General features: G+C 70.4%; 47 protein-coding genes, 1 tRNA gene and 1 pseudogene. 23 read left to right on the forward strand and 26 right to left on the reverse strand.

Features of this window, described 5'->3' with window-relative positions:
- Positions 1–27: 27 nt before the first annotated feature.
- The 9 genes and pseudogenes from dnaA (at position 28) to AC0VYD_RS00045 (ending at position 13,230) form a co-directional block, all read left to right on the forward strand.
- Positions 28–2,037, forward strand: a complete 2,010-nt coding sequence (gene dnaA / locus AC0VYD_RS00005; protein WP_475480381.1) for a chromosomal replication initiator protein DnaA — start codon at positions 28–30, stop codon at positions 2,035–2,037.
- A 1,253-nt stretch (positions 2,038–3,290) separates the two neighbouring features.
- Positions 3,291–4,430 carry a DNA polymerase III subunit beta gene (dnaN, locus tag AC0VYD_RS00010; protein ID WP_475477981.1) on the forward strand — a complete coding sequence of 380 codons (1,140 nt, stop codon included), beginning with the start codon at positions 3,291–3,293 and terminating at the stop codon, positions 4,428–4,430.
- A gap of 79 nt (positions 4,431–4,509) precedes the next feature.
- Positions 4,510–5,406 (forward strand): annotated as a pseudogene (gene gnd / locus AC0VYD_RS00015) (phosphogluconate dehydrogenase (NAD(+)-dependent, decarboxylating)); the annotation flags it as partial.
- A 104-nt stretch (positions 5,407–5,510) separates the two neighbouring features.
- The gene (recF, locus tag AC0VYD_RS00020; protein ID WP_475477982.1) at positions 5,511–6,641 is read left to right on the forward strand and encodes a DNA replication/repair protein RecF; all 1,131 of its coding nucleotides are present in this window, start codon (positions 5,511–5,513) and stop codon (positions 6,639–6,641) included.
- A gap of 79 nt (positions 6,642–6,720) precedes the next feature.
- Positions 6,721–7,182 carry a DciA family protein gene (locus AC0VYD_RS00025; RefSeq protein ID WP_475477983.1) on the forward strand — a complete coding sequence of 154 codons (462 nt, stop codon included), beginning with the start codon at positions 6,721–6,723 and terminating at the stop codon, positions 7,180–7,182.
- Positions 7,183–7,654: 472 nt separating this feature from the next.
- Positions 7,655–9,592: a DNA topoisomerase (ATP-hydrolyzing) subunit B gene (gene gyrB, locus AC0VYD_RS00030; protein ID WP_475477984.1), complete on the forward strand. Its 1,938-nt coding sequence runs from the start codon at positions 7,655–7,657 to the stop codon at positions 9,590–9,592.
- A gap of 58 nt (positions 9,593–9,650) precedes the next feature.
- Complete coding sequence (gyrA, locus tag AC0VYD_RS00035; protein ID WP_475477985.1) at positions 9,651–12,266, forward strand: DNA gyrase subunit A; 2,616 nt, start codon at positions 9,651–9,653, stop codon at positions 12,264–12,266.
- A 101-nt stretch (positions 12,267–12,367) separates the two neighbouring features.
- Positions 12,368–12,958, forward strand: coding sequence for a DUF3566 domain-containing protein (locus AC0VYD_RS00040; protein ID WP_475477986.1), 591 nt, complete (start codon positions 12,368–12,370; stop codon positions 12,956–12,958).
- A gap of 198 nt (positions 12,959–13,156) precedes the next feature.
- Positions 13,157–13,230, forward strand: a tRNA-Ile gene (locus tag AC0VYD_RS00045).
- Between the two features lie 95 nt (positions 13,231–13,325).
- On the opposite strand, the gene AC0VYD_RS00050 is transcribed toward AC0VYD_RS00045, so the two are convergent.
- The 12 genes from AC0VYD_RS00050 to AC0VYD_RS00105 all read right to left on the reverse strand — a co-directional run bounded on the left by AC0VYD_RS00050 (position 13,326) and on the right by AC0VYD_RS00105 (position 21,609).
- Complete coding sequence (locus AC0VYD_RS00050) at positions 13,326–14,549, reverse strand: tyrosine-type recombinase/integrase (protein ID WP_475477987.1); 1,224 nt, start codon at positions 14,547–14,549, stop codon at positions 13,326–13,328.
- Entirely contained in the window at positions 14,549–14,770 is a 222-nt protein-coding gene (locus AC0VYD_RS00055; RefSeq protein ID WP_475477988.1) for a helix-turn-helix domain-containing protein, read from the reverse strand. The genes AC0VYD_RS00050 and AC0VYD_RS00055 overlap by 1 nt, the downstream gene beginning before the upstream one ends.
- A gap of 98 nt (positions 14,771–14,868) precedes the next feature.
- On the reverse strand, positions 14,869–15,561 hold the full coding sequence (locus AC0VYD_RS00060) for an ATP-binding protein (RefSeq protein WP_475477989.1): 693 nt from the start codon (positions 15,559–15,561) through the stop codon (positions 14,869–14,871).
- 10 nt (positions 15,562–15,571) lie between these two features.
- Positions 15,572–15,970, reverse strand: a complete 399-nt coding sequence (locus AC0VYD_RS00065; protein WP_475477990.1) for a hypothetical protein — start codon at positions 15,968–15,970, stop codon at positions 15,572–15,574.
- Between the two features lie 446 nt (positions 15,971–16,416).
- Complete coding sequence (locus AC0VYD_RS00070; protein ID WP_475477991.1) at positions 16,417–16,749, reverse strand: hypothetical protein; 333 nt, start codon at positions 16,747–16,749, stop codon at positions 16,417–16,419.
- 188 nt (positions 16,750–16,937) lie between these two features.
- Complete coding sequence (locus AC0VYD_RS00075) at positions 16,938–18,959, reverse strand: hypothetical protein (protein ID WP_475477992.1); 2,022 nt, start codon at positions 18,957–18,959, stop codon at positions 16,938–16,940.
- 63 nt (positions 18,960–19,022) lie between these two features.
- A complete protein-coding gene (locus tag AC0VYD_RS00080) occupies positions 19,023–19,412 on the reverse strand; it encodes a hypothetical protein (protein WP_475477993.1) in 390 nt (129 codons plus the stop codon).
- Positions 19,405–19,674 (reverse strand): hypothetical protein, encoded by a 270-nt coding sequence (locus AC0VYD_RS00085; RefSeq protein WP_475477994.1) that lies wholly within the window; start codon positions 19,672–19,674, stop codon positions 19,405–19,407. Before AC0VYD_RS00085 ends, AC0VYD_RS00080 begins: the two co-directional genes overlap by 8 nt.
- On the reverse strand, positions 19,671–19,961 hold the full coding sequence (locus tag AC0VYD_RS00090) for a hypothetical protein (protein WP_475477995.1): 291 nt from the start codon (positions 19,959–19,961) through the stop codon (positions 19,671–19,673). Before AC0VYD_RS00090 ends, AC0VYD_RS00085 begins: the two co-directional genes overlap by 4 nt.
- Complete coding sequence (locus AC0VYD_RS00095) at positions 19,958–21,148, reverse strand: hypothetical protein (protein ID WP_475477996.1); 1,191 nt, start codon at positions 21,146–21,148, stop codon at positions 19,958–19,960. Before AC0VYD_RS00095 ends, AC0VYD_RS00090 begins: the two co-directional genes overlap by 4 nt.
- On the reverse strand, positions 21,145–21,282 hold the full coding sequence (locus tag AC0VYD_RS00100; protein WP_475477997.1) for a hypothetical protein: 138 nt from the start codon (positions 21,280–21,282) through the stop codon (positions 21,145–21,147). The genes AC0VYD_RS00095 and AC0VYD_RS00100 overlap by 4 nt, the downstream gene beginning before the upstream one ends.
- Before the next feature lie 63 nt (positions 21,283–21,345).
- Entirely contained in the window at positions 21,346–21,609 is a 264-nt protein-coding gene (locus tag AC0VYD_RS00105; protein WP_475477998.1) for a hypothetical protein, read from the reverse strand.
- Between the two features lie 529 nt (positions 21,610–22,138).
- Here AC0VYD_RS00105 and AC0VYD_RS00110 point away from each other — a divergent pair.
- Together AC0VYD_RS00110 and AC0VYD_RS00115 are read left to right on the forward strand one after the other, a co-directional pair.
- Positions 22,139–22,942, forward strand: coding sequence for a GntR family transcriptional regulator (locus tag AC0VYD_RS00110; RefSeq protein ID WP_475477999.1), 804 nt, complete (start codon positions 22,139–22,141; stop codon positions 22,940–22,942).
- 1 nt (position 22,943) lies between these two features.
- The gene (locus tag AC0VYD_RS00115) at positions 22,944–23,432 is read left to right on the forward strand and encodes an N-acetyltransferase family protein (RefSeq protein WP_475478000.1); all 489 of its coding nucleotides are present in this window, start codon (positions 22,944–22,946) and stop codon (positions 23,430–23,432) included.
- A 141-nt stretch (positions 23,433–23,573) separates the two neighbouring features.
- On the opposite strand, the gene AC0VYD_RS00120 is transcribed toward AC0VYD_RS00115, so the two are convergent.
- Together AC0VYD_RS00120 and AC0VYD_RS00125 are read right to left on the reverse strand one after the other, a co-directional pair.
- The gene (locus AC0VYD_RS00120) at positions 23,574–23,918 is read right to left on the reverse strand and encodes a hypothetical protein (RefSeq protein WP_475478001.1); all 345 of its coding nucleotides are present in this window, start codon (positions 23,916–23,918) and stop codon (positions 23,574–23,576) included.
- Positions 23,919–24,007: 89 nt separating this feature from the next.
- Positions 24,008–24,196, reverse strand: a complete 189-nt coding sequence (locus tag AC0VYD_RS00125; RefSeq protein WP_475478002.1) for a DUF397 domain-containing protein — start codon at positions 24,194–24,196, stop codon at positions 24,008–24,010.
- Positions 24,197–24,641: 445 nt separating this feature from the next.
- On the opposite strand from AC0VYD_RS00125, the gene AC0VYD_RS00130 reads away from it, so the two are divergent.
- Entirely contained in the window at positions 24,642–26,972 is a 2,331-nt protein-coding gene (locus AC0VYD_RS00130) for an ATP-binding cassette domain-containing protein (protein WP_475478003.1), read from the forward strand.
- A gap of 455 nt (positions 26,973–27,427) precedes the next feature.
- On the forward strand, positions 27,428–28,798 hold the full coding sequence (locus AC0VYD_RS00135; protein WP_475478004.1) for an MFS transporter: 1,371 nt from the start codon (positions 27,428–27,430) through the stop codon (positions 28,796–28,798).
- A gap of 190 nt (positions 28,799–28,988) precedes the next feature.
- On the opposite strand, the gene AC0VYD_RS00140 is transcribed toward AC0VYD_RS00135, so the two are convergent.
- Positions 28,989–29,657: an esterase/lipase family protein gene (locus tag AC0VYD_RS00140; RefSeq protein ID WP_475478005.1), complete on the reverse strand. Its 669-nt coding sequence runs from the start codon at positions 29,655–29,657 to the stop codon at positions 28,989–28,991.
- Positions 29,658–29,774: 117 nt separating this feature from the next.
- Here AC0VYD_RS00140 and AC0VYD_RS00145 point away from each other — a divergent pair, with 117 nt between their 5' ends.
- Complete coding sequence (locus tag AC0VYD_RS00145; RefSeq protein ID WP_475478006.1) at positions 29,775–32,558, forward strand: helix-turn-helix transcriptional regulator; 2,784 nt, start codon at positions 29,775–29,777, stop codon at positions 32,556–32,558.
- A 125-nt stretch (positions 32,559–32,683) separates the two neighbouring features.
- On the opposite strand, the gene AC0VYD_RS00150 is transcribed toward AC0VYD_RS00145, so the two are convergent.
- Positions 32,684–34,342 (reverse strand): catalase, encoded by a 1,659-nt coding sequence (locus tag AC0VYD_RS00150; RefSeq protein WP_475478007.1) that lies wholly within the window; start codon positions 34,340–34,342, stop codon positions 32,684–32,686.
- Positions 34,343–34,629: 287 nt separating this feature from the next.
- On the reverse strand, positions 34,630–35,127 hold the full coding sequence (locus tag AC0VYD_RS00155; protein WP_017588108.1) for a phosphoribosyltransferase: 498 nt from the start codon (positions 35,125–35,127) through the stop codon (positions 34,630–34,632).
- A 377-nt stretch (positions 35,128–35,504) separates the two neighbouring features.
- On the opposite strand from AC0VYD_RS00155, the gene pdhA reads away from it, so the two are divergent.
- From pdhA to AC0VYD_RS00170, 3 genes are read left to right on the forward strand one after another with little or no spacing between them, the layout of a single operon-like run.
- Positions 35,505–36,590 carry a pyruvate dehydrogenase (acetyl-transferring) E1 component subunit alpha gene (gene pdhA / locus AC0VYD_RS00160; RefSeq protein WP_475478008.1) on the forward strand — a complete coding sequence of 362 codons (1,086 nt, stop codon included), beginning with the start codon at positions 35,505–35,507 and terminating at the stop codon, positions 36,588–36,590.
- Position 36,591: 1 nt separating this feature from the next.
- Positions 36,592–37,578: an alpha-ketoacid dehydrogenase subunit beta gene (locus AC0VYD_RS00165; protein WP_475478009.1), complete on the forward strand. Its 987-nt coding sequence runs from the start codon at positions 36,592–36,594 to the stop codon at positions 37,576–37,578.
- The gene (locus tag AC0VYD_RS00170) at positions 37,575–39,008 is read left to right on the forward strand and encodes a dihydrolipoamide acetyltransferase family protein (RefSeq protein WP_475478010.1); all 1,434 of its coding nucleotides are present in this window, start codon (positions 37,575–37,577) and stop codon (positions 39,006–39,008) included. The genes AC0VYD_RS00165 and AC0VYD_RS00170 overlap by 4 nt, the downstream gene beginning before the upstream one ends.
- Positions 39,009–39,107: 99 nt before the next feature.
- Here AC0VYD_RS00170 and AC0VYD_RS00175 read toward each other — a convergent pair whose 3' ends face one another.
- Complete coding sequence (locus tag AC0VYD_RS00175) at positions 39,108–39,575, reverse strand: SRPBCC family protein (protein WP_475478011.1); 468 nt, start codon at positions 39,573–39,575, stop codon at positions 39,108–39,110.
- 164 nt (positions 39,576–39,739) lie between these two features.
- Here AC0VYD_RS00175 and AC0VYD_RS00180 point away from each other — a divergent pair, with 164 nt between their 5' ends.
- On the forward strand, positions 39,740–41,923 hold the full coding sequence (locus AC0VYD_RS00180; protein WP_475478012.1) for a WD40 repeat domain-containing serine/threonine protein kinase: 2,184 nt from the start codon (positions 39,740–39,742) through the stop codon (positions 41,921–41,923).
- Positions 41,924–41,941: 18 nt separating this feature from the next.
- Positions 41,942–44,119, forward strand: a complete 2,178-nt coding sequence (locus tag AC0VYD_RS00185) for a WD40 repeat domain-containing serine/threonine protein kinase (RefSeq protein WP_475478013.1) — start codon at positions 41,942–41,944, stop codon at positions 44,117–44,119.
- 182 nt (positions 44,120–44,301) lie between these two features.
- Here AC0VYD_RS00185 and paaZ read toward each other — a convergent pair whose 3' ends face one another.
- Positions 44,302–46,335, reverse strand: a complete 2,034-nt coding sequence (gene paaZ / locus AC0VYD_RS00190) for a phenylacetic acid degradation bifunctional protein PaaZ (RefSeq protein WP_475478014.1) — start codon at positions 46,333–46,335, stop codon at positions 44,302–44,304.
- Between the two features lie 158 nt (positions 46,336–46,493).
- Between paaZ and AC0VYD_RS00195 the strand changes: the two genes are divergently transcribed.
- Positions 46,494–47,090 (forward strand): class I SAM-dependent methyltransferase, encoded by a 597-nt coding sequence (locus AC0VYD_RS00195; protein WP_475478015.1) that lies wholly within the window; start codon positions 46,494–46,496, stop codon positions 47,088–47,090.
- A 654-nt stretch (positions 47,091–47,744) separates the two neighbouring features.
- Here AC0VYD_RS00195 and AC0VYD_RS00200 read toward each other — a convergent pair.
- A complete protein-coding gene (locus AC0VYD_RS00200; RefSeq protein ID WP_475478016.1) occupies positions 47,745–48,266 on the reverse strand; it encodes a YbaK/EbsC family protein in 522 nt (173 codons plus the stop codon).
- Between the two features lie 199 nt (positions 48,267–48,465).
- On the opposite strand from AC0VYD_RS00200, the gene AC0VYD_RS00205 reads away from it, so the two are divergent.
- The gene (locus AC0VYD_RS00205; protein ID WP_475478017.1) at positions 48,466–50,259 is read left to right on the forward strand and encodes a PASTA domain-containing protein; all 1,794 of its coding nucleotides are present in this window, start codon (positions 48,466–48,468) and stop codon (positions 50,257–50,259) included.
- 104 nt (positions 50,260–50,363) lie between these two features.
- Here the strand turns inward: AC0VYD_RS00205 and AC0VYD_RS00210 are convergent, their stop codons facing one another.
- From AC0VYD_RS00210 to sigK, 6 genes are all read right to left on the reverse strand, one after another.
- Positions 50,364–51,206, reverse strand: a complete 843-nt coding sequence (locus AC0VYD_RS00210; RefSeq protein ID WP_475478018.1) for an SDR family oxidoreductase — start codon at positions 51,204–51,206, stop codon at positions 50,364–50,366.
- Positions 51,207–51,340: 134 nt separating this feature from the next.
- Positions 51,341–51,574 carry a hypothetical protein gene (locus AC0VYD_RS00215; protein ID WP_191268001.1) on the reverse strand — a complete coding sequence of 78 codons (234 nt, stop codon included), beginning with the start codon at positions 51,572–51,574 and terminating at the stop codon, positions 51,341–51,343.
- A gap of 181 nt (positions 51,575–51,755) precedes the next feature.
- Positions 51,756–52,241 carry a MarR family winged helix-turn-helix transcriptional regulator gene (locus AC0VYD_RS00220; RefSeq protein WP_475478019.1) on the reverse strand — a complete coding sequence of 162 codons (486 nt, stop codon included), beginning with the start codon at positions 52,239–52,241 and terminating at the stop codon, positions 51,756–51,758.
- Between the two features lie 182 nt (positions 52,242–52,423).
- Positions 52,424–54,067: an AMP-binding protein gene (locus AC0VYD_RS00225; protein WP_475478020.1), complete on the reverse strand. Its 1,644-nt coding sequence runs from the start codon at positions 54,065–54,067 to the stop codon at positions 52,424–52,426.
- Positions 54,068–54,220: 153 nt separating this feature from the next.
- Positions 54,221–54,937 (reverse strand): anti-sigma factor, encoded by a 717-nt coding sequence (locus AC0VYD_RS00230; RefSeq protein ID WP_475480382.1) that lies wholly within the window; start codon positions 54,935–54,937, stop codon positions 54,221–54,223.
- 5 nt (positions 54,938–54,942) lie between these two features.
- A complete protein-coding gene (sigK, locus tag AC0VYD_RS00235) occupies positions 54,943–55,560 on the reverse strand; it encodes an ECF RNA polymerase sigma factor SigK (protein WP_473037340.1) in 618 nt (205 codons plus the stop codon).
- A gap of 130 nt (positions 55,561–55,690) precedes the next feature.
- On the opposite strand from sigK, the gene AC0VYD_RS00240 reads away from it, so the two are divergent.
- On the forward strand, positions 55,691–57,259 hold the full coding sequence (locus tag AC0VYD_RS00240; protein ID WP_475478021.1) for a molybdopterin-dependent oxidoreductase: 1,569 nt from the start codon (positions 55,691–55,693) through the stop codon (positions 57,257–57,259).
- Between the two features lie 92 nt (positions 57,260–57,351).
- Positions 57,352–57,651, forward strand: coding sequence for a hypothetical protein (locus AC0VYD_RS00245; RefSeq protein ID WP_475478022.1), 300 nt, complete (start codon positions 57,352–57,354; stop codon positions 57,649–57,651).
- Positions 57,652–57,671 lie beyond the last annotated feature (20 nt).

The raw sequence follows: 57,671 nt of genomic DNA on the forward strand, positions 1-57,671 counted from the left end.
TTGGCTGAAGCACAGGTCAACCTCGCAATGGTCTGGTCAAGCGTGCTGGACGGGATCGACAACGACTCCCTGCCCGCGCACCAGCGCGCCTGGCTGCCGCAGACCCGTCCGCTGGGTCTGATCGAGGACACGGCGCTGATCGCAGCGCCCAACGAGTTCACCAAGAAGGTCCTGGAGACACGCCTCTACCCGGCGATCAGCAAGGCCCTCTCCGCACACCTGGGCCGGGAGATCCGGGTCGCGGTGACCGTGGACCCCACCGCGGTACCGACCCCGCCGCCGACCCCCGCACCGTACGGCGGCGCACCGGGAGCGCACGGACCCCTCCCCGCGTCGCAGGGCCCCGCCCCGGCCGCACCGCGCTCCGAGCCCCCCGCACACGAACCCCCTCCCCAGGAGGGCGCGGCGCACGAGGCCCGGGGCCAGCACGCACGCCCGGCCGAACCGCACCCCTCCGAGGCACTGGGGGCGCACCCCGGCCACGCCCGGGCCCAGGCCGACCTACTCGGCACCGCTCCCCCGCCTCAGGAGCCCCAACAGCGGCCCCAGCAACAGGCCGCGCCCAGGCACCCCGCGCCCCAGAACGGTGACCGGTGGTACGCGGCCCCGGGGGGCTGGGCACCTGACCAGGACCAGTCGGCCCAGGGGCAGCACCCCCAGGCCCCCCGTTCCCACTCCGCACCACCGGAGGCGCCCGCGCCCGGCGCCCAGGGGGCTCCCTCCTCCCGTTCCCCGCGATGGGAACAGCCCGCCCAGGAACAGCTGTGGCAGCAGCAAGCCTGGGGGGAATCCTCCTGGGACCAGCCCAACCGCTGGGAGACCCCGGCCGCGGAGGCTCCGGCGCCGGAGCCCGCGGCGCCTGGCCCCGAGGGCCCGGCCCCGGGGCGGGGGCAGCCCGCCGAGGAGGCCCAGGCACCTGCACGGGAGCAGTCTGAGGAGAAGGGGGCCGCGGGCTCCCCCGCCTCTCCGCCCGGGCGCTCCCCGGAGATCCCGCCGGGCGAGCACGCGCGGCTGAACCCGAAGTACACCTTCGACACGTTCGTCATCGGTTCCAGCAACCGGTTCGCGCACGCGGCCTCCGTGGCCGCCGCCGAGGCCCCCGCCAAGGCCTACAACCCGCTGTTCATCCACGGGGGCTCCGGGCTGGGCAAGACCCACCTCCTGCATGCGATCGGCCACTACACGCACCGGCTCTACGAGGGCTCCCGGGTGCGGTACGTGAGCTCCGAGGAGTTCACCAACGAGTTCATCAACTCGATCCGGGACGGGAAGGCGGACGGCTTCCGCCGCCGGTACCGGGACATCAACGTGCTCCTGGTGGACGACATCCAGTTCCTGGAGAACAAGGAGCAGACGCAGGAGGAGTTCTTCCACACCTTCAACACGCTCCACAACTCCGACAAACAGATCGTCATCTCCAGTGACCGGCCGCCCAAGCAGCTGACCACGCTGGAGGACCGGATGCGGAGCCGGTTCGAGTGGGGCCTGCTGACCGACGTCCAGCCGCCCGAGCTGGAGACCCGGATCGCCATCCTGCGCAAGAAGGCGGCGCAGGAAGGACTGGCCGCCCCGCCGGAGGTCCTGGAGTTCATCGCCAGCAAGATCTCCACCAACATCCGTGAGCTGGAGGGCGCGCTCATCCGGGTGACCGCGTTCGCCAGCCTCAACCGGCAGTCCGTCGACCTGGACCTGACCGGCCAGGTCCTGCGGGACCTGGTCCCCAACGCCGAGGTCCCGGAGATCACGGCCAGCGCGATCATGTCCCAGACCGCGGCCTACTTCGGGCTGAGCCTGGAGGACCTGTGCGGGACGTCGCGGTCCCGGGTCCTGGTCACGGCCCGGCAGATCGCCATGTACCTGTGCCGCGAGCTCACGGACCTCTCCCTGCCCAAGATCGGCCAGCAGTTCGGCCGGGACCACACCACCGTCATGCACGCCGACCGCAAGGTGCGCGCCCTGATGGCGGAGCGCCGCTCCATCTACAACCAGGTCCACGAACTGACCAGCCGGATCAAGGACCAGCCCTCGCTGACCTGACCGGGCCCCTGCCCGGCACCGGAACGCCGGGGCAGGGACACCGGAACGCCGAAGGTGCACAGCGGGGGCCCCGGGGGACAGCGGGGGACGGCGGCCCCCGCTGTCCCCCGGGGCCGGCCACCCGGAGCCCGGTCCCGGCCACGGCCGATGTGTCTCCGTATCCCTGTGTCTCCGTATCCCTGTGTCTCTGTGTCTCTGTGTCGACAGCTCTACCCGTCGACCCTCCCCCGCGGTGTCCGGCACCGGCACGACGGCTCCGCGGGCGGCCCCGCCCTGTCCGCGGGATCCGGGGTTCAACCGCCCACACCGAGTTATCCACAGGCTTGTGTGGTCATTGCTCCCCTGAAGCCGGGTACGCCCGTGTCGTACGTGTCGGGAACCGTCCGTACCGGACACGCACTGTTCTCCCTGTTTCCCCAGGACTCCAGCGCCTGTTGCCCTGCCCACACCGCTCCCGGAGGGGCCTGGTCGGAGACCGTGACAACGACCGGGGTTCGTAGTTCGCGAAGAGCCTGTGGAAAACTCTGTGCACAGACTGTTTGTCCAGGTTCGCGAGGTCTGCGCGCGGTTCGGAAAAAAAATTTTCGCTCTTCTCGGCCAAGTTATCCACAGGAAGGGCGTCAAATCTGTGGACAACCCTGTGGATAATCTGTGGACAACTGCTCCGAGCCTGTGGGTAACCGGGGGTCCCCCTGTGGACGCAACCACGGGTCATCGGATCACCGAACCACAGGCTGTTGTGGACAACCTGGGGAAAACCTGTGGACGGACCTGTGGACGAGGTGTGGACAACCTGAGGGCCCTCTGTTCCGTCCACAGGGAGGCCGAGTTACGCACAGGGTCATCCACAGGGCCTGTGGACAAAAATTCGCGTGGTGACCTGCGAAAACGATGGTTATCCACATTATCCACAGGCCCTACTACTACTACGCACCTTGAGTAACCAAGAGGGGGCTTCAAAACAGCTCCGCGTCAAATCTGTGGACAAAGCCCCGAGATCGAGGTGACGGCGGTCCCGTGCCGAGCTGGCAGCGGCAGGCGGTGAATCCGGGTAACGTGTGGTCTCGCCCCTGTCCTGAGCCGCCCAGATCTGAGCGGTGACCCCTACGGGAACCGAGGCCGCTCCAGTGGCACGGCCCGCGTTCGTCGCGGACACCGTCCACACCCTGTTGACGGAGCCGCCCGGCAGACCCACGAGCTGCAACGTTGAGGCTGCGACCGGTCCACCGGTCGTGCGGAAAGTGAGTCGGAAAGTGAAGTTCCGGGTCGAACGCGACGTACTGGCCGACGCTGTCGCCTGGACAGCGCGAACACTGCCGACACGCCCCTCGGTACCGGTGCTCGCCGGAATCCTGCTGGACGCCGGCGAGACCGACGGCCGTCAGCGGCTGCGCCTGTCCGGCTTCGACTACGAGGTGTCCGCACAGGTCTCGGTCGACGTCGAGACCGAGGAGGCCGGGCAGACCCTGGTCTCCGGTCGTCTCCTCGCCGAGATCACCCGCAACCTGCCCCCACAGCCGGTGGAGATCTCCACGGACGGCTCCAAGGCCGTCGTCACCTGTGGAAGCGCGAAGTTCACCCTGAACACCATGCCGGTCGAGGACTACCCGTCCCTCCCGGAGATGCCCGGGGTCAGCGGGACCATCGGCAGCGACGTGTTCGCCGCCGCAGTCGGCCAGGTCGCCGTGGCCGCGGGCCGCGACGACACGCTGCCCATGCTCACCGGTGTCCGGGTCGAGATCGAGGGTGAGACGATCACGCTCGCCTCCACCGACCGCTACCGCCTCGCCGTCCGCGAGCTGAGCTGGAAGCCGGAGAACCCCGACCTCTCCGCCGTCGCCCTGGTCCCCGCCAAAACCCTGCACGACACCGCCAAGACGCTGACCTCTGGCGCCGAGGTCTCCATCGCCCTCTCGGGCAGCGACTCCGGCGAGGGCATGATGGGTTTCGAGGGCGGCGGCCGCCGGACCACCACCCGGTTGCTCGACGGGGAGTTCCCCAAGTACCGGGCCCTGCTGCCGGACACCTTCAACACGGTGGCCGAGGTCAGCCGCTCCGAGTTCGTCGAGGCCGTCAAGCGCGTCTCGCTCGTCGCCGAGCGCAACACCCCGCTGCGGCTGGCCTTCTCCCAGGGAGCCCTCGTCCTGGAGGCGGGCACCGGCGAGGACGCACAGGCTGTGGAAACCCTGGAGGCGGACCTGGACGGCGACGACATCCAGATCGCGTTCAACTCCGGATTCCTGCTGGACGGACTCGGCGCCATCGGCACCGACGTGGCACGCCTGCACTTCACCACCTCGACCAAGCCCGCGATCCTCACCGGCAAGCCGGCCGAGGAGGGCTCGTCCCCCGAGTACCGATACCTGATCATGCCGGTGCGCCTCTCCGGCTGACCCGAACGCCCGTCCGACCGAACGCGTCCGCCGTGCCCGGGCCGGTCGGCTTCCACGTGTCCACAGGTGCCCAAGGGGGAGTCCACACATGCAACTCGGAATGATCGGCCTCGGCAAGATGGGCGGCAACATGGCCGCCCGGCTCCGGGAGAAGGGGCACGAGGTCGTCGGCTACGACGCCTCCCCCGGCGACCGGGACGTCGAGTCCCTGGCCGAGCTGGTCGACCGCCTGGAGGCCCCCCGCCTCGTGTGGGTGATGGTCCCCGCGGGCGACCCGACGGCCACGATCATCTCCGAGCTCGGTGACCTCCTCTCCGATGGCGACGTCATCGTCGAGGGCGGGAACTCGCACTACGCCGACGACCGCGCCCGTGCCGAGACGCTGTCCGCGAAGGGCGTCGGCTACGTCGACGCCGGGGTCAGCGGCGGTGTCTGGGGCCGCCAGAACGGCTACGGGATCATGGTCGGCGGCCAGGCCGGGGACGTGGAGCGCCTGCGCCCCGTCTTCGACTCGCTGACCCCCGACGAGGGCGGCGGTTTCGTGCACGCCGGAGCGGTCGGCGCCGGACACTTCGTGAAGATGGTCCACAACGGCATCGAGTACGGCATGATGCAGTCCTTCGCCGAGGGCTACGAGCTCATGGTCGCCTCGGGGCTCGTGGACGACGTCCCGGGCACCTTCGAGAGCTGGCGTGAGGGGACGGTCGTCCGTTCCTGGCTGCTGGACCTGCTCTGCCGCGCCCTGGAGGAGGACCCGGACCTGTCGGAGCTGCGCGGCTACGCCCAGGACTCCGGCGAGGGCCGCTGGACGGTCCAGGCCGCCGTGGACCTGGCGGTGCCCGCCCCGGCGATCACCGCCTCGCTCTTCGCGCGGTTCGCCTCCCGGCAGGACGACAGCCAGGCCATGAAGGTCGTCGCCGCCCTGCGCAACCAGTTCGGCGGCCACGCCGTCACCAAGGCGGACGAGCAGGCCTAGCCACCGTCTCTCCTCCGGGGGCGGTCCGGGGTACACCGGGCCGCCCCCGATTCCTCTTCCGCACCCCTTTCCGCTTTTGCGCTCCCCTCCAGGAGGAAGGCCGGATGTACGTCTCCCACCTGCAACTGGCCGACTTCCGTTCCTACGAGTCGGCTCTTGTGCGCCTCGAACCCGGGGTGAGCGCGTTCGTCGGATCCAACGGCCAGGGCAAGACCAACCTGGTCGAGGCGATCGGTTACGTCGCCACCCTGGGCAGCCACCGGGTCTCCTCCGACACGCCGCTGGTCCGCCGGAGCGCGCCCCGCGCCATCGTCAGCGCCAAGGTCGTCCGGGAGGGCCGGGACATGATGGTCGACCTGGAGATCAACCCCGGGCGGGCCAACCGGGCCAGGGTCAACCGGGGCGCCGCGGGGCGCCCCCGCGACGTGCTCGGCATCCTGCGCACGGTGCTCTTCGCCCCCGAGGACCTGGCCCTGGTCAAGGGGGACCCGGGAGAGCGGCGCCGTTTCCTCGACGACCTGCTGGTGGCGCGGGCGCCCCGGATGGCGGGGGTGCGCTCCGACTACGAGCGGGTGCTCAAGCAGCGCAACGCCCTGTTGAAGTCGGCCTCGGCCCGGTTGCGGCAGCGGGCCGCGCCCGACCTGAGCACGCTGGAGGTCTGGGACTCCCACCTCGCGGAGACCGGAGCCGAACTCCTCGCCGCCCGGCTGGGCCTGGTGGAGGAGCTGCGTCCGCTGATCGCGCACTCCTATGCGGGGCTGACCGACTCCGGCGGGCCGGCCGTGCCCACCTACCGGAGCTCGGCGGTCCCGGAGGGGGCGGAGGTGCCGCGCGAGCGTCCACAGCTCGTGGAAGCTCTGCGCGAGGCGATGGCCCAGGCGCGCGAGCGCGAACTGCAGCGCGGGATCAGCCTGGTCGGACCGCACCGCGACGAACTCCACCTGCAACTCGGCGACCTGCCCGCCAAGGGTTACGCCAGTCAGGGCGAGTCCTGGTCCTACGCCCTGTCCTTCAAGCTCGCCGCCTTCGAGCTGCTGCGGGCGGAGGGCGACGACCCGGTGCTGATCCTGGACGACGTCTTCGCCGAACTGGACGCCGAGCGCCGCCGGAGGCTGGCCGAACGGGTGCGCGACGCCGAACAGGTCCTGGTGACCGCCGCGGTCGGCGAGGACATCCCGAAGGAACTGGACGGTGCCAGGTTCGGGGTGCGTCAGGGGGTGGTCGAGAGTGAGTGACCGTTATCCACAGCCTGTGGACCCCGGGGCGGGTCGGGGCGCCCCGGAGCTTCCCACCGACGCGGCCCGTCCACAGCCTGTGGACGAGAACCCGCCCCCGGCCCCGCCCGTCCCCCCGGCCTCCGGGGCGGACCTGGCCCGTCAGGCCCTGGCCCGGGCCAAGGCGGAGGCACGGGAGCGCGGAGCCGTTCCCAGGGGGATGAACCGCACCCGCAGGCGTGGCCGGTTGCGGTCACGGAACGAGCCCCAACTGTTCGGCGACGCGGTGCGGACCTGGCTGATCGAGCACGGCTGGCAGGAACAGGTGGCCATCGGCGGGGTGTTCGGCCGGTGGGCGGACATCGTGGGCGAGTTCAACGCCGAGCACCTCCGGCCGGAGAGTTACTCGGAGGGCGAACTCGTCGTGGTCGCCGATTCGCCGACGATGGCGGCCCACGCGCGAGCGATGGTGCGTGATCTGGTCCGCCGCCTCAACGAGGAACTGGGGGACGGCACCGTCGTCTCGATCAAGGTCAGGGGTCCCGGTTCCCGGCGCCGGTGACCCCTGCGGCGGGGAGTTCCGGGACGGTGAAAACGCCTGTGACCTGGGGGTCCCGGGGGTTTTTCAGACGTTGTGGGGTGTTTGGGCTCCCGAGTGTGTACTCGCTCCACCTGCGGGTCGGCGGTCGGGGACGGGGGGTGACCGTCCTTCCAAGGGCACTCAACCGCGCCGGGACTTGCGCAAGGGGTCCCCCGCGTGTAGGGACTCGGCTCCCGCCCCAAACGTTCGTTCTGGAGCGGCACAGGGCCGCCAATGCCACTTTGTCGCACCGCGCGGGGTATCATGGGGACGGTTCTTCAGACGCCTGTAGCCGGTACCACGCCCCCATGTAGAGGGTGGGCGGACGGCCCGTGCGGCGAACGGTGATCCCCGGGTGTCGCGGCATGTCGACCCTGCGATCACCCTGCCGTGGGTTGACCGTAGTCCGCTCGGCCGCGGCCGACAGGCGTCCCCAGCAGGAGGGTGTTCCCACTTGGCCTACGACGCAGGATCAATCACGGTTCTCGAGGGGCTTGAGGCAGTACGCAAGCGCCCGGGCATGTACATCGGCTCCACCGGGGAGCGGGGTCTGCACCACCTGGTTTACGAGGTGGTCGACAACTCGGTCAACGAGGCGCTGGCGGGTCACGCCGACGCCATCGAGGTGACCCTGCTCGCCGACGGCGGCGTCAGGGTGGCCGACAACGGCCGGGGCATCCCGGTCGACCTCCACCCCGTGGAGAAGCGTCCGGCCGTCGAGGTCGTCCTCACCACGCTGCACGCGGGCGGCAAGTTCGACGGAAAGTCCTACGCGGTCTCCGGCGGTCTGCACGGTGTCGGCGTCTCCGTCGTCAACGCGCTGTCCACAGCGCTGGACGTGGAGATCCGCCGAGACGGCCACGTGTGGCGCCAGCACTACGAGATGACCGCCCCGACCGGCGATCTCATCAAGGGTGAGGCGACCGACGAGACCGGTACCCAGACCACTTTCTGGGCCGACGGCGGCATCTTCGAGACCACCACGTACTCGTTCGAGACGCTGGCCCGCCGGATGCAGGAGATGGCCTTCCTCAACAAGGGGCTGTCCATCACCATCCGCGACGAGCGGCCCGACCACACCGACGGCGGGCCCACCGTCAACACCTTCCACTACGAGGAGGGGCTGTCGGACTACGTCCGGCACATCAACGCCAAGAAGGAGCCGGCGCACGCGTCGATCATCTCCTTCGAGGAGGACGGCGAAGGCATCTCGGTCGAGATCGCCATGCAGTGGAACCAGTCGTACACCTCGTCCGTGCACACCTTCGCCAACACGATCAACACGGCGGAGGGCGGCACCCACGAGGAGGGCTTCCGCTCCGCGCTCACCACACTGGTCAACCGGTACGCCCGGGACCAGAGGCTGCTGCGCGACAAGGAGGACAACCTCACCGGCGACGACATCCGCGAGGGCCTGACCGCGATCATCTCGGTCAAGCTCGCCGACCCGCAGTTCGAGGGCCAGACCAAGACGAAGCTCGGCAACACCGAGGCCAAGTCCTTCGTCCAGAAGGTCACCAACGAGCACCTGCGCGACTGGTTCGAGCGCAACCCCGGCGAGGCCAAGGACATCGTGTCCAAGGCCAGCCAGGCCGCCCGCGCCCGCGTGGCCGCCCGCCAGGCCCGCGACCTGACCCGCCGCAAAACCCTCCTGGAGACCACCTCCCTCCCGGGCAAGCTCTCGGACTGCCAGTCCACCAACCCGGAGGAGTGCGAGGTCTACATCGTCGAGGGCGACTCGGCCGGTGGCTCCGCCAAGGGTGGGCGCAACCCGCACAACCAGGCCATCCTGCCCATCCGGGGCAAGATCCTGAACGTGGAGAAGTCCCGGATCGACCGGATCCTCAAGAACAACGAGGTCCAGGCGATCATCACCGCCCTGGGCACCGGTATCCACGAGGACTTCGACGCCGAGAAGCTGCGGTACCACAAGGTCATCCTGATGGCCGACGCCGACGTCGACGGTCAGCACATCCGTACCCTGCTGCTCACCCTGCTGTTCCGCTTCATGAAGCCGCTGGTCGAGGCCGGGAACGTGTACCTGGCCGCGCCGCCGCTGTACAAGATCAAGTGGGACCAGAAGGGCGCCGACGCGAGCTACGCCTTCTCCGACGCCGAGCGGGACCGGCTGATCGAGGCCGGGATCGCCCAGGGGAAGAGGGACCCGCGCCCGCGCGACATGGTGCAGCGCTTCAAGGGTCTGGGCGAGATGAACGCCAACGAGCTGTGGGACACCACGATGGACCCGGACCGCCGCGTCCTCCTCCAGGTGAGCCTGGAGGACGCGGCCCAGGCCGACGAGTTGTTCAGCGTGCTCATGGGTGAGGACGTCGAGTCGCGACGCGCCTTCATCCAGCGCAACGCCAAGGACGTCCGCTTCCTGGACATCTAGGTTCCTCCCGCGTTCCTCCCGCCCGTGCCCAAGCAAGCTTTAGAAGGGATCGACATCCGTGACGGATGCGAACAACCCCGACACTCCTGAGGGCGGGGACTCCCCGGTGGAGTCCCTGCCGCGCCTGACCGACCGGATCGAACCCGTCGACATCCAGGTCGAGATGCAGCGCAGCTACCTCGACTACGCGATGTCGGTCATCGTGGGCCGCGCCCTGCCCGATGTCCGTGACGGCCTCAAGCCGGTACACCAGCGCGTGCTCTACGCGATGTACGACGGCGGTTTCCGGCCCGACCGCGGGTACTTCAAGTGCGCCCGCGTCGTCGGTGACGTGATGGGTAACTACCACCCGCACGGTGACAGCGCCATCTACGACACCCTGGTCCGGCTGGCCCAGTGGTGGTCGATGCGGATGCCGCTGGTCGACCCGAACGGCAACTTCGGCTCGCCGGGCAACGACCCGGCCGCCGCCATGCGCTACACCGAGTGCAAGCTCGCGCCGCTGGCCATGGAGATGCTCCGGGACATCGACAAGGAGACCGTCGACTTCCGACCCAACTACGACGGCCGCTCCGCCGAACCCGTCGTGCTCCCGGCCCGCTTCCCCAACCTGCTCGTCAACGGTTCCTCGGGTATCGCGGTCGGCATGGCGACCAACATCCCGCCGCACAACCTGCGCGAGGTCGCCGACGGCGTCAACTGGTACCTGGACAACCCCGAGGTCGAGGACGAGGAGCTGCTCGACCAGCTCATCGCCCGGGTCAAGGGCCCCGACTTCCCCACCCGCGGACTCATCGTGGGCAAGCGGGGCATCGAGGAGGCCTACCGGACCGGCCGCGGCTCCATCACCATGCGCGCCGTGGTCGAGGTCGAGGAGGACAGCCGGGGACGCCAGACCCTGGTCATCACCGAGCTGCCCTACCAGGTCAACCCGGACAACCTCGCACTGAAGATCGCCGACTTGGTCAAGGACGGCAAGATCACCGGCATCGCCGACGTGCGTGACGAGAGCAGCGGTCGCACCGGTCAGCGCCTGGTGATCGTGCTCAAGCGGGACGCCGTCGCCAAGGTCGTGCTGAACAACCTGTACAAGCACACCCAGCTGCAGGAGACCTTCGGCGCGAACATGCTGGCCCTGGTCGACGGGGTGCCGCGCACCCTGCGCCTGGACCAGATGATCCGCCACTGGGTCAAGCACCAGGTCGAGGTCATCGTCCGCCGGACGCAGTACCTCCTGCGCAAGGCCGAGGAGCGGGCGCACATCCTGCGCGCCCTGCTGCGGGCCATGGACCGTATCGACGAGGTTATCAGCCTCATCCGGAGCAGCGCCTCCGCCGACGCCGCGCGCACCGGTCTGATGGGCCTCCTGGAGATCGACGACATCCAGGCCCGCGCCATCCTCGACATGCAGCTGCGCAAGCTCGCCGCGTTGGAGCGCAACGCCCTGACCGCCGAGTACGACGAGCTGATGTCGCTCATCGCCGACTACAACGACATCCTCGCCTCGGACGTGCGCCAGCGGAGCATCATCCGCCAGGAGCTGGGCGAGATCGTGGAGAAGTACGGCGACGAGCGGCGCACGCACATCATCCCGTTCGAGGGCGACATGCGCATGGAGGACTTCATCGCGGAGGAGGACGTGGTCGTCACGATCTCCCGCGGTGGGTACGCCAAGCGCACCCGCATCGACAACTACCGGGCGCAGAAGCGCGGCGGCAAGGGGGTGCGGGGCGCCCAGCTCAAGCAGGACGACATCGTCCAGCACTTCTTCGTCACCACCACCCACCACTGGATCCTGTGCTTCACGAACCAGGGCCGGGTGTACCGGACGAAGGCGTACGAGCTGCCGGAGGCCGCCCGCGACGCACGCGGCCAGCACGTCGCCAACCTGCTGCCCTTCCAGCCGGGCGAGGAGATCGCGCAGATCATGGCGCTGCGCGACTACGAGGCCGCGCCCTACCTGGTGCTGGCCACCCGGGAGGGCCTGGTCAAGAAGTCGCGACTGGAGGACTTCGACTCCGCGCGCGCGGCGGGCATCATCGCGATCAACCTCCGCGAGGAGGACGAGCTGATCGCGGCGCGCCTGGTCTTCCCCGACGACGACCTGCTGCTGATCTCCAGCGACGCCCAGGCGATCCGCTTCCCGGCCGCCGACGAGTCGCTGCGCCCGATGGGCCGGGCGACCAGCGGTGTGATCGGGATGCGGTTCCTGGAGGGTGACTACCTGCTCTCCATGGACGTCATCCGCCCCGGGGACGGCTCCACCGACGTCCTGGTCGCCACCGAGAACGGGTACGCCAAGCGGACCCCCTCGGAGCAGTACCCGGTGCAGAACCGCGGCGGCAAGGGCGTGCTCACGGCGAAGGTCGTGGAGGCCCGCGGCAAGCTGGTCGGCGCCCTGATGGTGGACCCTGGGGTGGACGAGATCTTCGCGATCACCTCCGCCGGCGGGGTCATCCGCACCGGTGCCGCCGAGGTGAAGCAGTCCGGACGTACCACCATGGGTGTCCGGCTGATGAATCTGAGCAAGGGCAACAAGATCGTGGCCGTCGCCGCCAACGCCGAGGCCGCCGAGGAGGCCGAGGCCGAGGAGGTCGCCGATGCCGTCGAGGCCGCCGAGACACCCGACACGAGTGGGGAGACGGTCGCCGGGGATGGCAACCCTGAGGCATAGACTGCGCGTTAAGCCCAGTAAGTCCCGCGGGGTTCTTTTCCGGAGCCCCGCGGGACACACGGATCGACCCGTCTCAACGAAAGTCCAGCGGTAACGCTTCTATGTCTGAGAACCAGCGGAACACCACCAGCAACGAGTCCGATGCGGCTGCGACCGCCGGTGACACGGACGTGGAAACGGCGGAGCCGACCGCTCGGAGCGAATCCGAGCCGACCGAGCCGGAGACGGGGGGAACGAAGGTGACGGCCGAATCCGACCCGGAGCCCGAAGCCGCCAAGTCCGAGGCGCCGGGTGCCGTCAAGGCGTCCCTGTCGAGCCGCAAGGCCCACCTGACGGTCTCCCGGGTGGAGCCGTGGTCGGTGATGAAGTTCAGCTTCGTGGTCGCCCTCGTCTGCTTCATCATCCTGTTCGTCGCGGTCGCCGTCATCTACGCGACCCTGTCGATGCTGGGTGTCTTCGACGAGCTGACCAACATGATCGGCGCCCTCCTGGAGGGCGACGGGTCAGAGGACGAGCTGGGCCTGAACCCGGCCGCCTGGTTCTCCCCCGGTCGTGTGCTGGGTTACACGGGTGTCATCGGCGCGCTGAACGTCGTGCTCCTGACCGCCCTGTCCACGGTGGGTGCGATGCTGTACAACCTGGTCGCCGACCTGGTCGGCGGCGTCGACGTCACCCTCTCCGAGGCCGAGTAGTCCCCGAACGCCCGTCGGGCCCGGCTCTCCTGGTTTGAGCCGGGCCCGACGTCTGTCCGGGGCTGTCCCGAGCACTCGTGAAACCCGCTAAAATGGGAGGTGAAGACGGACGCGGCAGGCCCGTGTCGCCTCTTGCCAGACCCGAGGGAACCGGTTCGCTCCGGCCCCCGGGATGCGGTAGAGTTCTCGTCGGAACAAGGGCGTATAGCTCAGTCGGTTAGAGCGCATCCCTGATAAGGATGAGGCCCCAGGTTCAAGTCCTGGTACGCCCACATGCAAAAAGGCCCCCCGGTTGACCGGGGGGCCTTTTGCGTACTGCTGAAAAGTACTGCATCAATCGCTTGTGGGGCGGCCGGGCGGGGCTCGCTCATCCCCCGGTGATGCTTCCTCCGAGCTTCTTGAGAGCGTTCACTGTCGCGTCGTCATGGACCTGGGTATAGAGGTCCATCGTGAGCTTGATCTGGCTGTGCCGCAAGATCCGCATAGCGACTCGGGGATGGACGTCAAGGGCTGCCAGCAGCGTCGCGCACGTCTTGCGGGTGGTGTGAACCTCGATCCGGCGAACACCGGCCTTGGCGCATCGCGAGTCGAACTGCCGGGCGAAGCTCCGACTCGGGTCCACCGCGTGACCAGTCCGTGTGGTGAAGACGTAAGCCGAAGATTCCCACTCGGTGGCGTCTGCCCTCTGCCTTGCCTGCTGCTCTTGGCGGAGCTTGAGAGCCTCCACGCAGAGCACAGGGAGCGGCATCGTGTCCTCGGACTCCTCCGTCTTCGTCTTCTTCCGGCGCCGAAGCTCTCCCCCGATCCGGTGCAACTGCCATTCCACCGAAAGCTCCGGCACGTCGAGGTTCACTTCAGACCAGTTGAGTGCCAGCAGTTCGCCCTTGCGCAGGCCCAACACGAGTAGCAGCACATAGGCGGCGTAGAGCGGATCATCATCCGCGCGAGCGGATGCCAGGAAGCGGTGGACCTCATCCAAGGTCCAGGGCTTCTCTTTCTTCGCCCGCGGTTTCGACATCTTCAGCAGCGCGGCGACATTGCGTGAGAGCAGCTCTTCGCGCACCGCATTGGAGAGCGCGCTGCGCAGGACCTTGCGGGCCTCGTAGATGTTGCTCTCAGTGGTGAAGCTCTGGCAGCACTCCCCCACTGCGCAGCATCGACGCCGGTCCGGCCGTCGTGCCTTGTCCCGACCCTGTGCGCAGCACTGGCAGGTCTTGCGAAGTGTGTTCACCCACGTTCTCAGGTCACGAGCCGTGAGCTTGTCCAGCTTCTTCTTCCCCAGGTGCGGCACCAGGTAGTGGCGGATGTGCTGCCCGTAGGTCGTGACGGTCAACGGAGAGAAGTCCGGTTCCTTCACGACCTCCTTCATCCAGTACGACAGGTACGCGGACACAGTCGGGGTGGAGGTTGCGACAGGCCCTTTCTGGGCGGCGGTTTGGAGCTTGACCAGCTCCGAATGCACCCGCTCCCGGGTTTTGCCGTACACCGTCTTCCGCTTCGGATCGCCGGTCGGTGTCGTCACCCACGCTTGTGCGGCGTACCCGTTGCGGTACTTGTAGATCGTGCCCTCACCTTTGCCACGACGGGCCATTAGGCGGCCACCTCGGCTTCCTCTTCCAACAGAGCGACGAACTCGGTGATCGCAGCCGCCGGAATCCGGCGGGCACGACCGATCTTGACGAAACGCAGGCGGCCAGCCCGCATCTGCTCGTACAGTTCCGCCCGGGAGAGTTGGAGAACTTGGGTTGCGTCCCCAACGGTGAGCAGGGCCTTGGGAAGGTCTGGGCTTTCTTGGCTGCGGTCAGTCATCATGGTTGGTGCCTCCATGCCTTTCGCGGGTTGGGGGTGCGGCTCCGGCGGTGCTTGGCGGTACAGGCCGGGGCCGTCTTCGTGGGTGCGTGCGGCGGGGGTCATCGGGTGAGCCGCCGGTCCGCGCCGGTCATCTCCACCCGGGTGGTCATCTCGATCAGCCGGGAGGCGATCCGGTCGCCCAGCAGTTCGGGGAGGGCGGCGGGCGGCTCGTTGCTGGTGATGATCACCGGGAGCATGCGGTTGTAGCGGTGGTTGACGATCCGGTAGGTGGTCTCCTCGGTCCACAGCGAGGACTTCGTGGTCCCCAGGTCGTCCAGGAGCAGCACGGGCACGCTCAGCACGCGGCGCATGAGCCGTTCGCGTTCGTCATCGCTGCCCGCGCCGGGGCGGAGCGCGGCGTACAGATCGGGGAACGTGGTGGCCACGAATCCGAACCGCGCGGGGCCGGTCAGGGCGATCCTGCGCACCGCTCCGAACGCCGCGTGGGTCTTGCCGGTGCCGGTGCCGCCCCAGAGCATGAGGGACGGCGCCTGCGTGACGTCAGCGGCGACCCGGTCGGCCCAGTCGCACACCGTGGGGTGCTCGGTGGCGGCGGTCAGGTACCGGGGCGGGGTGACGCGCTCAAACTTGGTCAGAGCGGCGCTGATGCGCTGCCTGTGGTGGTAGGTGGGGTGTCCGGGGAGTTCGGGGTCAGGGGCGTCGTCCACGGGGCCGGGGGTGGTGTCGAGGCCCTTCTCGCGGGTGATGCGTGCGAGCCGGGCGAAGAACTGGGTTTCGGTGGTCGTGTTCACGCGGTTCCTCTCAGGACCAGGGGTCCGGGTCGTCGCCGTAATCGCTGGGGTTGCGGTACGGGGTGTGGCCGCCCACGACGCGGAGTTGAGGGCGGGGGCGGGTGCGGTTGATCGCGATACGCAGGGTGTCGGCGGTCAGGGCGAACCGGCCCTCGGCCGCGACGTGTTCGAGCCCTCGGGAGATCTCGTCATCCGCGTAGCCGTTGGTCAGGGCCTTCTTGACGACGGAGCGGGTCTTGTTCCAGTCGCCCATGCCGTTGGTGGCGCGGTGGTAGACGGTGGTGAGTGCGTTGACCCGCTTGCGGCTGATCGGAGTGGACGGGTCGGGCTGGTCGGAGAAGGCCGTCGGTGTGGCCTGTGACGGCTGGTCGCGCGAACCTTCCCTTATAGGGGCCTCGTTCTCCGTCACCCCCGGGGGTGACGAAGCAGGGGCGCTTGGTCTCCCCCGGGGGTGATCGATTTCCTCGGAAACATGTCCTCCCCGGGGGTGATCTGTTTCCTCGGAAAGGGGTCTTGAGATCGAGACCTGTTTCCCTGGAAACATGTCACCCACGGGGGTGACCGAGTCAGCCTCCGGAATGAGCGCCTGGAAGACCGACTTGGTGCTTCTGCTGCCACGACGTACTTGGCTTAGCAACCCTGCTCCGAGAGCTTCGGACAAGCGTGTCGAAATCCTCTGCGGGGCTCGGGAGAGCAGGACCGCGAGGTCGTTTCGGCCGATCTCGACACGGCCGTCCTCGTCCATGTGCTCCGCCATGACCAGCAAGAGCACGCGCACGCTGTCAGGGACTCGGGCAGTGGCGTAGACGTAGCGCAGCCAGCGGCCGCGCGCCGTGCTCGGGTCGGCCGGTACCACTAGCCCTCCGAGGTGGTCAGGTCGTCCCGGAACTTGGGGGCGCACCAGACCCGCACGACGATGCCGTCCACGATCGCGCGGGCGTCGGGGGTGTTGCCGTGGCGCAGTTCCACATGGGTGTCCAGGTGCGCGGCCCAGTCCCGGACGGCTTGGTGCGAAGTGACTTGTCCCGACAACAGGTCAACGCTCAGACGGGGCGGGACGAAGCAGGAGGTGTAGCTGCCCGGCGCATACAGGGTCCAGTCCACTCCGGGCAGGTCGGCGTAGAGCAGTTCGGTGAGTACCCGGGCGGCGGTGTGCTGGAGTTCTCGGCTGGTGGTCTGAGTGGCCATACTGGGGTCCTCTCGGTTTCGGGAGAAGACGGCCCCACCCGGTGCCTGCAAGCTTGGGGTGGGGCCGTCGTCGCGGTGCGGACGCCGGTTCGGACGCCCCGGCGTGGTGTTACAGGTCAGAGGCGTTCCGAACCGGTTCGGAACGCGGTCCGGAAGCCGGTTCGGAACGGGCCCGGAAGGGTGTGTGATCAGGCGTCGACGAGTGCACGGGCCTCAACCACGACCCAGTCGCCGGTCTCCTCCTCGTGCTGGATCCGGCCGTCCTTCTGGAGCTTGGCGAGGTGGTCGTAGAACCACGTTTTCTTGCGCTCCACCCCCAGCTCTGACAGAGCGGTCTTGAAGTCGTAGGTCTTGAACCGGTGGCCGTTGCCCCAGTCCTCCAAGACGTCAGCGGCGGCGGTGCGAGCCTCTTCCGCTGACCCCTTGGTGCCCTTCTTCGGAGCGACCACGAAGTCGTCCTCCGGATCCAGGGGCGGAATCTCGGTGTCGGGGTCTCCGGTGATCTCGGGGTCGTCGTCGGGGGTGGACAGCACGATCGGATCGATGCCTTCGTCCACGATCAGTTCCTCATCGTCGACCTCGCCGGCCACGTCCGCGACCTCAGGCACCGACACAGCCGGGGCCGGTGCGGTGGTGTTGGTGCGGCCCGCGAGGAACTGGGCGTACTCGGCACCGAACGCGGCCCGCGTGACGGGGTCCAACTTGGCGTCCTGATCCGGGAGGCTGTCAGCGGCGGCGGTCAGGACCTTGTTCTCGTCCTTGGGGTCGGTAGTGGGCGGGCCGAACATCTTGACCGCCACCACGTGCCGGTCGGGGTCGGTGTGCTCGATCGCGGCATAGGCGGCCCCCGGCTTGGACTTGCGCCACCGGGAGGGGTCGCACCCGGCCTCGGTCACGTAGTCCGGGAGCACGAAGGAAGCGTCCGCGTAGTCACGGACCCCGAAGCAGAGCCCGTCACCGAGGTTGGCGCGGGTGTCGGTGTCCAGGTTTCCCCACGTGGCCCGCTGGAGACTGAGGTCCAGGTGCATCCCGACCGACCGGGAGACCCGGGCCACTTCCACGATCTCCTCGAAGTCCACGACCTCTGCGGCCTCTTCCACCAGGATGTGCAGGAAGGTCAGCCCGCACCCGGGCACCCACTGCGAGTGCCCCTGATCGGCCAAGTGGTTGGCGCGGGCCTTGATCGCACGCTTGATCGCGGCCAACTGGCCCCGGGCGTCCTTCTTGGAGTAGGCGGGCCACCCGATCGCACCCTCGATCGGCCCCAAGGTTTGGCGCCCCTTGGCCAGATCGATCGCCAGGGTGAACGTGTCACGTCGGGCGGCGATCTGCACCATCTTGACCTTGCCGTACACGCTCTTGCCCGCACCCGCCATTCCCACGGTCAGGCTGTGGCGGTTGGTGATCTGGTTGTGGAAGGGCTCCCCGTCCTCGTAGGTGCCCAGGTGCAGCGGGTGGTCAGCGATCGAGGCACCCACATGGGCGGGGTTGAGCCCTTCCCAGGGGATGAGGCGGCCCATGACGTCCTTCTTGGTGATGACCAACTCGGCCCGGTCAGCGCGGGAGTGGTCCTCGATCACCCGGATCGCCCCCGGCGCCACCCCGTAGGCGGAGGCGAGTTCCTTGGCGCGGTTTTGCACGGACTCGGCCGTCTCGCCGTTGTCCAAGGTCAGGGCGTGGCGCTGTTGCATGTCGGTGTCGGCGGTGAGCTTGGCCTTGATGTCGCGCAGGTGCAGCTTGGCGGCCACCTCCTCGAACGTGGGCAGCACCCGACCGGAGCCCTTGCGGGAGGGTTCTCCGGTGCCCTGCCCGCGCGCCCACAGGTGCACGTCAGCGGTAGCGGCCAGCGCGGCACCACTGATCAGGAGCACGTCCATCAGAGGCCGTCCGGGACCGAAAGCGGTCGCCAAGCTCAGCCAGGCCGTAGCTCCCCCGATCATCGCGGTGGAGATGTGGTGCGCGTACCAGGTGCGGGCGGCGGTCAGGTGGTGCGCAGCCAGGGTCACGACCCCGCCCGCGGCCGCAATCGCGGCCGCCGCCAGTCCGGTGCTCCACCCCAGGTCGCCCCACAGCCAGTGGGTGAGGAACCCGGCCGGGATCAGCGCGGGTGCTGCCATCCAGGGGCGGACGTAGTCCATGAAGGTCGGGCCGGGCCGCACCGACGCCTCAGCGCTGTTACGGCCGCTCACCACCAGCTCTTTGCGAGCCATCCTCTGTCTCCTTCGTCATGGTGGGGCGGGGCCGCCCGGTGGGCGGCCCCGGCGGTGCGGGTGTCAGGAGGACAGGTCCAGGGACTTCTTGCGCTTCTTGCGCTTGACCAGGTACTCGAAGTGCTTGTGCAGGCTGGCCCAGGTGCGCACCGACTCCACACCCACGGCCCGCTGGGCCTCAGCGGCGCGGCGCAGGTGCCGGGCCACGCTGCGGGCCTTGCGGCGCATCGCCAGGCGGCTCTCACCGCCCCCGGTCGGCAGCTCCTTGAGAGCGGCTTCCAGTTCTTGGGCGGAGAACTCCAGTTCCACGGACAGGGCCCGGGAAAGCTTGCGGGTGGTCTCGACATAGCGGCGGATGTCGGAGCCGGTCTCGAACTCGATCGCTTCGAGGTCGGCCATGATGCGCTTGAGTTCGGAGCGCTCGGTGGGCGGTGCGGGCTTGGCGTCACTCACTGGTGGGTGCCTCCTTGCTGGTGCGGTTCGGGCGGTTGATGACCACGGCGATTACGCCTCGGCCGGGGCCGTAGCGGCGCACGTGCGCGGCGTGCAGATGGGTGCGCCAGGTGGTGCCCCACCAGGCGGCCAGGTCTGCGAGCTGGTTGCGGACGGGTCGGATGTCCAGGCATGCGCTGATCAGCGAGTCCAGGTGGCACAGCAAGTGATCAGCGAAGGAAGCGGCGGCCCGCAGACGGGTACGCCAGTTGGGGCGGTTCATATGGCCACCCCCAGACCCTCGAAGCCGGGAAGGGGCAACTGGTCAGCGCAGACCGGGCACCGGTCGTGCGGTCGGCAGCCGTGGCGCTTGGGGTCGCGGCACTGCTCCGACTCGGGCGGGGTGACCTCGGCCAGGTGCGCGGCGCGCTCTTCTTTGGCCTCGCACTTGCGGAACAGGGCCTGTCCGGTGAGTCCGCACCCGCAGCGGACCCGGAAAACCCACGCTGACCCTTCGGGGGTGAGCTCTTCGCTGCGGTCGATCCGGGGCCGGTGCTTGATCGGCTTCATGAGGCCGCCTCCCCGTCGATCTCGCGGCGGATCCGGCGGACCGTGGACTCTCCCAACCCGAGCTGTTCAGCGATCTCGCCCGTGGGAGCGTCGGGGCGCTCGTACAGAACCTCCTCGACACGGCGACGGTTGATCTCGCCCTGTCGACGGCGACGCTCCTGCGCGGTCAGCGGCCGATCCGGGTCCGGGGAACCCTCGTGTGAGCGGTCCCGCTCGCACGGGCTCTCAGACGCCGTGACCTCCTTGTTCGCCTCATCGGACATGGGGTGGTTCTCACCGTGCGAGCGCTCAGACGGGTTTCCGTGCGAGCGCAGCCAGTCCGAGGCCCCTTCCGCAATGGCTTCCCCGACCTCTTCAAGACCGTCCCCGAGTGGCTGTACGGGCGGAGCGCTCGCACGGGCGGGCTCGGTGTGAGCGGGGCGCTCAGACGGCTGTTCGGGGGTGATCTTCTTGTGCTGGTCGATCTTGGCGATCGACTGGGAGATCGCGTCGGAAGCGGACGTGTTGATCAGGTAGGTCAGCCCAGCGAAGAGAGCGGACCCGACCGAGCAGGCGACCCCGACCGGCCCGGTCCCGAAGTAGGACCCCACGATCGAGATCAGCAGCGGCACGACCATCAGGGCCAGGAACAGCCGCCCGGTGCGGTCATCGATCGTGGTTCCGGCGCGGGCCAGCAGCCCGCGCCAGATGATCACGGCAGTGGACAGCCCGGTCAGACCGACCTCAGCGACCCACCCGACCGGCACCGGCCCGCCCTGGGCTTCAACCAGAGCCCCGAGCCCGATCGCGGACCCCACACTCAGCAGCAGGGACGCGGCCAGCGACACCCGGCCGAACGTGCGCTGGTGGCGGCTCATGTCCAGGATCGTGCGGGCCGGGGAGGTCGCCCGGCGGGCCCGGTCGATGATCTCGGCCACCTCGGTGGCCTCCTCGGCTTGCCGGGCCCGCTCAGCGGCCTCGGCCAGCTTGCGGCGGTGGTCGGCCTGCAACGCCGCTTCCAGCCGCTCAGCGGTCAGCTGGTCGTACTTGGCGCGGGTGGCGGGATTGAGCGCCGGGTCTTCCAGCAGCTCTTGGCCCGGGATCGACTCCAGCGCCTTGGCGGCCTGCACGGTCTGTTGGATCTGGTCAGCGGTGACCGGGGCGGCCTGTCCGGGCTGCCCCTGGCCCTGCTTCTTGGGGAAGCTCACTTGCCCTCCTTGAGCTTGGACAGGCGGGTCAGGGTGTCCAGGTCCGAGCGCCGCTCGATCAGCGGGAACCCGACCAGGTGGACGAACAGGGCGGCGGTGACCAGGAACGCGAACAGCGAGATCAGCTCAACCACGGCGGACTCCCTTCCGGTACCGGGCGGTCTGGGTGATGACCACCACGGGAAGCAGTTCGGAGCTCACACCGACCACCCCGTGACGACCTCGGCGGTCAGGGCCTGAGTGGCGATCTCGCTCAGGCGGTCGTCGAGGATGTCGGCGGCGGCAGCCTCGCGGGCCGCACGGTCTTCGGTCGTCTCGCCGTCGAGGTCGGTGGCGAACAGGTCGGCGCCGTCGGTGATGTCGAGCGCGGCCAGTGCGGCCGGGGTGACCTCGAACAGGGCGTTGGTGGCGGTGGTGGGGGTTTTGGGGGCCGTCGGGGACGGCATCATGGTGGTGCGCATGTGCTTCTCCTCGCAGGTGAACAGGTGCGTGAGAGCCCCGCTGGGCGGCATCCCGGCGGGGCTCGTTGCTGTGTGGGGGATGTGGTGGACCCGGGTGGTCCCCGCCCCGTCTCGCGCTCCCGTGTTGTGCCGGGAGTCGAGAGAGGACAGGCACCCCAGGGGGTGCGTGTCCTCTCGCGCTCCCGTGTTGTGCCGGGAGTCGAGAGAGGACAGGCACCCCAGGGGGTGCGTGTGGCGCAGTCATGAGCGAGGCACCCTCACAGCGGCCTTTCGGCGTGATCGGTCCGTCCGCCTTGACCCCCGTAGGGGCTGAGCTGCGACTTTGTCCACTGTGTCCCCCGGTCATGCCGGGGGTTGTCAAAACACCTGTGCCGTGCGGGATTCCACGCGGTGGACAGGGCTCTGCCCTGGTCACCGGAGTCCTCTTCCGGGCCTCAACTGGCTTGAGCCAGTTGCGCTGTGATCAGTAGAACACACTGGCTTAAGCCAGTCAACGAATTGGCTCAAGCCAGTTGGGTAGACTCTGTGTATGAGCGAGAAACCGCAGGACAAAGGGGTCGACAAGAAGTTGCCGAGTAGGCGCATCGCTGATGAGTTGCGCGCTGCGATCACCTCAGGCGACCTTCCGGAGGGGCACAAGCTTGAGTCGGAGAGGAAGCTCGCGGAGAGGTTCGAGAGTGCTCGCAACACTGCTCGGGAGGCCGTGCGGCTACTTGCCGAGGAAGGGCTCGTTGATGTGCAACACGGGCGCGGCGTCTTCGTACGGCGCAAACGCAAGCTGTTGCGCTTCGGCAGCGAGCGCTACAGCAAGCGTCTGCGTGAGCAGACCGGCCTCTCCCCTTACCGGGCGGAACTCGCAAAGCAAGGGCTCACACCGCGAGTGGACTGCACGTCTATCGAGCGGGTCGTGCCCCCGACCCAGATAGCCAAGCGGCTGGAAGTCGACCCTGAACAGGCCTCAGTGGTTCGGCGGGAGAACTGGTACTACGCCAGCGATGACCAGGCGGAGTATGCCGTTCAGGTGGGGGTCACATACATTCCCTGGTCCATTGCTGAGGGCAGCGTGCTCGCGACATCTGCGCAGATGGGCAAAGGCAGCCTGTACGGGCGGTTCGAGGAGTTGGGGCACCCTATGGCCCGAAGCCGTGAAGAGATCACGGCGCGCATGCCCTCGCAGGAGGAAGTTCAGGGGCTGAAACTCCCGGACGGAGTGCCGGTGATCGACGTTCTGCACACCGGAATCGACCCGGATGGCGTCGCCTTCGAGGTGACGTGCTTCGTGATGCGGGCAGACTTCGGAGGGCTCGACTACAACATGCCGATCGAGGGGTGACATGAAGATCAGACGGCGCGAGGAACGCGATCTCCCCGCTTGCGCGGCGGTGCTCAAGGAGGTCTACGCCAAGGACGGCTATCCCGTCGAAGGGGTGGACGATGCGCTCGGGTGGCTTACCCCTGACGGCCTGGTTGGCGCGTGGGTTGCTGAGTCCGACGGCAAGGTGGTTGGGCATCTGTGCGTAACCGGCGAGCGGGGGGAGGATGCCGCTCGCTTGTGGCAGGCTCGGGACGGTCGGCCGGTCGGTGTGTTGGCCCGGTTGTTCGTCCACCCCGATGCGCGGGGGCTCAGCTTGGGCGAAAGGTTGACCGTGGCTGCCATGGAGGATGCCCAGGAGCGCGGGGCGAGACTGGTCCTGGACGTGATGCAGAAAGACCGGGCAGCAATCCGGCTCTACGAGAAGCTTGGATGGGACCTGCTTGGGGAGATCTCGCACGTTGTTGGAGACCGGCGAGTACCTGCTTTCGCCTATGTTTCCCCGAGTTGATGTACTGCTTTCCCGTACTGCAATACGGGTGGACACGTTCGGACGTCCATGGACGTTGGAAGACTCGTGTTCCAGGTGAGCAAGGGTCCGGTCCGGGTGGAACACTGGCGGATCATTACTGATAAGGATGAGGCCCCAGGTTCAAGTCCTGGTACGCCCACCCAGTTTCATCTGGTCAGAGCCTTGCATCTCCACTCGGAGAGCAGGGCTCTTTCTGTTGTGACCGTCGTCTGACCGTGGAAACCCACACCGTCCCCTGCCTGAGCCCGTTTTCCCCGGCCCTGAACAGAATCGACAGGTCACCGAGTCGACAACGGAGCGAATCGCTATGTCGACTCGACTCCAGCCGAGGGTCCCCGGGGGAAGAGGCACGTCCAACAGCTCCAGGAGCTCCGCGGCGGCCACTCGGTAGGTTCCGCCATAGCGGAGCAGCCGGCAGGGGAACCGGCCGCTTCTGGCGAGCTTGTACGCCGTCGTACTCCCCATGTGCAGGGCGCGTGCGGCTGTCAGCAGGAGCGTTGGTGCAAACAGCGAAGGTCCTGGAGGGGAGGAATCCCGGGAGCTTACGTGTGGGTCTATCGGGTCAGGCGGAGGAAGGCCGTCCACTCGGCCGGAGGCACGCTGAGGTGGCCGAGCTCGTGATTCTGCGTGTCACGTACGGCCGCACCGCTCGCACTCCCCCGGACCTCCACGCAGTTCGCCCCGCCGTCGGAATACGTGCTCTTGCGCCACGTCGGTTTACTGCCCATCGTTCGACTCCTCATTTTCGCTCTCGGGCTCCGGAGGGTCCAAGCACATCAGGATGATCGCCTGACGTGGTCCGCCTAAACGGGCCGTCGGTGCCAGGATCTTCCCTGTGTCCACCGGGACCGTCCTTGGTGACGCTCGTCCACGACCGCGGCGGTGGATCTGGCGGATAAGCCGGACGGGCTCACGTCATGTGGTCTCGAACACGAGCACGGGTCCGTACGCGTTCGTACGGACCGGCCCTTTCCGACTCCCTGAGTTCGCACCGTCCCGGCCGTGCTGGAGCGTGGCCGGGCCTCCGTGGTTCGGATGTGCTGTGCCGGTACAGGCCGACCCGTCGACAGGCCGACACGGCGACATGTCGACTGAACGATCCGTCGACAGGCGGCACCCACCGGGGTTTGCCGTACCGGGACGGCCCATGGAGCCCCACCGGGTCCGTGACCGGGTAAGGCTTGTCCCATGAACAAGCACGACGACCGCATCCGGGTGCGCGGTGCCCGCATCCACAACCTCAAGAACGTGGACACGGAGCTGCCCCGGGACGCCCTGGTCGCCTTCACCGGGGTCTCCGGGTCGGGAAAGTCCTCCCTGGCCTTCGGGACCCTCTACGCCGAGTCCCAGCACCGGTACCTGGAGTCGGTGGCGCCGTACGCGAGGCGCCTGCTCCAGCAGCTCCCGGCCCCGGACGTGGACGACGTCACCGGGATGCCGCCGGCCGTGGCGCTCGCACAGCCGCGCTCCGCGCCCTCGGCCCGCTCCACCGTGGGCACCCTCACCACGCTCTCCAACACGCTGCGCATGCTCTTCTCCCGGGCGGGCACCTACCCGCCCGGGGCGGAGCACCTGGACTCCGACTCCTTCTCCCCCAACACCGCGGCCGGCGCCTGCCCCGTATGCCACGGGGAGGGGGTCGAGCACGAGGTCACCGAGGACTCGCTGGTGCCCGACCCCGGGCTGAGCATCGCCGACGGGGCCGTCGCCTCCTGGCCCGGGGCCTGGCAGGGCAAGAACCTGCGCGACATCCTCGACACCCTCGGGTACGACATCCACCGGCCTTGGCGGGAGCTCCCCCAGGACGAGCGCGACTGGATCCTGTTCACCGGGGAACAGCCCGTGGTGACCGTCCACCCGGTCCGTGAGGCGGGCCGGGTCCACCGGCCCTACCAGGGAAAGTACAGCAGCGCCCGGCGACTGGTGCTCAAGGCCTACGCCTCCTCCGCCAGTGAGGCCCGGCGGCGCAGGGCGGCCGAGTTCATGGTCGACCGGACCTGCCCGGAGTGCGGCGGCCGACGGCTGCGGCGGGAGGCGCTGCGGGTCACCTTCGCCGGGCACACCATCGCCGAACTGGCGGCGCTGCCGCTGACCGAACTGGTCACCCTGCTGCACCCCTGGCGGGAGGAGCCGGGGGCCGCCGGGGCGCTCGTCGGGGAGATCACCGGACGGGTCGAGGTGCTGGCGGAACTGGGCCTGGGCTATCTGAGCGTGGCCCGACCGGCTCCGACCCTGTCCACGGGGGAGTTCCAGAGGATCCGGCTGGCCACCCAGCTGGGCACGGGGCTCTTCGGGGTGGTCTACGTCCTGGACGAGCCCTCCGCGGGCCTGCACCCGGCCGACTGCGAGGCGCTCACCGGGATCCTCCGGCGTCTGCGCGACGGCGGCAACACCGTGTGCTTCGTCGAGCACGACCTGGACATCGTGCGCGGCGCGGACTGGATCGTCGACGTCGGACCGGAGGCGGGCGAGCACGGCGGGCGCGTCCTGTACAGCGGCCCGGTGCCCGGCCTGCGCGAGGTCCCGGAGTCGGTGACCCGCCGCTACCTGTTCCACGACGTCCTTCCGGAGCACCGGCCCCGCGACCCCGTCGGGCAGTTGCGCCTGCGCGGGGCCACCCGCAACAACCTGCGCGAGCTGGACGCCGACATCCCCCTCGGCGTGTTCACCGCCGTCACCGGGGTGTCCGGTTCGGGCAAGTCCTCCCTGCTGGCGGAGATCGGGGACCGGGCCGCCGAGCACGGCCGGGTGGTGTGGGTCAGCCAGCAGCCCATCGGGCGGACGCCGCGCTCCAACCTGGCGACCTACACCGGGCTCTTCGACACGGTGCGCAAGCTGTTCGCGGCCACCGAGAAGGCCCGCTCGCTCGGTTACGGGCCCGGCCGGTTCTCCTTCAACGTCGCGGCGGGGCGCTGCCCCACCTGTGAGGGTGAGGGGTTCGTCTCGGTGGAGCTGCTGTTCCTGCCCACCACCTACGCGCCCTGCCCGGCCTGCGGTAGCTCGCGCTACGACGAGGACACCCTCCGGGTGGAGTACCGGGGGCGCACGGTCGCGGACGTGCTCGCGATGTCGGTCGAGGAGGCGGCGGGATTCTTCACCGGGGAACCGTCGGTACGGCGCTCCCTGGAGACCCTCTCCGGGGTCGGGCTGGGCTACCTGCGCCTGGGCCAGCCCGCCACGGAGCTGTCCGGCGGCGAGGCCCAGCGGATCAAGCTCGCCACCGAACTCCAGCGCCGCCGGGTCGCCGACACGGTCTACCTGCTCGACGAGCCCACCACCGGCCTCCACCCGCACGACACAGACGTCCTCGTCAGCCGCCTGCGCGACCTCGTCGGCGCGGGCGCCACCGTGGTGGCGGCCGAGCACGACATGCGGGTCGTGGCCACCGCGGACCACGTCATCGACCTGGGCCCGGGCGGTGGTTCGCGGGGCGGACGGATCGTCGCGCAGGGCGCGCCCGCGCTGGTCGCGGCGGCCCCGGACAGCCGGACCGGCACCTATCTGAAGGGGCTGCTCTGATGCGCCACGCCCTTTCCCCGAGGTGACCACACGCGCCGAGGTGGAGAGCGTGATCGCGGGTCCGGCTCCAGGCTGGGGCTGAGGCCTCCCGGTCCGGGCGCCCCCAGGCGGGACCGGGGACTTGTCGACAGGCCGACCTGTCGCCATCCTGCGGCCCCCGTCTCGAAGTATGGACGGCGGAGAATTTTTCTTCCCGGTCGTGACCGGGTGGTCGCATGCCGGAAAGCTCCCTTGTCAGAGGGGGATTTCTCACCGACCGTTCGGTCAGGACACATGTCTCTAGCTGGGAAAAGCGTGACCCGATGTAGAAAGTGCCCTGCATCACATGGCATGGTGTCCTGGGGCTCATGGTCTGTCCCGGTATCCCCCGTTCCGCCTTCGGGCCGTGGACCGGCCTACCCGGGCCCAACAGCGAACCCGGCCCCCTCGAGCCGGTAGAGAACTACGGAGCAGCAATGGCGACACCCGACGCCACGGTCCCAGGACCCGGTGGAACCCTCGACCCCAAGGAGAAGCGCAAGGTCCTCGCGGGGACCATGGTCGGTACCACCATCGAGTGGTACGACTTCTTCATCTACGCCCAGGCCGCGGGCCTGGTGCTGGCCCCCCTCTTCCTGGCGCCCCTGTCGGACGCCAGCCCGGCCGTGGCGCAGGTCCTCTCCTTCGCGACCATCGGCATCTCCTTCCTCTTCCGCCCGCTGGGCGCGATCGTCGCCGGGCACCTCGGGGACAAGTTCGGGCGCAAGCGGATCCTGGTCTTCACGCTCGTCATGATGGGGGCCGCCACCTGCGCGATCGGCCTGCTGCCCACCTACGCCCAGATCGGAGTGGCGGCACCGGTCCTGCTGATCCTGATGCGCGTCATCCAGGGCTTCTCCGCCGGCGGTGAGTGGGGCGGCGCGGCCCTGATGTCGGTGGAGCACGCGCCTGTCAACAAGCGCGGTTACTTCGGCGCCTACCCGCAGATCGGCGTGCCGTGCGGCATGATCCTGGCGACCTTCGTGGTCTGGGTCATCACCGCGGTCATCGGCAACGAGGCCTTCCTGGAATGGGGATGGCGCATCCCGTTCCTGCTGTCCTTCCTGCTGATCATCGTCGGCCACCTCATCCGCAAGACGGTCGAGGAGTCCCCGGTCTTCAAGCTCATGCAGCAGCGCCGGGCCAAGTCCTCGGCCCCGCTGGGCCGACTGTTCCGCAAGAACAGCAAGGAGGTCGTCCTCTCCGCGCTGATCTTCGTCGCCAACAACGCCGCCGGTTACCTGGTGATCGCCTTCATGGCCACCTACGCCTCGCGGCCGGTCGAGGAGTTCGGCCTGGGTATGGAGCGGGGGCCGGTCCTGCTGGCCACCACCCTGGCCTCCTTCGGCTGGCTGGTCTCCACCCTGTACGGCGGTTGGATCAGCGACCGGATCGGCCGGGTGCGGACCTTCCAGATCGGCTACGTCCTGCTCGCCGCCTGGGCGGTGCCGATGTGGTTCATGGTCGACACCGCGAACATCTACATGTACTTCCTGGGCCTCTTCGTCTTCACGCTGACCTTCGGCCTGAGCTACGGCCCCCAGTCGGCGCTGTACGCGGAGATGTTCCCGGCGGAGGTCCGCTACTCGGGCGTGTCCATCGGCTACGCGCTCGGGGCGATCCTGGGCGGCGCCTTCGCCGCGATGATCGCCGAGCTGCTGCTGACCAACTTCGGCGCCTCGTGGACCATCGGCGTCTACGTCGTCTTCCTCTCGCTGATCTCCTTCGTCGCGGTCTCCCTGGTGAAGAAGAACCTCCAGGGGATCGACCTGCACGCTGACGAGGACGAGCCCACCTCCGTGACCTGATCACGGGGTGGGCCCTCCCGGCGGGGGCGGTGGTCCGCGGACCACCGCCCCCGCTCCGTGTCCGTCGGCGTCCCCTGACCGTCCGGTCGACGGGGCCGTGCGATGGAACCCCGTGCCGGTAAGTCCCTGTGTCGACATGGCGACCTGGGGACCTGTCGGCACGTCGACAGGGGCCTGGGCCGGAAGCGGGTCAGCCCAGGGCGCCGCGGACGTGGTCGATGACGCCGCCGTTCCACATCATCGAGATGTGTTCCACGCAGCCGGCCTCGATGTTGTCCGCGCCCGGCAGCGAGGTGCTGCTCACCGGCGAGATGACCAGGTCGCAGCGCGAACGGATGGTCGTGTACGAGACCGGTCCGGGGGTGGGGTCCCCGCTGTTGAGGTCGTTCAGGAAGTTCGAACCGTGCCGCATCTCCCCGCAGGGGGTGAGCAGGGACGGGCACAGGTTGGCGACGTCGGTGCCGTTGTTGGGGCCGCCGATGGAGATCCACTGGTCGACGGTCTCGGTGCCGCCGAGGTTCTTGATGTAGTGGCGCGAGGACAGTCCGCCCATGGAGTGGGTCACCAGGTGCACCCGGTCGGTGCCGTGCAGTCCTCGGACCTTGTCCACACGGGCGGCGAGCTGCCCGGCGATGGTGGTGTTCGAACGTGTCCAGTCGTAGGAGAAGACGTGCAGGCGGTCCTGCGGATAGCCGGAGTCCACCAGGGCGGACCGCATGGAGTGCCACTGGCCGCCCTTGCCCATGAATCCGTGGACGAAGACGACCGGCGTGTGCGTGTTGGCCGAGGCGGGGGCGGCGTGCAGGGCCGTGCTCAGGACGAGTACGAGGCCGCACAGCAGAGAGAGCAGGGGTCTCATGTGAGCTCCGTCGGTGGGGGATCGGGGAACTCGATTGTGTGCCCTGCGTCACGATGGGCGCATCGGCTGAATAGCCGGTCCCTTTACTCTTATTTAACCGGTGGGTAACTTGTGGGGGTGAACAGCGTGAACCCGCTCACACGCACCACGCCCCTGTACGGGCGCGCCCACGAACTGTCCGCCCTCCGCCGCCTGCTCGAGGCCGCACGCTCCGGGGTGAGCGGCGGCCTGCTCGTGACGGGCGCCCCCGGCTCGGGGCGGACCGCCCTGCTGGACCGGGCCGTTGAGGAGGCCCGCGACTTCACGGTGCTCCGGTCCCGCGCCGCGCCGGGCGAGGGCCTGCTCCCCCTGGCCGGGCTGCACCAGCTCCTACGGCCCGCACTCCCCTATCTCCCGCGCCTGCCGGAACCGCAGCGCGAGGCGCTCACCCGCGCCCTGGACACCGGAGACCCGGGCGACCCCTTCCCGCTCGCCAACGCGGCCCTGGGCCTGCTCTGCGAGGTCGCGGCTCAGTGCCCCCTCCTGCTCTGCGTGGATGACTTCCACCTGCTCGACCGGCCCTCCCGGGAGGTCGTGGCCTTCGCCGCGCGCAGGTTGGACCATGAGGGGGCGGCGGTCCTGCTCAGCGCCCCGGACGGGGACGCGGACCGGCTGGCCGGAATCCCCGTGCTCCGGTTGCGTCCCCTGGACCACGAGGCCCTCCTGCGCGTTCTGCCCGACGAGGAGCTGGCGGGCCCGGTCGCCGGGGATCTCGCCGCCGCGGCCGAGGGCAACCCCCGGGCCGCCCTCGAACTGCTGGACGGGACCACCGCCGAACAGCGCTCCGGTTCGGTCGTGCTCGAACAGCCGCCGCGCTCTCGGGGCGAGCTCACCGAGGCCTTCGCCCGAACCCTCTCCCGGCTTCCCGGCGCCACACGCCTGGCCCTGGTCCGGCTGGCGGCCGAACCCGGCCGAGGCCCCCGACCCCCGGAAACCGACGTCCTCGAACCCGCCCGGACGGCGGGCCTGGTCGTCGAGGAGGGCCGACACGTGGTTTTCACCCACCCGCTGGCCCGCTCCGCCTGCTACCACCGGGCCCGACCCACCGAACGGAGTTCCGTCCACCTGGCGCTCGCCCGTGTCTGCGAGGCCGAGCAGGAGGAGGACCGCGCCGCCTGGCACCGGGCCCTGGCCGGGAGCGCTCCCGACGAGCGGATCGCCGCGGCCCTCCACCGGGCCGCCCAGCGCACCGCCGACCGGCACGGCCACGCACACGCCGTCCTGCTTCACGAACACGCCGCCCGGCTCACCCCCGATCCCGCCACCCGCGGCCTGCGCCTGACCGAGGCCGCCCGATCCGCCTGGCTTTCGGGCGATCCGGCCCGGGCCCGCCTCGTGCTCGAACGCGTGCGCTCCGCCCCCGACCACGCGGACCTGCTCCGTGCCGAGATGGACCTGCGCTCGGGGGTGGCCATCGACGCCTCCCAACGGCTCGGGGACACCGCCGACCGGCTGGCCGGGAACGACCCCGGGTCCGCACTGCGGATGCTCTTCCAGGCCGGTGAGGCGAGTTGCCTCTCGGGCGACCACACGCGCTTCTTCGCCACCGCGGAGCGAGCCCGCGCCCTCGTGGCCGGGGCAGGGGCCGGCACGGAGGCGGAGCCCGGCCCGGGACGCGGCTCCGGCGCCGGTCCCGACCGGCCCTGGGACCGGCTCGTACTGGACTACATGACGGGCAAGGCCGCCATGTTCCAGGGCCGGCACCGCGAGGGCGCCGTACTCCTGGCCAGGGCCGAGGAGTCCGCGGAGCTCATCGGTGACCCGCAGGCCCTCGTACTGGGCGGGATCGCGGGCCTGCTCCGCGGGGACCACGTGCGCACCCGGGCCCTGGCCGGGCGCGCCGCCGCGGTGGCCCGCCGGACCGGGGCACTCGCCCTCGTGCCCCAGGCCCTGGAGTTCCTGACCTACGCCGAGATGTGGTTCGGCCGCCTGTCCCTGGCACAGGCGAGCGCAACCGAGGGGCTGCGTCTGGCGACCGACTCCGGACAGGACAACTGCGCGAGCCACCACCGGGGCGCCCTCGCCTTCGTCGCCGCGATCCGCGGGGAAGAGGACACGTGCCGGGAGCACGCCGGGACCGCCCTGGCGATGGCGGTGGAACACGACGTCGGACTCCCCGCCGGGCTGGCGGCCTGGGCCCTGGCCCTGCTCGACCTCGGTGCCGGACGCACCGCCGAGGCCGCCATGCGGTTGCGCGTGCTGGCCCGGTCCGGTCCCGGCAGCGGACACGCGGCGGTGCGGTTGCTGCTCACCCCGTACCTGGTGGAGGCTTCCGTGCGCGGCGGGGTGCGGGTCCGGGTCCGCTCCGGGGTGGAGACCTTCGCCAGCTGGGCCGAGGCGACCGGGAACGACACCGCCCTGGCCCTGGTGATGCGTTGCCGGGGCCTGCTCAGCGAGGGGGAGGAGGCGAGCGGGTTCTTCGAGAGCGCGCTCGAACTGCACTCCTCCGGCTACTGCGACTTCGAGGAGGCCCGCACCCGTCTGCTGTTCGGCGGGCACCTGCGACGCTCCCGGCATCCGGGCCTGGCCCGGGAGCACCTGTACACCGCGATGGAGGCCTTCGAACGGTTGGGCGCCCGGCCGTGGGCGCGACAGGCCGGGGAGGAGCTGCGGGCGGCCCGCGGCAGCGCGGCGGCGCGCCGGAGAACCGGGCTGGAGCCGCTCAGTCCGCAACAGCTCCGGATCGCCCGGCACGTCGCTGACGGCGCCACCAACCGGGAGGTCGCTTCGCGGCTCTTCCTGAGCACCCGCACGGTCGACCACCATCTGCGCAACATCTACAGCAAGCTCGGGATCCGCTCCCGGGTCGAGCTCTCCCGGCTGATCGGTGTTTCCCGGGAGCGGGGGCACGAACCCGGGTGAGACCCCCGTTCCGCGTGGCCGCGGGACCGCGGTCCCACGCGCGGAGCAGAGAGGGGGTGGGGGCGCGGTGCGGCCCCGGGCCCTCACGGGTCCCGGGGCCGCACCGGCTTCCGGCCGGGCCCGCCTCAGCGCTCGGTCACCCGGCGTTCGTTGGGCACGCAGTGGGTCATGGTCAGACCCGAGACGTCCCGGGGGCCGTTCGCACCCAGGTTCGCCAGGCGTTCCCGGTCCTCGTCCGTCAGTTCCTGGCCCCGCAGGGGCTCCAGGTGCGACACGTCACCGGGCTCGATCCCCAGCCCCTTGCCGACACGTGTGCCCAGTTCGTCCTCGACCAGGAGGAGGTGCCAGACCATCCGTTCCCGGACCGCGCGGTCGCACTGGGAGAGCAGGCCGGTGAAGTTGTGCACCAGGTCGTCGCGCTCCCACTGCTCCATCAGCAGGTACCGCTGCCCCGCCTGCCGGTAGTCGTTGGTGCGGCTGATGCGTTTGCGGGTGAGCCGTCCCCTGATCTCGGGGCCCTGTTCGTCATGGGTGGGGTACTGCCCCTCCCGCAGCCCGCCGGTGATGGAGGGCTCGTAGTTGACGTGCGGGTTCCCGCCCCCGGTGTCCTGGTGGTAGGCCATCAGCCCGTCCCGCTGGTTGGTGCGTACGGACGCGTTCCTGGCCTGGTTGACCGGCAGCTGCAGGTAGTTGGGGCCCACCCGGTACCGCTGGGTGTCGCTGTAGGAGAAGGTGCGGCCGACCAGCATCTTGTCGTCGGAGAAGTCCAGCCCGTCCACGAGCACGCCGGTGCCGAAGGAGATCTGCTCGTTCTCGGCGAAGTTGTCCGAGACGTTCCGGTCGAGCACGATGCGCCCCACCGGCTTGGGCGGGAAGTCCTGCTCGGGCCAGGTCTTGGTGTCGTCCAGGGGGTCGAAGTCGAGTTCGGGGTGCTCCTCGTCGCTCATCATCTGCACGAGCAGCTCCCATTCGGGGTACTCGCCGCGGTCGATGGCCTCGTGCAGGTCCCTGGTCGCGTGCCCCGTCTCGGACGCCTGGATGTTCGCGGCGTCGGCCTCGGTCATGCTGCGGACCCCCTGCTTGGGCATCCACGTGTACTTGACCAGGACGGTCTCGCCCGCCTGGTTGACCCACTTGTAGGTGTTGACCCCGAACCCCTGCTGGTGCCGGTAGTCCGCGGGGATGCCGCGGGGGCTGAAGAGGTTGACGAGCATGTGCATGCTCTCGGGGGTCTGGGACATGAAGTCGAAGATCCGGTTGGGCTCCTGCCGGAACGTCACCGGGTCCGGTTTCAGGGCGTGGATCACGTCCGGGAACTTGATGGCGTCGCGGATGAAGAACACCGCGAGGTTGTTGCCCACCAGGTCCCAGTTGCCGTCCTCGGTGTAGAACTTGACGGCGAAGCCCCGGGGGTCCCGCGCGCACTCGGAGGAGTCGCGTCCGCCGATCACCGTGGAGAAGCGCAGCGCGATGTCGGTGCGCTTCCCCTTGCCCTGGAACAGTTTGGCGCGCGTGTAGCGGTCGATGGGCTCCCCGCCCCAGGTGCCGTAGGACTCGAAGTACCCGAACGCGGTCACCCCGCGGGCGTGCACCACCCGCTCGGGGATCCGCTCACGGTCGAAGTGGCTGATCTTCTCCAGGAACTGGTAGTTCTCCAGGGTGGCGGGGCCCCGTTCGCCCACAGTGCGCTGGTTCTGGTTGTCGTAGACGGGGTGGCCCTGGCGGTTGGTGAGTACTCCGCGCTCGTCCTCGGGCGCGGGCCCCCGGCCGGATACGTCGGTCATGCGGCTGGTCCTCTCCCTGCGGGTCAGGCTTCCTCACCCCTGCCACTGCCCGTGATCACACTGGGTGATACGCACATGGCGGAAACATTGCCAAGGAAGGGGTCGGGGCGGAGTGTCGACAGGTCGCTTCGCCGACAGGCCGATACGCGGGGCGGCGCCGACACGGTTCGCCGGGCGGGCGTTTCACGTGAAACACCGGAGGTGCCGCGCCCCCGGGCGGAGGGCGGAGCCTCGGGCGGGAGGGCGGAGAGGGCGCCGAGCCGAACACCGGGAGGGCGCCGCGCGGCTCAGGCGTCGCGCACCTGGTCCTCACGGTGGACGACGGGGGGCTCCACCGACCAGGGGAAGTTGATCCAGCGGTCCGTGTGCTTCCACACGTACTCGCACTTGACCAGTGACTGCGGCTTCTCGTAGATGACCGCGCTGCGCACCTCGGCGGTGTGCTCGGCGCAGAAGTCGTGCACCAGCTTGAGCGTCTTGCCGGTGTCGGCGACGTCGTCGGCGACCAGCACCTTCTTCTTGCTCAGGTCGACCACGTTGGGCACCGGCGGCAGCATGACTGGCATGTCCAGCGTGGTACCGACCCCCGTGTAGAACTCCACGTTCATCACGTGCAGGTTCTTGACGTCGAGTGCGTACCCCAGACCGCCGGCGACGAAGAGGCCGCCCCGGGCGATGGACAGGATGATGTCGGGCTCGTACCCGTCGTCGGCGATCGCCTGGGCCATGTCACGCATCGCGGTGCCGAAGAGCTCGTAGCTCAGGTTCTCGCGCTCGTCGCTCACTGTCTGGTCCCCCCGGTGTTCTCGGTGTGAAGTGCGCCCGGCGCCTCGCAGGTCAGGCCGCTCACGGCACCGGTACATGCTAACGACGGCCGGGGCGCGGCCGTCGGCGCGGGGCGGTCCGCGCAGGGCGAGCGGCCGGGGAGTCGGTATGGGGACAGGTCGACAGATCGACCCGTGCGACCACGGTCACGGCGTGCGGTGTCCCCGGCCACATGTCCACCGCGCCCCGTGTCCCGGGTCACATGCATGGACAAAATGCTCGAAAATCAGCGAACTCACATGACATTTTCTTGATTCCTCCTGGTTTGTGGCGAACAGATGGTCGCAAATAGCACCATGTCCCTGTACAGATCTTCCGTGAACCAGGAGGTTGCAGCATGGCTGAACACCAGGGCCTTCTCCCCTCCGAGCGGCCGCTACGGCTGCTCGACGAGTCCGGGGTCCCGGTCAGCGAGACCGACCTGCGGATGCCGGGCTCCCAGCGCCTCCTGGAGGCCTACACCTCCCTGGTGATCGGCCGCCGCGTCAACGACCAGGCCAGCGCCCTCGTCCGCCAGGGCCGCCTCGCGGTCTACCCCTCCTCGCACGGCCAGGAAGCCTGCCAGACCGGTGCCGCGCTCGCCCTGGCCGACGGCGACTGGCTGTTCCCGACCTACCGCGACACCGCGGCCGTCGTCGCACGCGGCGTCGACCCGGTCGAGGTCCTCACCCTCCTCAAGGGCGACTGGCACGCGGGCTACGACCCCTACGAGCACAACGTCGCACCCCAGGCCACCCCGCTCGCCACCCAGCTCCTGCACGCCGTCGGCGTGGCCCACGCGGCCCGCCTGCGCGGCGAGGACACCGTGGTCATGGCCCTGTGCGGCGACGGCGCCACCAGTGAGGGCGACTTCCACGAAGCCCTCAACTTCGCCGCCGTCTTCAGGGCCCCGGTCGTGTTCTTCGTGCAGAACAACGAGTACGCGATCTCCGTCCCCCTGGCCAAGCAGAGCGCCGCCCCCTCCCTCGCCCACAAGGGCGTCGGCTACGGAGTCAACGGCGAGCGGGTGGACGGCAACGACGCCGCCGCCGTCCTCGCCGTCCTGGAGGACGCCGTCGGGGCCGCCCGCTCCGGCGAGGGCCCCCAGCTGGTCGAGGCGCACACCTACCGGATGCAGGCGCACACCAACGCCGACGACGCCTCCCGCTACCGCAGCGAGGACGAGGTAGACCCCTGGGTGGCCCGCGACCCGCTGCTGCGGATGGAGGCCTACCTTCGGAAGAAGCGGGTGCTCACCAAGGCCAGGCGGACCGAGATCACCGAGAGGGCCGAGGCCGTCGCCACCGCCATGCGCGAGGGGGTCAACCGGGACGTGCAGCCCGACGGCGCCGAGCTGTTCGCGCACGTGTTCGCCTCCCCCACCCCGCAGTTGACCGAACAGGCCGCCTTCCTGGCCGACGAACTGAGCAGAGAGGGCAACTGACATGGCGACCGAGAAGCTCTCCATGGCGCAGGCGCTCAACCGGGCGCTGCGCGACTCCCTCGCCGAGGACCCCGCCGTGTACGTCTTCGGCGAGGACGTCGGCCCTCTCGGAGGAGTCTTCCGGATCACCGACGGCCTGACCGCGGAGTTCGGCGAGGACCGCTGCTTCGACACCCCGCTCGCCGAGTCCGGGATCGTCGGCATGGCCGTGGGTATGGCGATGAACGGTATGCGACCGGTGGTCGAGATGCAGTTCGACGCCTTCGCCTACCCGGCCTTCGAACAGATCGCCAGCCACGTCGCCAAGACCCGCAACCGCACCCGCGGCCGGGTCGGCCTGCCGATGGTCATCCGCGTCCCCTTCGCGGGCGGTATCGGCGGGGTCGAGCACCACTGCGACTCCTCCGAGGCCTACTACGCGCACACCCCGGGCCTGAAGGTCGTCACCCCCGCCACCCCCGAGGACGCCTACCACCTGCTGCGCGAAGCCATCGCCTCCCCCGACCCGGTGGTCTTCATGGAGCCAAAGAAGCTCTACTGGGCCAAGGACGAGGTGGACTTCGACCGCCCCGCCCCCGGGATCGGCCGGGCCGTGGTCCGCCGCGAGGGGACCGACGCCACCCTCATCGCCTACGGGCCGGCCGTGCCCACGGCCCTGGAGGCCGCCGAGGCAGCCGCTCAGGAGGGCCGCAGCCTCCAGGTCGTGGACGCGCGCTCGGTCGTGCCCTTCGACGACGAGACCGTGTGCGCGGCGGTGCGCTCCACCGGACGCGCCGTGGTGGTCGCCGAGGCCAGCGGGTACGCGAGCGTCGCCTCGGAGATCGTCGCCCGGGTCACCGAGCGCTGCTTCCACTCCCTGGCAGCCCCGGTCCGCCGGGTCACCGGCTTCGACATCCCCTTCCCCCCGCCCAAGCTGGAGCGTTTCCAGCTGCCCAGCGTGGACCGCATCCTCGACGCCGTCGACGACCTGCAGTGGGAGGACCAGTGACCGCCCAGACCTTCGACCTCCCCGACCTGGGAGAGGGCCTCACCGAGGCCGAGGTCGTGAAGTGGCTGGTCGCCGTCGGCGACACCGTCGCCGTCGACCAGCCGATCGCCGAGGTGGAGACCGCCAAGTCGATCGTCGAGGTCCCCTCCCCCTTCGCCGGGACGGTCAGCGTCCTGCACGGCGAGGAGGGCGAGGTCCTGGAGGTCGGCAAGCCGCTCATCACCGTCGGATCCGGTTCCCTGGCCGAGGTCCCGACCGCGGAGTCCCCCGTCGCGGAGGCGTCCGTCAGCGGGACGGAGCCGTCGGCCCCGGCAGCCACGGGGGCCGAGGCCGACGCCGCTGGCGAGCGCTACCGCGAGGAGGAGCGCGCGGGTTCGGGCAACGTCCTGATCGGCTACGGCACCCCCGAGTCCACGGGCTCGGGTCGTCGCCGCCGTCCGCGCAACCGTCCGCCGTCGCACGGCGCCCAGCCGCCGGCCCCCGCGGCCGCTCCGGCCCCCGCACCGGCGCGCCGGGTCCCGCTGGTCACCTCACCGCTGGTCCGCCAACTGGCCCGGGAAGCCGGGCTGCGGGTGGCCGACATCGAGGGCAGCGGCCCGGGTGGGCTCATCACCCGCCGCGACGTACGCTCCGCGATCGAGGCGGCCGGTGCCAACACCGCTCCGGCCCCGTCCGCCCCGATCGCGGTCCCCACTCCGACGGCCCCCGCCCAGGTGGAGCCGGGTGCCGTCGACGCCCGCACGGGCCTGGCCGAGTCGAGGCGGGAGGCGATGGGCGCCTTCCGCAGGACCGTGGCCGCCTCGCTCTCGCGCAGCCGCAGCGAGATCCCCGAGGCCACCGTGTGGGTGGACGTGGACGCCACGGAACTGGTGCGCCTGCGCCGGTCCGACCCGGAGGGCCCCGGCCTGCTCGCCTACGTGGCACGTTTCGTGCTCGCCGGTCTGCGTGCCCACCCGGAGCTCAACGGGCTGGTGGACACCGAGCGCGAGGAGCTCGTCCAGTACGACGGCGTCAACCTCGGTCTGGCCGTCCAGACCGACCGCGGCCTGGTCGCTCCCGCCGTCATGGGCGCCCACAAGCTCACCACCGCCGAACTGGACACCGAGATCAAGGAGCTCACCCGGCTGGCCCGGGCAGGGAAGGCCACCCCCGCCCAGCTCACCGGGGGCACGTTCACGCTGAACAACTACGGTGCGCTGCGCGTGGACGGCAGCGCCGCGATCATCAACCACCCGCAGGTCGCCATCCTCGGCCTCGGCCGGATCATCGACCGCCCCTGGGCGGTGGACGGTGAGCTGACGGTCCGCAAGATCACCCAGCTGTCGTTCGCCTTCGACCACCGCGTCTGCGACGGCGGAGCCGCGGCGGGCTTCATGCGCGTGGTCGCCGACGCCATGGAGAACCCGGCCAGGGCCGTCGCCCGCCTGTAGACCGGGGTCGCCGGACAGATCCGGCGGCCCGGAACGGAGCGCCTCGGGGGAGTCGGCACCCCCGAGGCGTTTCCCGTGTCCGGGGTCCGTACGCTCCGGTCAGCCCTTCAGAGCGGTGTGCATCCGGCGCAGCCTCGGGCCGAAGGCGCCGCGGACACCGACGGCGGCGGCGAGGTCGCCCGCCGGTCCCAGCCCGGTGCTGATCTCCACCAGGTCGGTGTGCCGGGTGCCCGTCCCGTGCGGCTCGACCGTGTGCGTGTGCCGCCAGTAACGGAACGGACCGCGTACCTGGAGGTCGCTGAACGAGCGCCCTGCCTCGTAGTCGTCGATGACGGCGGTCCACCGTACGGGGTGGAACCCGGCCGCGCCCCAGCGCAGGTCCAGGACCTCGCCCTCCCCGAAGCGCTCGGGCCAGCGCAGGACCTCCACCCCCGGCGGCATGGCGTCCAGGAATCCCGCCCTGCTGAGGATCAGCGCGAACACGCGGTCGGCCGGGGCGTCGAAGTCCTCGACCACCCGCAGCTTCGTGGTGCGCCTCGGCCGAACCCTCGGGTCACGTTCTCGCACGGATGCCCTCCACCGTCTCCTGGACCGAGCTCCAGCATGGCAGGGAGGACCGTGCCGGAGAGCTCGCCCGGGCCGGTGTTTCGCGTGGTTGGTAGGGTCTTGTCGCTTCGCCCCGCCATGAACCGCGCGGCACGGGACGACCGCGACGAGGTGCTGGAGGAGTAGTGGCAGAGTCCGGCGACTTCGGGTGGGCAGGTGAGTACCGGTTGGGTGCCGGGGGCATGGGCGAGGTGTACCTGGCCCGTTCGGCGGGCGGCCGGGCGGTCGCGGTCAAGACGGTGCACGCCCACCTCGCGCGGGACCCGGAGTTCCGCCGCCGATTCGCCCGCGAGTCCGAGACCGCCGCACGGGTCGGCGGGACCTTCACCGCTCCGGTGCTGGACGCCGATCCCGAAGCCGCCGTGCCCTGGCTGGCCACGGCCTTCGTCGCCGGTCCCACCCTCACCGACGCGGTCGCGGCAGCCGGCCGCCTGCCCGACGGTTCGGTCCGCACGGTGGGGGCCGGACTGGCCGAGGCGCTCCTCTCGATCCACGGTGCGGGGCTGACCCACCGGGACCTCAAACCCGGCAACGTGCTGCTGTCCGCCTCGGGGCCGCGGGTCATCGACTTCGGCCTGGCCCGGGCCGAGGACGCCACCGCGTTGACGGACACCGGGCAGGCCGTGGGCACCCCCGGGTACCTGCCGCCGGAGGTCCTGGAGGGCGGGGAGGCCGGTCCGGCCGGGGACGTGTTCGCCCTGGGCGGGCTGCTCGCCTTCGCCGCGACCGGGCGCCACCCCTACGGGGAGGGTCCGGTGGTGGCGATCCTGCGGCGGGTCCTGCGGGAGCCACCGGACCTGGAGGGGATCGAGCCCGGGTTGCGTCAGCTCCTGGCCGCCTGTCTGAGTGTCGACCCCGGGGCGCGACCGCGTACTGACGAGTTGCTCGGCGCGTTCGGCGGTACCGGGACCGACGGCGGGCCCGCCCCGATGCCCCACACGGTGACCGACCTGATCGCCGAACGCGAGGCCTGGGCGGCGCAGCGCCTGGCGGAGGTCCCGTACGGGGAACCACCGGGGCCCGCTTCGCCGACCCCTGGAACACCGGGGCAGGTGTCGGGGGAGACGGACCCGGAGGACGAGGAGCCGGGCGCGGGACGGCCGCCCGCCCGGCTCCGGCGGCGCCCCTCCGGCCTCTCGCTCATCGTGGCCGCGACCGTGGTCGCGCTGGTGGTCGTGGCCGGGTTCCTGATCCCCCGTGTGTGGTCCGGCATCAGCGACTCGGGCGCCCGCCCCGGTTCCGGCGATCCTGCGTCCTCGGGCGGCCTCGCTCCCCCTTCGGAGGGCGCTGAGCCGCCCGGTGAACCCGCCGCGTACACCCTGGTCGCGGCGCACGAGATCGACGTCCCCATTCCGGAGACGACCTGGTACCAGTCCATAGCGCTCTCCCCCGACGGCGGCACCGCCTACATGAAGGGGTCGTCCACCCCGGTGCTCGCGGTGGACACCGGCAGCGGCGCTCCCCTCCACGCCAGTGAGTTCTCCGGTACCGGAGCGATCACCGTGGCGCCGGACGGGACGATGCTGGCAGTCCAGGCATGGGGGGAGACCATGCCCCGTGAGGGGACGTGGGACAGTGCGGAACCCGTCGTCGTCATCGACCCGGAGAGCGGTGCGACCCTTGCGCGGACGACGGTGGGGGCGAGGGGAGGTGAGGTCGCCTTCACCCCCGAGGGCCAGCTCGTCGTCACCAGTCCCTGGGGCGATACCGCCCTGTGGGACACGGAGCACGGCGGGAGGGTCAGGGTCATCGCGCCGAACGGCGGTCAGAGTCTCGCGCTCAGCTCCGACGGCTCCCTCGTTGCCTTCCTCAGGGAGCCGACGCTGATGGAGGACTCGGCTGACGAACCCGCGCGCATCGAGGTGTGGACCTCGACCGGGGAACAGGTGGCCGAGATCGACGCGACGGCGGACGAACGCTACGGACACCTGTCCTTCCAACCGGGCACGACCCAGTTGACCGCGATCGGCAAGAACAGTGTGAGTATGTGGGACGCCACCACCGGAGAAGAGCTGGGTGGCTTCGAGCACGAACTGGGCATCGCGCCGCGGGGTGCTGTCGACGAGGGGACCGGGAGGCTGCTGGCCTGGTCGCTCGGGGGCACCGTGGTGGACGTGGACCTCGACGCCCGTGTCTCGTTGGGGCCGGTGACGGTGCCGGAGGAAAGTGCCCGTGCGGATCTGGCGGCCAACACCTCCGGCGTGGGCCTGTCCGCCGACGGCGGAGTTCTGGTGCGCCTGGGGCACCGACCGCAGGAGGAGAACGAGGAACTGGACGACTACCACCTGTACGTCTGGGAACGGGTCTGACGGGGAGAACTGACACGCATGGAGCGGCTCGACGAGGACGATCCCCGGGAGATCGGCGGTTATCTGGTTCTGGGGCGGTTGGGAGCGGGCGGGATGGGCCGCGTCTACCTGGCCCGGACTCCGGGGCATCGGAAGGTCGCCCTCAAGGTGATCCACCCGCACCTGGCCGGTGAACCGGGCTTCCGTTCCCGTTTCGCCCGCGAGGTGGCGACCGCACGGAGGGTCAGCGGAGCGTTCTCCGCCGCCGTCGTGGACGCGGACCCCGAAGCCGAGGTGCCGTGGATGGCCACCGAGTACCTGGCCGGGCCGACCCTGCGGCAGGCGGTGGTCGAGGGAGGCCCCCTGCGGAAGCGGGAGCTTCACGGGCTGGCGGCGGCCCTGGCCGAAGGACTCGCGGCCATCCACGGTGCCGGTCTGGTCCACCGCGACCTCAAGCCGGGCAACATCGTGCTCGTGGGGGACGGGCCGCGCGTGATCGACTTCGGGATCGCCAAGGCGCTCGACGCGGTGGAGGCCACGCACACGGCTCGGGGGTTCGGGACCCTGGCCTACGTGTCCCCGGAACAGGCGCTGGGTGGTGCGGCGACCGAGGCCAGCGACGTGTTCTCGCTGGGGTCCGTACTGTTCTTCGCCGCGACGGGCGAGCCGCCCTTCGGTACCGCACCGCAGGCCTCCGTCATCCACCGGATCGTGGACCGGGAACCGGACCTGGAACGCGTGCCGGAGGGGCTGCGGTCACCACTGGCGGCCCTTCTCGACAAGGATCCCGAGGACCGGCCGAGCGCCCGTGAAGCGGTACGCGCCCTGGGCGGAGTCCCGGAGGCGATTCGCTGGGAACCGGAGGGGGCGGTCGACCGCCTGGTCGTGGACAGCGAGTGGGAGACCGAGCGGCTCACCGAGCCTCCGCCGGAGCCGGTCCGGCCGACTGACCGGTCCACCGGACAAACGCCCGGACCACGGGTCGGAAGGGGGCGGGCCGCGGCCTACGCCGACGGTGCGCTGGCCGTGGTCGTCTCGGTCGCGCTCGTGGTCTCCCTCGCGTCCGACGGTGTTCCGGAACCGGTCGGAGCCGGGGCCGATTCCGGCCCCGAAGCCGGGAACGAAGCAGAGGCCGATGCCGGGAACGGGGCCGAGGACGAGGAAGTCGAGTACCCGGAACTCCCCCTCAGCGTGTTGGAACCGGTCGAGGCCAACCCGTTGGACGTGGAGTTCGACGCGGACCTGACCCGGGGGATCTCACCGTCGGGCGAGGTCTTCGCATGGGCTCCACCGAAAGAACTGGAGCCGGTGCACTTCGTCTCCCTGCCCTCGGTGCCAGAGGTGGAAACGGCGGGTAACAACCGTTCCTACGAAGTCCCGCGCCACCTCGCGGTAGCCGACCGCCCCTGGTTCTGGGGCACGGTCTACGAGGACGGCTCCTCCGTGATGAACATATCCTCGGACGGCTATCCCGAGTCCGACGACGGGGACGCCCACCATGGGTACACCGCTGTCGACATCGACGCCCTCGGGCATGTTCCGGTGGTCGGCGCCGGGGACGGCACCTTCGGGACGAGGTTCGGAGAGGGCCGTCTGGCCCACACCCACCGGAACCCGGACGGATCCCGGGCCGTGCCGGCCGCCGTCGACGCCGTCGCCGTTGACCGGGAGGGCGAGTACATGGCCGGCGCCGCCGCGGTTGGCAACGACCGCAGCATCCGGGTGGTGCCGTTGGAGGGGCAGGACCGCAACGCGGGAGACGATCTGTACGTCAGCCCGGAACAGGTCCGGGAAGCCGAACTCCTGCCCACCGGCGAGGCGGCGGACGGTAGCCCGGGCGGGCCCGGCGAGGCCTCGGACGCGGGTGATGAGGTCACCGCGATGGAAATCGGCCCGGACGGCGCGGTGGTGGTCTTCGCGGTCGGCACGGCGGTCTTCCGGTGGAACACCGGTGACGACACCGCCGAACCCCTGCCCCGGGGCGCGGGCGACGGTGTCGTGGGATCGCTCGCGTTGAGCCCTGACGGGACCCTGGCCGCCGCGTCCGGGGAGACGGGCGCGGTCAACGTCTGGCACCTCCCGTCCGCGCAGCGGGTCGCCACCATGGAGGTCCCCGAAGGGCCCGCACCGGTGGCGTTCACCGAGGACGGCGGTGCCCTGCGCACGGTGGACGCCGAGAACGTGTTCACCGAGTGGGACGTCGGCGGCCTCGTCTGACCGGCCCTCGGCGCCCGGTTCCGAGCACGACGGCGCCCCCGGTCCCGGGGGCGCCGTCGTGTCCGCACAGCGGTTCGTCGACCTGCCGTCATACCGCCACGTAGCCATATCGTCCTGTCGGTTTGTCGACAGGACTACGAGGCGACAGGTCGATCAGTTGACGGGTCGACCTGTCCCCGTGTCTACTCCTCGCCCTTGGCCACCAGGGTGAGGACGTCGTAGGTGGCGACCGCCTCACCGTCCTGGTCGGTGACGACCGCGTCCCAGCGCACCTCGCCGTAGTCCGCGTTGGTGCGCGGGGTGATCTGCTTCGCGGTCAGCTTCACCCTGATCACCGCGTCCTCCTTCACCGGGGTGAGGAAGCGCAGGTTGTCGACGCCGAAGTTGGCCAGGACCGGCCCGGGGGCCGGGTCGACGAACAGGCCGGCGGCCAGCGACACCACCAGGTACCCGTGTGCCACGATCCCGCCGAACAGCGGGTTGGCGGCGGCCGCCTCCTCGTCGGTGTGCGCGTAGAACGTGTCACCGGTGAACTCGGCGAAGTGGTCGATGTCCGCGCGGGTCACCGTGCGTTCGGCGGACTCGACGGTGTCGCCGATCCGCAGCTCGGTCAGGTCCTTGCGGAACGGGTGCACCTCGCCGACCGTGCGGCGCGAACCCGTGGTCCAGTGCCCGGTGATCGCGGTGAGCATGTCGGGCGAACCCTGGACGGCGGTGCGCTGCATGTGGTGCTTGACGCCGCGCACACCGCCCATCTCCTCGCCGCCGCCGGCGCGGCCGGGGCCGCCGTGCACCAGGACGGGCAGCGGGGAACCGTGGCCGGTGGACTCCTTGGCGTCCTCCCGGTTGAGCACCAGGATGCGGCCGTGCCAGGGGGCGACGCCCAGGACGACCTCGCGGGCGACGTCCTCGTCGTGGGTGACCAGGGAGCCGACCAGGCTGCCCCGGCCGCGTGCGGCGAGCTCGACCGCCTCGTCCACGGTGTCGTAGGTGATGACGGTGCTGACCGGGCCGAAGGCCTCGACCTCGTGCGGCTCCTTCGCACCGGGCTCGGCACGGAGCAGGATCGGCGACATGAAGGCGCCGGACTCGTCGTCGGCGCCGGCCACCTCGACCCGCTCGGGGTCGCCGAACACCAGCTCGCTGGAGGTGCGCAGGGCCTTGACCGCCTTGCGGACCTCCTCGCGCTGGTCGAGGGAGACCAGCGCGCCCACGCGGGTGTCGGGGTTGTCTGCGGCGCCCACCACGGCCTTGGACAGGCGGTCGGTGAGGGCCTCGGTGACGGCTCCGGCCATGGCGGAGGGCACGATGGCCCGGCGGATGGCGGTGCACTTCTGCCCGGCCTTGACGGTCATCTCCGTCACGACCTGCTTGACGTACAGGTCGAACTCGGGGTCCTCGACGGTCACGTCCGGGCCGAGGATCGAGCAGTTGAGGGAGTCGGCCTCCACGTTGAGCTGGACGCCGCCGCTGACCACGTTCGGGTGGTTGCGCAGGATCGCTCCGGTGGCGGCGGACCCGGTGAAGCCCACGACGTCCTGCGGGCCGAGGGCGTCGAGCAGGCCCCGGTGGCTGCCGACGAGGAGTTGGACCGAGCCCTCCGGCATGAGGCCGGACTCGACCATCCGCCTCACGACGGCGACCGTCAGGTAGGCGGTCTGGCCGGCGGGTTTGACGATGCTGGGCAGGCCCGCGAGGAAGGCCGGCGCGAGCTTCTCCAGCATCCCCCAGACGGGGAAGTTGAACGCGTTGATCTGCACCGCGACGCCGGGACGGGAGGTGTAGACGTGCTGGGCGACGAAGGTGCCGCCCTTGCTGAGGGGTTCGAGGGGGCCGTCGAGGATGACGGTGGAGTTGGGGAGTTCGCGTCGGCCCTTGCTGGAGAAGCTGAAGAGGGTGCCGAAACCGCCGTCGACGTCCACCGCGGTGTCGCGCTTGGTGGCGCCGGTCCGGTGGGAGAGGGCGTAGAACTCGTCCTTGTACCCCATGAGGTGCTTGGCGACCTCCTTGAGGATGTTCGCCCGCTGGTGGAAGGTGAGCGAGCGCAGCGCGGGCCCGCCGACCTCACGCGCGTACCCGACCATCGCGGCCACGTCGGGGCCGTTCTTCGAGATCCGTGCGACGGTCTCACCGGTGTTCGCGTCGGCCAGGGGCGCGCCCTCGTCCGCGGGGGTGAACCACGACCCCTGTGCGTAGCTCTCCAGTACTTCGGACACGTGACGGTCCTCTCCTCGGTGCGGGTCTTTGGGAACAGTATTACAGACCGATCGGTCAGTAAATAGCCCCGCAGCTGCGGAAGTACGCCTCACCAGCGCTTTCGCCAGCAAGCTAGGGCTGCTCGCCTGGGCCGTGCAGGGGCGTTTAGCGTGGCCCCATGACCAACTACGCCCGGATGTACCGTCTTGGTCTCACGCCCTGGGAGCGCTACGGCCCCGCAGCCGGCGCACAGCTCCGGTCCTGGCTCGACCGCGAGGCCGAGGAGCGTCCGAACGGCCCCGGCCGGGCACTGGACATCGGTTGTGGACGCGGGCAGTTCACCCCCGAGATCGCCCGGTACGGCTGGGAGGCCGTGGGCGTCGACCTCGTGCCCGAGGCGATCGGGGCCGCCCGGCGCAAGGGGCCGACGGAGGTCGCCTACGTCGTAGGTGACGCGGCCGACCTTCCGGCCGACCTGGGCGCCTTCGACCTCTTTGTCGACATCGGCTGCTTCCAGGGGCTCGACGCGGTTCAGCGGACCGCGGAGGGGAAGGGCGTAACGGCGCTCGCCGCGCCGGGGGCCACCCTGCTGATGCTCGCCTTCGGGCCGTCGAAGTACCGCAAACTCGTCGAGGGCGTCTCACAGGCCGAGGTCGAGGCCGCGTTCCCGGCATGGGAGCTCCTCGACGTGGCGGACGCGGCCACCGGGGGTCTGGGTTGGCCGATGAACCGAACCTCGCCGAAGTGGTACCGGTTCCGCCGCCCCACCGGATGACCCGCAGGCCTTCCGGTGGGGCAACCGTGAGGGTGACGCGGTCGTCCTACGTGGACACCCCCGAAGCCGAGGAGAGCCCCATGTCCCCCGTCCAGATCATCCGCCTGGCGGCCCTCGCGTCGGTCGCCGGTGGCGCAGCCCTCGGCTTGGTCCCCAGCGGGCCTGCGGGTCGGGGTGGCTGACCCTTCCAGCCGGTACTGAGGAGCTCCACGGGTGGTTCGTCATGGGTGAGGCGCCCGACCCGGTGATGGTTACGTGTGGAGCGGCCATGGCTCCGGCGGGGTCGTGGGCGATCGCGTTGATCGTGATCGGAGCGGTCCTGTTGGTGGGAGCCCGGCTCAACGCCCCGTCCCAGCCGAGGACACCGGAGCCGTAGGGCCCCGCCGAGCTTCCGACGACGGGCCCCGGGACCGGCGGGTCCCGGACCACCGCACCGTGTGAGGGCGCCCCCCCCCGGGCCCGGCACAGCCTGTGCGGGTACCTGCACGGGCAGGGCGGCGACACCCGGTGCCCGAGCAGGCAAAGGGGCGTACCGAAAACCGGGACGACCAAGCCGAAACCACTCATGGATTTGTCGACAAACCGACAGGGAGAGGACCCCGGCGGCGGGTTCCCTCCCCCGCCCCGTCCGGGCACCTCGTACCCGTGCGGTCCCTAACGTGTCAGGGACAGTACCTCGGCGCCCGGCAGCTCGGCCAGCAGCGGCCCGGGGACCCGCAGCTTCGACCTGCGCAGCCCACTGCCCACCACCACCCACGGGGTGTCGTACACCCTCTTGTCCACCAGGATCGGCCACCCGCGCGGCACCCCGAACGGGGTGATGCCGCCGTACTCCATGCCGGTCAGTCCGGTGGCCTCGTCCATCGGGGCGAACGAGGCCTTCCGCGCGCCCAGGTGGCGGCGGAGGACACCGTTGACGTCGGCCCGGTCCGTGGCCAGTACCATGCACGCCGCGTAAGTCACCTCACCGCCGCGCTTGGCGGACAGCACCACGCAGTTCGCGCTGGTGTCCAGGGTCAGCCCGTAGGTCTCGCAGAACTCCGCCGTGTCCGCGAGGTCCGGGTCGATCGAGGCGGCCCGGACCGAACCGTCGAAGGGGGCGATGGCCTCGCGCACCGGGTCGGCCGTCAGTTCCGGGTGGTCGTGTGCCGCTACCCATTCGATCCGCTCCGCCATGGCCGCTCCCCGTTCCCGTACCGATCCGCGTTTCCGCTTCCGTACGCCACCATGATGCCGCACGCGGCGGGACGCAATGCGGCACCGAACAGGACCAGGACCGGGGAGGTCGCGGATCGACTCCACCGAGACACTCACTGTCCGTATCCGGCCTGATAGAGGGCTCTGTGCGGGGGTTTGTCACCGTACAATCCGACACATGGAGTCCCCCACCCCCTCCCCCCTCTCCGGCGTCACGCTGCACGGACGCGTGCTCATCGGCGCGTGTGTCGGCGGCGACGGCCCGGTTTCCTTCCACGAAGGGCACGACACGGTGGCGGACCAGCCCGTCACGGTCACCCTCCTCGATCCGGAACCGGCCGCCGATCCAGCCACCGCGCACGCCTTCCTCGGCCGTGCCCAGACCTTCGCGGGCCTCAGCGCACCCAACCTCGTGCGTGTCCTGGGAGACGGACAGGACGGGGAGCACGTGTACGCGGTTACCGAGCACACGCCGGGGGAGACCCTCGCCGAGGTGCTCGGCAGCGGTGAGCAGGGACTGCGCTACAGCCCGCACACCGCGCTCTCGATCGTCGCCGACGTTCTCGAGGCCCTCCGCCCGGCGCACGACGAGGGGCTGGTGCACGGCGCCCTGAGCCCGGACAACGTCGTCCTGGACGACGACGGCGGGGTGACGGTCACCGGTTTCCGGCTCGTGGGGGTCGAGGAGGCGACTCCGCGCACGGACGTGCACGCCGTCGGAATGCTCCTGCACACCCTGCTGACGGGAGAGCTCCGGGTCGCGGACGGCGCTCCGCTGCGCCCCTCGGCCACGGTCCCCGGCCTGCCGCCGGACCTGGACATGCTGGTCGCCAACGCCACCGAACCGAACCCGCGCTACCGTCCGCGTGACGCCGGACAGTACCTCACCCTGGTCGAGCAGGTCCTGAGGTCACTCCCCCGGCCCCAGGACCCGGCCGCCGCGACCCAGCCGATCCCGGTGGTGGCTTCCGAAGCGGAGACCGGGCCTTCCACGCACCGGGCCGGGGACGGCACCGGCGAAGACCGTCCCGCCCCCTGGCGCCGTTTCCCGCTTCTGGCGGCCGCGGGGGTCCTCGTGCTGGCGCTCTTCGCCGCGGGGTGGGCCCTGGTCCCCGACGAGGCGGTCGAACTCCCCGACCTCGCCGGGTTCTCCCCGGAGATGGCGGAGGCGGAACTGGCCGCCCTCGGACTCGACCTCTCCTTCACCTACGAGGACGCCTACAGCGACGGCATCGAACCCGGCGAGGTGGCCGCCACCGACCCCGCCGCGGGCACGGAGCTGGAGGCCGGAGGGTCGGTCGTCCTGGCGCTTTCCGTCGGCCCCCGGCACGTCGGGGTCCCGGACGTCGTGGGCGGTACCGAGAACGAGGCCCGCAACCTCCTGCGGGAGGCCGGTTTCACCCTGGTGGAAGTGGTGCAGGAGCACTCGGCGGAGGAGGCCCCGGGGACCGTGCTGTCCTCGGAACCGGAGGCGGACGAGACCGGCGACCGCGAGGAGACGGTGACCCTGCACGTCAGCGAGGGTGTCATCGTCCCCGACCTCATGGGCATGGGACGGACGGAGGCGTCCGAGGCCCTGGGCGGGATCGGTCTGTCCGTCACCGCCGTGGAGGCCCCCAGCGACTCCGTTCCCGAGGGCGGCGTCAGTGGTCAGGCCCCCGAACCCGGCGCGATCCTGCCCGAGGACGGCACGGTCACCATCACCGTCTCCACCGGTCCCGAGGAGGTCGTGGCGGAACCCGAGGAGCCGGAGGAGGAGCCGGCCGGGCCCGAAGAGGCGCCGGACGACGCTGAGCAGGAGTCTCCGGAGGCTTCCTGCTCCGGTGAGTCCTGGGACCCCCGGACGGTCTACGACGAGGGTGACCGGGTGCACTTCGGGGGCCGGGTGTACGAGGCCCGCTGGTGGATCCAGGGGATTCCGCCGACCGTCGGCGGGGAGTGGGGTGCCTGGTCCGACCAGGGGCCCTGTTGAAGCCACCGCGTACCCACCGTGGCCCGTGGCGCGGCCCCGACCGGGACCGCGCCACGGGAGGGGCCGCTCCGGGGCGGGCGGATGGCGCGGCCCAGGGGTCAGTGTCAGTCCCCGGGGGAGAAGTCGGCGGCGTGGTCGCGGGCCCACTCCCGGAAGGTGAGGGCGGGGCGGCCGAGAACCCGGGAGACGTCCTCGGAGACGGGCTCCGGGACGTCGCCGTTCTCGGACCAGTGCCTGATGATCTGGTCGGCGAAGTCCTCGCCCACCGCCTCGGCCAGTTCGGCCCGGGCCTCGTCCAGCGGCTGCTCCTCCCAGCGCGCGTGGACGCCGATCGCCTCGCCGAGCACCCGCACCTGCTCGACCTGGCTGATCACCTCGGGTCCGGTGGCCACGTAGGCCCGGCCCACGTGCGCGTCGTCGAGCAGCGCACGTACCGCCACCGCGGCCAGATCCCGCTCGTGCACCACGGAGCGCCGGATGCCCCCGAACGGCGCGCGGACCACCCCGCGGTGGACCTGGTCGGACCAGGCCAGCGCGTTCGCGGCGAACCCGCCGCCGCGGATGAAGGTCCACTCGCGGACCGACTTGCGGACCTCCCGCTCCACGCTCCCCCAGACCCCGCCGTTCCCCTCGGTCGCGCCGGTCGAGGACAGGTGGACCACCCGGTCGACGTGCTCGCCCAGAGCGGCGACGACCTCCGCCGCGCCCTCGGCGGCGTCGTCGGTTCCGGGCCACACCAGGTACGCGGCCCAAGCGCCCTCGGCGGCGGCGGACACGTCCTCGGGGCTGGTGGTGTCACCCGCGACCACCTCCGCCCCCTCCGGTAGCCCCGCGCGTGCCGGGTCCCGGGTCAGGGCGCGTACCGGGACGCCCTCCGCGAGCAGTCCCGCCACCACGTGGCGTCCGGTGTTACCTGTGGCTCCGGTGACCAGAATCGGCTGTGTCATGGTCCGTCTCCTCTCGGTGGGCCGGGAGGGGTCCCCGGCCGGGCGCCCCTGAGGCGCCCACGGACCACACAACTGCCTCAACCAATGTTGAGGTCAAGTCCTGGCGGAGGCGGTGCATCCGACGGCGACACGCGCTAGAGCCCCTCCGCGTCCCGGGCCAGCTCGCCGAAGTGGGCGACCGCGGCCCCCAGGGCGAAGTGCGCGGCCTGGTGTTCGGTCATCGGGACGATCCCCGCGGGGATCTGGACCCTGAACGGGAAGTCGTCCTCGGGCCGGATCCGGAAGTCGTCGATCACCCCCTGGGACAACAGGAGGGTCAGGGCCTCGCGGACGTGGCCGGTGCGGTTGTCTGACGCCCAGATCGACATGTGACCACGTTAACCCGGAACGGTCCGGAAGAACCGGTGCGGGCGGGCTCCGAGGCCCGCCCGCACCGGTTTTCCGCAGGCAGGGAGAGTACGGGCACGACCCCCGTGGTGTCCGTCTCCTGCCGTGCCCGCGGCCGTCAGCGTCCCCCGACGGCGGCCGCGGAGCGGGAACGCCCCGTCCTCAGGGCTCCTCGACGACGCGGGCCTCCCCCGCGAGGACGTGGGCGGTCAGCCGGCGCAGGGAGAGTCTGGCGGCCTCGAACTCCTCCTCGGGCAGGTCGATGACCCGCCCGACGGCCTCCGGGATGCCGCGGGCGCGTACCCGCAGCGCGGCCCCCTCCTCGGTGGGCAGGACCCGCACCGAGCGCTCGTCGGCGGGATCCCGGTCCCGGCGCAGGAGGCGGTTGGTCTCCAGGCGCTTGAGCAGGGGGGTGAGCGTTCCGTAGTCGAGTTGGAGTACCGCTCCGATCTCCTTGACCGAACATTCCCCGCGTTCCCACAGCAGCATCATCACGAGGTACTGCGGATAGGTGAGGCCGAGCGGAGCCAGGAGAGGACGGTAGAGGTTCGTGACGGCACGCGAGGCGGCGTACAGCGCGAAGCACATCTGCTCGTCGACTGCCGGGAGTTCGAAGTCGCCCGCGGGGGCTGGGGATCGGTCGGGCATCACACGACATCGTAGTAACCGCGCACCCGATGTCAAAGCCCACAATTGCCTTGTGTACAAGCAAAAAAGGGACGTCAGGAACAGGGGTGTTCATAAGCATCCAAAAGCCCACAGGAAGGCGCCGGTGCGGACGGACCGCACCGGCGCCACACCCCGAACGGGGCCTGTCCGACCCTGCCCGACTACTCCCGTGCCCGCACGCTGCTCGGCAACCGGCGCTTGACCACCTTGCCGGTGGCGTTGCGCGGCAGGTCCGCCAGGACCACCACGTCGCGCGGAACGGAGAACCTGCCCAGCACCTCGCGCACGTGCATGCGGAGCTCGTTCGGATCGACGGAGGAACCCTCGTAGGGCACCACGTACGCCGCGAACCGCTGCCCGAACTCCTCGTCCGGGACCCCCGTCACCACCACCTCGCGCACCGCGGGCATCGTCACGATCGCCTCCTCCACCGGGCGCGGGAAGACGTTCTCACCGCCCGACACGATCATGTCGTCGTCCCGGCCGGCCACGTGGAGCAGCCCGTTGACGTCCACGTAGCCGCGGTCCCCGGTCTCCATCAGCCCGTCGGCCATCCGCTTGCTCCGGCCGCTCGTGTAGCCGTCGAAGAGCATCTCGTTGCCGACGTGGATGGCGCCCCTGCTCCCCTGCGGTACCTCCCGGCCCTGCTCGTCCAGCACCGCGATCCGGGTGCCCAGCGGCGGCCGCCCCGCGGTGGTCGGGGCCGACCTCAGGTCCTCCGGGGTCGCGATCGTCGCCCACGACACCTCGGTCGAGCCGTACAGGTTGTAGACGACGTCCCCGAACACGTCCATGAAGTCACTGATCAACTGCGGGCTCATCGCCGAACCGCTGCACGCCACGATCCTCAGCGAGGAGGTGTCGTACCTGTCCCGGGTCGACCTCGGCAGGTCCATGATCCGCCGCAGCATCACCGGTACCGCGAACAGCGCCGTACACCGGTGCTCCTGGACCGTCCGCAGCACGTCCTCCGGCTCGAACAACCGGCGCATCACCAGGCTCGCCCGCATCGACATGCCGAGCTGGACCCCGGCCAGACCCCAGGTGTGGAAGACCGGCGCGGACACCAGGATCCGGTCCCCGGAGTTCAGCGGAATCCGGGACAGCACCGAGGCCGCGTCCTGCGGCCCCTTCGGAGTGGGACGGCGCGCGCCCTTCGGCGTCCCCGTCGTCCCCGAGGTCAGCACGATCAGCCTGCCCGGCCGCTCCGGGGGCCCGGGGTCCACCGCGCCGGGCCCCTGCCTGCCCTCCGGTACCCGGGGCCCGGGGGTGCCCGACTCCCCCCAGGCCGTCACCCGCGGGAGCTCCGGCGGCAGAGCGCCGCACAGCTCCTCGAACTCGGCGTCCGCGACGAGCAGCGAGACCTCGTTCTGCTTCACCACGTCGACCAGCGGCCCGGCGGCCAGGCCGGTGTTCAGCAGGACGGCGTCGGCGCCCAGCCGCCCGCAGGCCACCATGGTCTGCACCATCCCGGCGTGGTTGCGGCACAGGATCCCCACCCGGGTGCCCTGCCCCACCCCCATGCCGTGCAGCTCCCGCGCCAGGGCACGCCCGAGCAGGTTCATCTGCCCGAACGTGGTACTCCCCGCGTCGTCGATCACGGACACCCGGTGGGGTACCCGCTCACCGGCGGCGGCGTAACCGCCCGCGATGGTGGCCCCCCACGTCCGCAGCGCACGGAGCTGGCGGACCACCCTGTCCGGGCGGCCCGGGGACAGGACCCCGGCCTTGACGAGCACCCTCACGACCCGGAGGGTGTGGCGCAGTTTCGACGGTGCGGGCGGACTGCCGGTCTGGGCGGACATGGGGACTCCGAAAGGGCGTACGGGACGGGCGAAGCGGTCCGCGCCCTCCGGGAAGCCTTCGCCTCGTGACTCCACGGAGTACTGCGACCGTAGGCGAGGGACCCGTACCGTTTCTTCTTCTCGGAGTGAGTGACTACCCGCGCGTACTTGTCACTACAGGTCGAGTTTCATCGGCGGCTTACTGGGTTCGGGCATGCCGCCCTCGGGCTCCAACGTGACACCCACCTGGACGGGTTCGCCCATGTCGTGGGACATCGCCGAGTACCGGCCGTCCGGAGAGGGCTCCAGCATCCCCGCGGAACGCATGCCGTCCTCGTCCACGTACCAGACCTGGTAGGCCATCCCGGGCGGGGTGTCGGGCAGACCCTCCACCACCAGCATCAGAGCGTCCATCTCGTAGGACGTGAAGGCCGTCGCCCTCGCCCCGCCCCCCAGGGAGCCCTCGTGCATGTGCGTGTCCGGTGCGGAGAGGAGGGCCTCGACCTCGGCCGTGTGACGGCTCACGTCGTCCCGGTGGCGGTCGACCGCCACCAGTGCGGCGCCGAGCACCACCGCCACCAGGGCGCACGCGGCGGCCACCAACCAGGGGAAGCGCCCGTACCACCAGCGGCCCGGCCCCGGAACGGTCCCTTCGGGAACGGTGGGCGGGGGATTCTGCCTGGTCCGCCGGGCCGACGCGCTGATCCGCGCCCACAGTTCGGCCGAGGGCTCCTCCGACTCCGCGTAGGCCATGCGGACCAGGGTCTCGCGGAACTCCTCCAGGTCTCGGCGGCACTCGTCGCAGGCGGCCAGGTGGCGTTCGGCCTCGGCCCGCTCCCCGGGCTCCAGCGCGTCGACCGCGTAACCCGCGATCAGACCGTGCGCTCGCATGTCGCTCACGTGATCACCCCCAAGCAGTCCCGAAGCCGGATCAGGCCGTCCCGCAGACGACCCTTCACGGTGGTCAGGGGCACTTTGAGGAGCTCGGCCGCCTCCCGCTGCGTGTGCCCCGTGTAGTAGGTGAGGCGGACCACGTCCTTCTGCAACTGCGTGAGCCGGCGCAGACAGCGCCGGACCTTCTCCCGTTCGAGGGTGTTCTCCACGTGCCTCTCGACACCGTCGGCGGGTGTCGTCTCCGGTTCCAGCCGACCGGCCGCGGCCACCCGCGCGGTCGCCGACTCCTCCGACCGCACGCGGTCGACCGCCTTGCGGTGGGCGATGACGAGCACCCAGGAACGCGCGGTGCCCCGTTCCGGAGCGAAACGCCCGCAGTTCCGCCACACGTCGAGGAAGACCTCCTGGGCGACCTCCTCGGACTGTGCCTCGTCCAGGAGCACCCTGCGGACCACCCCGAACACCGGGCCGCTCAGCTCCCGGTACACGCGCTCGAAAGCGGCGAAGTCGCCGAGGGCCGTCTGCCGCATCAAGGACGCCAGGTCCTCGTCCGACAGGGCGGATCCGCGGCCGGGCCCTCTGGCACCCGTCCTGATACCACTCACCTGTTCCACTGCCATCTTCCTCCCAGCGCCGTCATTCCGGCATTCGGTGCCAGGCGCCCGGAGGAGACGCCCCCGGAGAGGGATGGTTACCTTTTCGTGATCATATGGTACGTCTCCTCCGCACCGACGGCTCCGAACCAGGGGCATGTTCGACACCAACCGCACCACGGGCCCGGTTCCGGGAGCGATCGCCGGTCTCGTCGCGACCGGAGCCGCACTCGCCGTCGCCGAGGTCGTGGGCGCCCTCGTCTCCCGACCGGGGGCGACCCCGGTCCTGGCCGTCGGTGACGCGGCCGTCGACCTGACGCCGCAGCCGCTGAAGCAGTTCGCCGTCGACACCTTCGGCACCGCGGACAAGATCGCCCTGTTCGTCGGTATGGGCGTCATCCTCGTAGCGTTCGCGGCCGTTCTGGGCGCCTGGTCCGGGAGGCGGCTCCGGATCGGATACGCGGGCATCGCGGTGTTCGCGGCCCTGGGCCTGGCCGCCGCGCTCACCCGGCCCGACAGCGGGGTGCTCGACGCGCTCCCGACCCTCGCGGGCGCCCTCGCCTGCGCCGCCGTCCTGCTCTGGCTCCTCCGGACCGCCGGGACCGGCCCGGCCGAGCCGACCGGTGACGGACCACCCCCTCAGGGGTTCGACCGCCGGCGGTTCGCCCTCGTCGCGGGTGCCGCCGCTGCCGCCTCGGCGGGCGCGGGAGCCGCGGCCCGGGCACTCGCCGGCTCTGGTGCGGAGCTGTCCAGACCGGACGTCCTGCTGCCGCGGCCGGCGTTCCCGGCGGCACCCCTCCCGGACGGCGCGGACCTGGAGATCGACGGGCTCGCCCCCTTCCTGACGCCCAACTCGGACTTCTACCGGATCGACACCGCCCTGTCGGTCCCCCGGGTGGACGCCGCCGCCTGGGAACTGCGGATCCACGGTCTGGGCGCGAGGGAGCGCGTGTACACCTTCGCCGACCTGCTCGCCCGGAACGACCTCACCGAACGCGACATCACCCTGGCCTGTGTCTCGAACCCGGTCGGCGGCGACTACGTGGGAAACGCCCGGTGGATCGGGGTCCCCCTGGCGGCCCTGCTGGCGGAGGCCGGAGTGCGTTCCCCACGGGACGGCGGGCGCGCGGACCAACTGGTGTCGCGCTCACAGGACGGGATGACCATCGGAACGCCCGTCGCCGACGTGATGGACGGCCGGGACGCGCTCATCGCCGTCGGCATGAACGGACGCCCGCTCCCCTACGAGCACGGATTCCCCGCCCGCATGGTGGTCCCGGGCCTCTACGGCTACGTGTCGGCGTGCAAGTGGATCGTCGAGATCGAACTGACCACGTTCGACGCGTTCGACGCCTACTGGGTACCGCGCGGTTGGTCCGCGCGGGGCCCGGTGAAGACGCAGTCGCGCATCGACACACCCCGGGCGTCCTCCACCGTCGGGGCCGGGCAGGTGACCGTCGCGGGGGTGGCCTGGGCACAGCACACCGGAATCGACGAGGTCGAGGTCCGGGTGGACGGCGGAGAGCGGCAGCGGGCGAGCCTGGCGGCGGAGGACACCGCCGACACCTGGCGCCAGTGGGTCTTCGACTGGGCTGCCGCACCGGGGGAGCACGAGCTCGCCGTGCGTGCGACCGACCGGCGGGACAGGACCCAGACAGCCGACCCCGCTCCCCCGGCCCCCGACGGGGCGACCGGCCACCACACCGTCCGGGTCACCGTCGAATGACGGCCTCCCCACAGAGCTCCCGCGCACCAGGCGCGGGGAGTGCCGGCCCGGAGTCGGCACGAAGGTACGAGAACCGAACAGCAGGAGAGATGATGACCGCTTCCGCCACCAGCACCGTGCGCCGCCTCCTCGTCGCCGGGGCCATCAGTTTCACCGCAGCCCTGACCATGGCGGCCTGTGAGAACACCTCCTCCGACGCCCCCGCCGTGGAGAGCGAGGAGATGGAGGACGAGGGGATGGAGGACGAGGACTCCATGGAGGAGGAGATGGAGGACGGGGAGGGCGAGGACTCCATGGACGAGGAGATGGAGGACGAGCCCATGGACGACGGCATGGGTGACGAGGAGTCCATGGACGAGGACATGGACGAGCCCATGGACGACGACAGCTGACGCTGCGCCGGACCCCCGGC

The organism is Nocardiopsis sp. iso_40, from assembly GCF_056173285.1.

Bases quoted from the DNA above. Each gene is read 5' to 3' on its own strand.
- recF (WP_475477982.1), top strand. From the start codon at position 5,511: ATGTACGTCTCCCACCTGCAACTGGCCGACTTCCGTTCCTACGAGTCG.
- AC0VYD_RS00115 (WP_475478000.1), top strand. From the start codon at position 22,944: ATGAAGATCAGACGGCGCGAGGAACGCGATCTCCCCGCTTGCGCGGCG.
- AC0VYD_RS00075 (WP_475477992.1), bottom strand. From the start codon at position 18,959: ATGGCTCGCAAAGAGCTGGTGGTGAGCGGCCGTAACAGCGCTGAGGCG.
- dnaA (WP_475480381.1), top strand. From the start codon at position 28: ATGGTCTGGTCAAGCGTGCTGGACGGGATCGACAACGACTCCCTGCCC.
- AC0VYD_RS00185 (WP_475478013.1), top strand. From the start codon at position 41,942: ATGGAGCGGCTCGACGAGGACGATCCCCGGGAGATCGGCGGTTATCTG.
- AC0VYD_RS00130 (WP_475478003.1), top strand. From the start codon at position 24,642: ATGAACAAGCACGACGACCGCATCCGGGTGCGCGGTGCCCGCATCCAC.
- AC0VYD_RS00140 (WP_475478005.1), bottom strand. From the start codon at position 29,657: ATGAGACCCCTGCTCTCTCTGCTGTGCGGCCTCGTACTCGTCCTGAGC.
- AC0VYD_RS00050 (WP_475477987.1), bottom strand. From the start codon at position 14,549: ATGGCCCGTCGTGGCAAAGGTGAGGGCACGATCTACAAGTACCGCAAC.
- AC0VYD_RS00125 (WP_475478002.1), bottom strand. From the start codon at position 24,196: ATGAGGAGTCGAACGATGGGCAGTAAACCGACGTGGCGCAAGAGCACG.
- AC0VYD_RS00070 (WP_475477991.1), bottom strand. From the start codon at position 16,749: ATGGCCACTCAGACCACCAGCCGAGAACTCCAGCACACCGCCGCCCGG.
- pdhA (WP_475478008.1), top strand. From the start codon at position 35,505: ATGGCTGAACACCAGGGCCTTCTCCCCTCCGAGCGGCCGCTACGGCTG.
- AC0VYD_RS00205 (WP_475478017.1), top strand. From the start codon at position 48,466: ATGGAGTCCCCCACCCCCTCCCCCCTCTCCGGCGTCACGCTGCACGGA.
- AC0VYD_RS00110 (WP_475477999.1), top strand. From the start codon at position 22,139: ATGAGCGAGAAACCGCAGGACAAAGGGGTCGACAAGAAGTTGCCGAGT.
- AC0VYD_RS00085 (WP_475477994.1), bottom strand. From the start codon at position 19,674: ATGAACCGCCCCAACTGGCGTACCCGTCTGCGGGCCGCCGCTTCCTTC.
- AC0VYD_RS00220 (WP_475478019.1), bottom strand. From the start codon at position 52,241: ATGCCCGACCGATCCCCAGCCCCCGCGGGCGACTTCGAACTCCCGGCA.
- AC0VYD_RS00215 (WP_191268001.1), bottom strand. From the start codon at position 51,574: ATGTCGATCTGGGCGTCAGACAACCGCACCGGCCACGTCCGCGAGGCC.
- AC0VYD_RS00200 (WP_475478016.1), bottom strand. From the start codon at position 48,266: ATGGCGGAGCGGATCGAATGGGTAGCGGCACACGACCACCCGGAACTG.
- AC0VYD_RS00195 (WP_475478015.1), top strand. From the start codon at position 46,494: ATGACCAACTACGCCCGGATGTACCGTCTTGGTCTCACGCCCTGGGAG.
- sigK (WP_473037340.1), bottom strand. From the start codon at position 55,560: ATGGCAGTGGAACAGGTGAGTGGTATCAGGACGGGTGCCAGAGGGCCC.
- AC0VYD_RS00150 (WP_475478007.1), bottom strand. From the start codon at position 34,342: ATGACCGACGTATCCGGCCGGGGGCCCGCGCCCGAGGACGAGCGCGGA.
- AC0VYD_RS00165 (WP_475478009.1), top strand. From the start codon at position 36,592: ATGGCGACCGAGAAGCTCTCCATGGCGCAGGCGCTCAACCGGGCGCTG.
- AC0VYD_RS00240 (WP_475478021.1), top strand. From the start codon at position 55,691: ATGTTCGACACCAACCGCACCACGGGCCCGGTTCCGGGAGCGATCGCC.
- AC0VYD_RS00135 (WP_475478004.1), top strand. From the start codon at position 27,428: ATGGCGACACCCGACGCCACGGTCCCAGGACCCGGTGGAACCCTCGAC.
- AC0VYD_RS00245 (WP_475478022.1), top strand. From the start codon at position 57,352: ATGACCGCTTCCGCCACCAGCACCGTGCGCCGCCTCCTCGTCGCCGGG.
- AC0VYD_RS00210 (WP_475478018.1), bottom strand. From the start codon at position 51,206: ATGACACAGCCGATTCTGGTCACCGGAGCCACAGGTAACACCGGACGC.
- AC0VYD_RS00105 (WP_475477998.1), bottom strand. From the start codon at position 21,609: ATGCGCACCACCATGATGCCGTCCCCGACGGCCCCCAAAACCCCCACC.
- AC0VYD_RS00230 (WP_475480382.1), bottom strand. From the start codon at position 54,937: ATGCGAGCGCACGGTCTGATCGCGGGTTACGCGGTCGACGCGCTGGAG.
- AC0VYD_RS00040 (WP_475477986.1), top strand. From the start codon at position 12,368: ATGTCTGAGAACCAGCGGAACACCACCAGCAACGAGTCCGATGCGGCT.
- AC0VYD_RS00225 (WP_475478020.1), bottom strand. From the start codon at position 54,067: ATGTCCGCCCAGACCGGCAGTCCGCCCGCACCGTCGAAACTGCGCCAC.
- AC0VYD_RS00120 (WP_475478001.1), bottom strand. From the start codon at position 23,918: ATGGGGAGTACGACGGCGTACAAGCTCGCCAGAAGCGGCCGGTTCCCC.
- AC0VYD_RS00055 (WP_475477988.1), bottom strand. From the start codon at position 14,770: ATGATGACTGACCGCAGCCAAGAAAGCCCAGACCTTCCCAAGGCCCTG.
- AC0VYD_RS00090 (WP_475477995.1), bottom strand. From the start codon at position 19,961: ATGAAGCCGATCAAGCACCGGCCCCGGATCGACCGCAGCGAAGAGCTC.